The organism is Allobosea sp. UC22_33 (assembly GCF_042700715.1).
Taxonomy (GTDB): Bacteria; Pseudomonadota; Alphaproteobacteria; order Rhizobiales; family Beijerinckiaceae; genus Allobosea.
This window is the reverse complement of the sequence record NZ_CP170556.1, coordinates 2,538,847-2,594,705: the sequence shown is the minus strand read 5'-3', so window position 1 is coordinate 2,594,705 and position 55,859 is coordinate 2,538,847. Positions and strand designations below refer to the sequence as shown.

At 64.9% G+C, this 55,859-nt stretch carries 53 protein-coding genes and 2 pseudogenes (2 of these 55 only partly in view); 11 read left to right on the top strand and 44 right to left on the bottom strand.

Annotated features, from left to right (window positions below; genetic code table 11):
* Positions 1–644: the 5' portion of a LysR family transcriptional regulator gene (locus ACFJGT_RS12250; protein ID WP_377848771.1), read on the bottom strand. Its footprint begins 268 nt before the window's first position; 644 of the gene's 912 nt are visible here — the first part of the coding sequence; it begins with the start codon at positions 642–644; its stop codon lies beyond the left edge, outside the window.
* Positions 645–848: 204 nt separating this feature from the next.
* Here ACFJGT_RS12250 and ACFJGT_RS12245 point away from each other — a divergent pair, with 204 nt between their 5' ends.
* From ACFJGT_RS12245 to ACFJGT_RS12235, 3 genes are read left to right on the top strand one after another with little or no spacing between them, the layout of a single operon-like run.
* On the top strand, positions 849–1,835 hold the full coding sequence (locus ACFJGT_RS12245; protein WP_377848770.1) for a TRAP transporter substrate-binding protein: 987 nt from the start codon (positions 849–851) through the stop codon (positions 1,833–1,835).
* Between the two features lie 50 nt (positions 1,836–1,885).
* Positions 1,886–2,407, top strand: coding sequence for a TRAP transporter small permease (locus ACFJGT_RS12240; RefSeq protein ID WP_377848769.1), 522 nt, complete (start codon positions 1,886–1,888; stop codon positions 2,405–2,407).
* Between the two features lie 9 nt (positions 2,408–2,416).
* On the top strand, positions 2,417–3,721 hold the full coding sequence (locus ACFJGT_RS12235) for a TRAP transporter large permease (RefSeq protein WP_377848768.1): 1,305 nt from the start codon (positions 2,417–2,419) through the stop codon (positions 3,719–3,721).
* A 7-nt stretch (positions 3,722–3,728) separates the two neighbouring features.
* Here the strand turns inward: ACFJGT_RS12235 and ACFJGT_RS12230 are convergent, their stop codons facing one another.
* The 5 genes from ACFJGT_RS12230 to ACFJGT_RS12210 all read right to left on the bottom strand — a co-directional run bounded on the left by ACFJGT_RS12230 (position 3,729) and on the right by ACFJGT_RS12210 (position 7,200).
* Positions 3,729–4,271, bottom strand: a complete 543-nt coding sequence (locus tag ACFJGT_RS12230) for an ureidoglycolate lyase (protein ID WP_377848767.1) — start codon at positions 4,269–4,271, stop codon at positions 3,729–3,731.
* Between the two features lie 169 nt (positions 4,272–4,440).
* Positions 4,441–5,901 (bottom strand): amidase, encoded by a 1,461-nt coding sequence (locus ACFJGT_RS12225; protein WP_377848766.1) that lies wholly within the window; start codon positions 5,899–5,901, stop codon positions 4,441–4,443.
* Positions 5,902–6,133: 232 nt separating this feature from the next.
* The gene (locus ACFJGT_RS12220; protein WP_377848974.1) at positions 6,134–6,268 is read right to left on the bottom strand and encodes an SDR family oxidoreductase; all 135 of its coding nucleotides are present in this window, start codon (positions 6,266–6,268) and stop codon (positions 6,134–6,136) included.
* 61 nt (positions 6,269–6,329) lie between these two features.
* Positions 6,330–6,866, bottom strand: a complete 537-nt coding sequence (locus ACFJGT_RS12215; protein WP_377848765.1) for a hypothetical protein — start codon at positions 6,864–6,866, stop codon at positions 6,330–6,332.
* A 34-nt stretch (positions 6,867–6,900) separates the two neighbouring features.
* A complete protein-coding gene (locus ACFJGT_RS12210) occupies positions 6,901–7,200 on the bottom strand; it encodes a PepSY domain-containing protein (RefSeq protein WP_377848764.1) in 300 nt (99 codons plus the stop codon).
* Between the two features lie 252 nt (positions 7,201–7,452).
* Here ACFJGT_RS12210 and ACFJGT_RS12205 point away from each other — a divergent pair, with 252 nt between their 5' ends.
* On the top strand, positions 7,453–8,319 hold the full coding sequence (locus ACFJGT_RS12205; RefSeq protein WP_377848763.1) for a Ku protein: 867 nt from the start codon (positions 7,453–7,455) through the stop codon (positions 8,317–8,319).
* Here ACFJGT_RS12205 and ACFJGT_RS12200 read toward each other — a convergent pair whose 3' ends face one another.
* The 6 genes from ACFJGT_RS12200 to ACFJGT_RS12175 form a co-directional block, all read right to left on the bottom strand.
* Positions 8,320–9,105 (bottom strand): Ku protein, encoded by a 786-nt coding sequence (locus ACFJGT_RS12200; protein ID WP_377848762.1) that lies wholly within the window; start codon positions 9,103–9,105, stop codon positions 8,320–8,322.
* A 63-nt stretch (positions 9,106–9,168) separates the two neighbouring features.
* On the bottom strand, positions 9,169–11,787 hold the full coding sequence (ligD, locus tag ACFJGT_RS12195; protein WP_377848761.1) for a DNA ligase D: 2,619 nt from the start codon (positions 11,785–11,787) through the stop codon (positions 9,169–9,171).
* 45 nt (positions 11,788–11,832) lie between these two features.
* Positions 11,833–12,222 carry a hypothetical protein gene (locus ACFJGT_RS12190; RefSeq protein WP_377848760.1) on the bottom strand — a complete coding sequence of 130 codons (390 nt, stop codon included), beginning with the start codon at positions 12,220–12,222 and terminating at the stop codon, positions 11,833–11,835.
* Positions 12,223–13,092, bottom strand: coding sequence for a hypothetical protein (locus ACFJGT_RS12185; protein ID WP_377848759.1), 870 nt, complete (start codon positions 13,090–13,092; stop codon positions 12,223–12,225).
* A 218-nt stretch (positions 13,093–13,310) separates the two neighbouring features.
* Complete coding sequence (locus ACFJGT_RS12180) at positions 13,311–14,768, bottom strand: UdgX family uracil-DNA binding protein (protein ID WP_377848758.1); 1,458 nt, start codon at positions 14,766–14,768, stop codon at positions 13,311–13,313.
* Positions 14,765–15,997 (bottom strand): putative DNA modification/repair radical SAM protein, encoded by a 1,233-nt coding sequence (locus ACFJGT_RS12175; protein WP_377848757.1) that lies wholly within the window; start codon positions 15,995–15,997, stop codon positions 14,765–14,767. The genes ACFJGT_RS12180 and ACFJGT_RS12175 overlap by 4 nt, the downstream gene beginning before the upstream one ends.
* 182 nt (positions 15,998–16,179) lie before the next feature.
* Here ACFJGT_RS12175 and ACFJGT_RS12170 point away from each other — a divergent pair, with 182 nt between their 5' ends.
* Together ACFJGT_RS12170 and ACFJGT_RS12165 are read left to right on the top strand one after the other, a co-directional pair.
* Positions 16,180–16,728 (top strand): biliverdin-producing heme oxygenase, encoded by a 549-nt coding sequence (locus tag ACFJGT_RS12170; RefSeq protein WP_377848756.1) that lies wholly within the window; start codon positions 16,180–16,182, stop codon positions 16,726–16,728.
* A complete protein-coding gene (locus ACFJGT_RS12165; protein WP_377848755.1) occupies positions 16,725–19,262 on the top strand; it encodes an HWE histidine kinase domain-containing protein in 2,538 nt (845 codons plus the stop codon). The genes ACFJGT_RS12170 and ACFJGT_RS12165 overlap by 4 nt, the downstream gene beginning before the upstream one ends.
* Positions 19,263–19,282: 20 nt before the next feature.
* Here ACFJGT_RS12165 and ACFJGT_RS12160 read toward each other — a convergent pair whose 3' ends face one another.
* The 7 genes from ACFJGT_RS12160 to ACFJGT_RS12130 all read right to left on the bottom strand — a co-directional run bounded on the left by ACFJGT_RS12160 (position 19,283) and on the right by ACFJGT_RS12130 (position 24,979).
* Positions 19,283–20,350, bottom strand: coding sequence for a histidine kinase dimerization/phosphoacceptor domain -containing protein (locus ACFJGT_RS12160; protein WP_377848754.1), 1,068 nt, complete (start codon positions 20,348–20,350; stop codon positions 19,283–19,285).
* Between the two features lie 22 nt (positions 20,351–20,372).
* Positions 20,373–20,786 (bottom strand): response regulator, encoded by a 414-nt coding sequence (locus tag ACFJGT_RS12155; protein ID WP_377848973.1) that lies wholly within the window; start codon positions 20,784–20,786, stop codon positions 20,373–20,375.
* 26 nt (positions 20,787–20,812) lie between these two features.
* Positions 20,813–22,309 (bottom strand): ATP-binding protein, encoded by a 1,497-nt coding sequence (locus ACFJGT_RS12150; RefSeq protein ID WP_377848753.1) that lies wholly within the window; start codon positions 22,307–22,309, stop codon positions 20,813–20,815.
* Positions 22,310–22,469: 160 nt separating this feature from the next.
* Entirely contained in the window at positions 22,470–22,724 is a 255-nt protein-coding gene (locus ACFJGT_RS12145) for a DUF6894 family protein (protein WP_377848752.1), read from the bottom strand.
* A 33-nt stretch (positions 22,725–22,757) separates the two neighbouring features.
* Entirely contained in the window at positions 22,758–23,507 is a 750-nt protein-coding gene (locus ACFJGT_RS12140; RefSeq protein WP_377848751.1) for a Crp/Fnr family transcriptional regulator, read from the bottom strand.
* A 118-nt stretch (positions 23,508–23,625) separates the two neighbouring features.
* Entirely contained in the window at positions 23,626–24,717 is a 1,092-nt protein-coding gene (locus tag ACFJGT_RS12135; RefSeq protein WP_377848750.1) for an MlaD family protein, read from the bottom strand.
* 52 nt (positions 24,718–24,769) lie between these two features.
* Positions 24,770–24,979: a cold-shock protein gene (locus tag ACFJGT_RS12130; RefSeq protein ID WP_377848749.1), complete on the bottom strand. Its 210-nt coding sequence runs from the start codon at positions 24,977–24,979 to the stop codon at positions 24,770–24,772.
* A 149-nt stretch (positions 24,980–25,128) separates the two neighbouring features.
* On the opposite strand from ACFJGT_RS12130, the pseudogene ACFJGT_RS12125 reads away from it, so the two are divergent.
* Positions 25,129–25,293, top strand: a pseudogene (locus ACFJGT_RS12125) (transposase); the annotation flags it as partial.
* A gap of 1,146 nt (positions 25,294–26,439) precedes the next feature.
* Here ACFJGT_RS12125 and ACFJGT_RS12120 read toward each other — a convergent pair.
* The 3 genes from ACFJGT_RS12120 to ACFJGT_RS12110 all read right to left on the bottom strand — a co-directional run bounded on the left by ACFJGT_RS12120 (position 26,440) and on the right by ACFJGT_RS12110 (position 29,941).
* Positions 26,440–26,670 (bottom strand): hypothetical protein, encoded by a 231-nt coding sequence (locus ACFJGT_RS12120; protein WP_377848748.1) that lies wholly within the window; start codon positions 26,668–26,670, stop codon positions 26,440–26,442.
* A gap of 1,060 nt (positions 26,671–27,730) precedes the next feature.
* Entirely contained in the window at positions 27,731–28,933 is a 1,203-nt protein-coding gene (locus ACFJGT_RS12115; RefSeq protein ID WP_377848747.1) for a YeeE/YedE family protein, read from the bottom strand.
* 72 nt (positions 28,934–29,005) lie between these two features.
* Positions 29,006–29,941: a sulfurtransferase gene (locus ACFJGT_RS12110; RefSeq protein ID WP_377848746.1), complete on the bottom strand. Its 936-nt coding sequence runs from the start codon at positions 29,939–29,941 to the stop codon at positions 29,006–29,008.
* 538 nt (positions 29,942–30,479) lie between these two features.
* Between ACFJGT_RS12110 and groES the strand changes: the two genes are divergently transcribed.
* From groES to solA, 3 genes are all read left to right on the top strand, one after another.
* Positions 30,480–30,767, top strand: a complete 288-nt coding sequence (groES, locus tag ACFJGT_RS12105; RefSeq protein WP_377848745.1) for a co-chaperone GroES — start codon at positions 30,480–30,482, stop codon at positions 30,765–30,767.
* 31 nt (positions 30,768–30,798) lie between these two features.
* Positions 30,799–32,430 carry a chaperonin GroEL gene (gene groL, locus ACFJGT_RS12100; protein WP_377848744.1) on the top strand — a complete coding sequence of 544 codons (1,632 nt, stop codon included), beginning with the start codon at positions 30,799–30,801 and terminating at the stop codon, positions 32,428–32,430.
* A 142-nt stretch (positions 32,431–32,572) separates the two neighbouring features.
* A complete protein-coding gene (gene solA / locus ACFJGT_RS12095) occupies positions 32,573–33,736 on the top strand; it encodes an N-methyl-L-tryptophan oxidase (protein ID WP_377848743.1) in 1,164 nt (387 codons plus the stop codon).
* A 31-nt stretch (positions 33,737–33,767) separates the two neighbouring features.
* Here solA and ACFJGT_RS12090 read toward each other — a convergent pair whose 3' ends face one another.
* From ACFJGT_RS12090 to ACFJGT_RS12060, 7 genes and pseudogenes are all read right to left on the bottom strand, one after another.
* A complete protein-coding gene (locus ACFJGT_RS12090; protein ID WP_377848742.1) occupies positions 33,768–34,235 on the bottom strand; it encodes a cupin domain-containing protein in 468 nt (155 codons plus the stop codon).
* Between the two features lie 110 nt (positions 34,236–34,345).
* Positions 34,346–35,341, bottom strand: a complete 996-nt coding sequence (locus ACFJGT_RS12085; protein ID WP_377848741.1) for a RuBisCO large subunit C-terminal-like domain-containing protein — start codon at positions 35,339–35,341, stop codon at positions 34,346–34,348.
* 34 nt (positions 35,342–35,375) lie between these two features.
* Positions 35,376–35,624 carry a hypothetical protein gene (locus ACFJGT_RS12080; RefSeq protein ID WP_377849086.1) on the bottom strand — a complete coding sequence of 83 codons (249 nt, stop codon included), beginning with the start codon at positions 35,622–35,624 and terminating at the stop codon, positions 35,376–35,378.
* 76 nt (positions 35,625–35,700) lie between these two features.
* Positions 35,701–36,288, bottom strand: a pseudogene (locus ACFJGT_RS12075) (nitroreductase family protein); the annotation flags it as partial.
* Between the two features lie 17 nt (positions 36,289–36,305).
* Positions 36,306–37,175 (bottom strand): ABC transporter permease, encoded by an 870-nt coding sequence (locus ACFJGT_RS12070; RefSeq protein WP_377848740.1) that lies wholly within the window; start codon positions 37,173–37,175, stop codon positions 36,306–36,308.
* Positions 37,172–38,035: an ABC transporter ATP-binding protein gene (locus tag ACFJGT_RS12065; RefSeq protein WP_377848739.1), complete on the bottom strand. Its 864-nt coding sequence runs from the start codon at positions 38,033–38,035 to the stop codon at positions 37,172–37,174. Before ACFJGT_RS12065 ends, ACFJGT_RS12070 begins: the two co-directional genes overlap by 4 nt.
* A gap of 42 nt (positions 38,036–38,077) precedes the next feature.
* Positions 38,078–39,109: an ABC transporter substrate-binding protein gene (locus ACFJGT_RS12060; protein ID WP_377848738.1), complete on the bottom strand. Its 1,032-nt coding sequence runs from the start codon at positions 39,107–39,109 to the stop codon at positions 38,078–38,080.
* Between the two features lie 150 nt (positions 39,110–39,259).
* On the opposite strand from ACFJGT_RS12060, the gene ACFJGT_RS12055 reads away from it, so the two are divergent.
* On the top strand, positions 39,260–39,925 hold the full coding sequence (locus ACFJGT_RS12055; RefSeq protein ID WP_377848737.1) for a hypothetical protein: 666 nt from the start codon (positions 39,260–39,262) through the stop codon (positions 39,923–39,925).
* A gap of 69 nt (positions 39,926–39,994) precedes the next feature.
* On the opposite strand, the gene ACFJGT_RS12050 is transcribed toward ACFJGT_RS12055, so the two are convergent.
* The 15 genes from ACFJGT_RS12050 to ACFJGT_RS11980 form a co-directional block, all read right to left on the bottom strand.
* A complete protein-coding gene (locus ACFJGT_RS12050) occupies positions 39,995–41,053 on the bottom strand; it encodes an ATP-binding cassette domain-containing protein (protein ID WP_377848736.1) in 1,059 nt (352 codons plus the stop codon).
* Complete coding sequence (locus tag ACFJGT_RS12045) at positions 40,971–41,681, bottom strand: ATP-binding cassette domain-containing protein (RefSeq protein ID WP_377848735.1); 711 nt, start codon at positions 41,679–41,681, stop codon at positions 40,971–40,973. The genes ACFJGT_RS12050 and ACFJGT_RS12045 overlap by 83 nt, the downstream gene beginning before the upstream one ends.
* Positions 41,678–42,544 carry an ABC transporter permease gene (locus ACFJGT_RS12040; protein ID WP_377848734.1) on the bottom strand — a complete coding sequence of 289 codons (867 nt, stop codon included), beginning with the start codon at positions 42,542–42,544 and terminating at the stop codon, positions 41,678–41,680. Before ACFJGT_RS12040 ends, ACFJGT_RS12045 begins: the two co-directional genes overlap by 4 nt.
* Entirely contained in the window at positions 42,541–43,491 is a 951-nt protein-coding gene (locus ACFJGT_RS12035) for an ABC transporter permease (protein WP_377848733.1), read from the bottom strand. Before ACFJGT_RS12035 ends, ACFJGT_RS12040 begins: the two co-directional genes overlap by 4 nt.
* The gene (locus ACFJGT_RS12030) at positions 43,472–45,145 is read right to left on the bottom strand and encodes an ABC transporter substrate-binding protein (RefSeq protein ID WP_377848732.1); all 1,674 of its coding nucleotides are present in this window, start codon (positions 45,143–45,145) and stop codon (positions 43,472–43,474) included. Before ACFJGT_RS12030 ends, ACFJGT_RS12035 begins: the two co-directional genes overlap by 20 nt.
* A gap of 519 nt (positions 45,146–45,664) precedes the next feature.
* Complete coding sequence (locus tag ACFJGT_RS12025; RefSeq protein WP_377848731.1) at positions 45,665–46,996, bottom strand: LLM class flavin-dependent oxidoreductase; 1,332 nt, start codon at positions 46,994–46,996, stop codon at positions 45,665–45,667.
* A gap of 199 nt (positions 46,997–47,195) precedes the next feature.
* On the bottom strand, positions 47,196–47,783 hold the full coding sequence (locus tag ACFJGT_RS12020; protein WP_377848730.1) for an RBBP9/YdeN family alpha/beta hydrolase: 588 nt from the start codon (positions 47,781–47,783) through the stop codon (positions 47,196–47,198).
* 170 nt (positions 47,784–47,953) lie between these two features.
* Positions 47,954–48,496: a flavin reductase family protein gene (locus tag ACFJGT_RS12015; RefSeq protein ID WP_377848729.1), complete on the bottom strand. Its 543-nt coding sequence runs from the start codon at positions 48,494–48,496 to the stop codon at positions 47,954–47,956.
* Between the two features lie 86 nt (positions 48,497–48,582).
* Positions 48,583–49,035 carry an RrF2 family transcriptional regulator gene (locus ACFJGT_RS12010; RefSeq protein WP_377848728.1) on the bottom strand — a complete coding sequence of 151 codons (453 nt, stop codon included), beginning with the start codon at positions 49,033–49,035 and terminating at the stop codon, positions 48,583–48,585.
* Positions 49,036–49,185: 150 nt separating this feature from the next.
* Positions 49,186–50,502, bottom strand: coding sequence for an NtaA/DmoA family FMN-dependent monooxygenase (locus tag ACFJGT_RS12005; RefSeq protein WP_377848727.1), 1,317 nt, complete (start codon positions 50,500–50,502; stop codon positions 49,186–49,188).
* A gap of 66 nt (positions 50,503–50,568) precedes the next feature.
* Positions 50,569–52,212, bottom strand: a complete 1,644-nt coding sequence (locus tag ACFJGT_RS12000; protein ID WP_377848726.1) for a dipeptide ABC transporter ATP-binding protein — start codon at positions 52,210–52,212, stop codon at positions 50,569–50,571.
* Entirely contained in the window at positions 52,209–53,081 is an 873-nt protein-coding gene (locus ACFJGT_RS11995) for an ABC transporter permease (protein ID WP_377848725.1), read from the bottom strand. Before ACFJGT_RS11995 ends, ACFJGT_RS12000 begins: the two co-directional genes overlap by 4 nt.
* On the bottom strand, positions 53,078–54,094 hold the full coding sequence (locus tag ACFJGT_RS11990; RefSeq protein ID WP_377848724.1) for an ABC transporter permease: 1,017 nt from the start codon (positions 54,092–54,094) through the stop codon (positions 53,078–53,080). The genes ACFJGT_RS11995 and ACFJGT_RS11990 overlap by 4 nt, the downstream gene beginning before the upstream one ends.
* Before the next feature lie 65 nt (positions 54,095–54,159).
* Positions 54,160–55,782: an ABC transporter substrate-binding protein gene (locus ACFJGT_RS11985; protein ID WP_377848972.1), complete on the bottom strand. Its 1,623-nt coding sequence runs from the start codon at positions 55,780–55,782 to the stop codon at positions 54,160–54,162.
* A 58-nt stretch (positions 55,783–55,840) separates the two neighbouring features.
* Positions 55,841–55,859 carry the final stretch of an ABC transporter substrate-binding protein gene (locus ACFJGT_RS11980; protein WP_377848723.1) on the bottom strand. The gene runs 1,610 nt beyond the window's last position, so only the last 19 of its 1,629 coding nucleotides appear in the window; its start codon lies beyond the right edge, outside the window; its stop codon occupies positions 55,841–55,843.

The following is a 55,859-nucleotide window of genomic DNA, read 5'->3' as shown; positions in this document are numbered from 1 at the left end:
ACCGGCCTTTCCCAGTTGTCGCGAAAATGCGCGGATAGCTCGACGAAATGGCGCGTATTGCGCGCATGGGTCAGGATCGTATGCGAGGCCATCGTTGCAAGGTCGGAGCCGGTGAGCCCAAGCCGTGGCGAGGCCACCCAGAGATAGGGCACGGAACCGAGGTCGACATTGGTGATGTTGAAGTTCGAGATCGGGCCGTTGAGCAGGCACAGGTCGAGCGACCGCGACACCAGCTCCTCGCGCAGGTTGATCGTCAGATCGACCCTGAGCTCGACATCGACATTCGGGAAGACCTGCCTGAGGTCGAGCAGGTAGTCGCGCAGCCAGGTCTGGGCGATGAGCTCGGCGACGCCCAGCCTGAGGATGCCGATCTGCTGGTCGGAGCGGATCGATTGCTGCGAGAATTCCTCGGAAGCCTGCAGCACGCGCTCGGCCTGCCCCAGCAGCGAATGGCCGATCGGCGTCAGGGCGACCGATCCGGAATCGCGATGGAACAGCCGGACGCCGAGCACGGATTCGAGCTGCGAGATGCGCACGGAGATATTGGGCTGGGTCGTGTTCAGGCGCTCGGCCGTCGCCCGGAAACTGCCAAGCTTGGCCACCCAGACAAAGCTCTCGAGCTGCTTCAGCGTCCAGTTCGGCATTGTCCATGTCCGGCCCAACCGCGCGAGCGAACGGCGCGGCCTATGATCGATAAAGAAAATGCATCGCGAAAACAGCAAAATTCAATTGGCTGCTATCGCGATAACGCGCTCGACTGACCGTTAGCCGTCGATCGGGCTTCGGCACGGCTCGGCTCCTGAAACCTGCGCGGCTCTCTCCGCAGCGGGATAAAAACGAGGGGAACCATGAACCGCAGAGCTTTGATCGTCTCCGCCGCCCTTGCCATGAGCTTCGGGCTTGCCGCTCCCGCCATCGCCCAGACGAGCTGGACCATGGCCTCGGGCTATCCCGAGAGCAGCTTCTTCACCCAGAACATTCGGCAGATGATCAAGGAGATCGAGGAGAAGAGCGGCGGCAAGCTCAAGATCGACCTGCGCTCGAACGACAGCCTGATCAAGCTCGACGCCGTCAAGCGCGCCGTCCAGTCCGGCCAGATCCAGATCGGCGAGATCCGCCTCGGCGTCTACGGCAACGAAGGCGCGATGTACAATCTCGACAACATCCCCGGCGTCGCCACGACCTATGACCAGGCGACCAAGCTGACCGAGGCCCAGGCGCCGTTCTTCGACGCGCTGTTCAAGAAGAACGGCATGCGCGCCATCACCTATGTCGCCTGGCCGGGCCAGGGCTTCTACACCAAGGCGCCGTTGAAGGGCCTCGCCGACCTCAAGGGCCAGAAGCTGCGCATCTATTCGAAGCAGACCCAGATCATGGGCGAGAAGCTCGGCATGGAAGCTCTGATCCTGCCCTTCGCCGAAGTGCCGCAGGCCTTCTCGACCGGCATGATCCAGTCGCTCTGGACCAGCGCGCAGACCGGCACGGACGTCCAGATCTGGGATTACGTCAAGAACTTCACCTATACCGGCACGATGCACAACAAGAACGCGATCCTCGTCAACGAGCGCGCCTTCCGCCAGCTCGACGCGGCCACGCAGAAGGTCGTGACCGAAGCCGGCGAGGCTGCCACCAAGCGCGGCTGGGACTTGTCCAAGAAGGCGGCCGAAGAGCGCGAGGGCGTGCTCAAGAGCCATGGCGTGGCGATCGCCCAGTCACCGAAGGACATCCTCGACGCGATCGAGGTGGCCGGCAAGGGCATGGTCGCCGACTGGCTCGGCACCGCCACGGCCGAGGAGAAGGCCGTCTACGACGCCTATCAGAAGAGCCTGAAGTAACCGGCTTCCGTCCGCCACCTTTCCAAGACCCATGGCCAGCGGAGTGACCGGTGATACGAGGCGTTCTCGACAGGTTCTATGAGGCGTGCGGCTATGTTGCCGCCGCCTTCATGGTCGGCATCGGGCTGGCCATCGTCGCCCAGATCGTCTCGCGCATGCGCGGCGTCACCCTCGACGCCACCGAGGCGGCGGGGCTGTGTCTTGCAGCTTCGACCTTCTTCGGCCTGGCCCACACCTTCCGGCGCGGTGGACATGTCCGGATCAACCTGATCGTCGACCGCCTGCCGAAGAGCTGGCGGCGCGGGGTCGAGATCTTCAACTGCCTGCTCGGCACTGTGGTCGTTTCGTTTCTCGCCTGGCATGTGGCGTCGCTCGCGCTGCAATCGCGCGAATTCAACGACGTCAGTCCGGGCCTGCTGGCCATGCCGTTCTGGATTCCGCAGACCGGCGTCGCCATCGGCATCGCCGCCCTGGCGATCGCCTTCCTCGACGAACTCGTCTGGCTCCTGACCGGCGGCAAGCCGCGCTACGAGGCGCCCGACGAGATCGAGCTCGACAGGCCGGTGGCATAGGGGCCGATGATGGACACGATCGTTCTCGCCTCGCTGGTGCTCGCCGGCTCGCTTCTCCTGCTGCTCGCCAGCGGCGTCTGGGTCGCGCTCTCGCTGCTGACCGTCGGCATGGTGATGATGGGGCTCTTCACCACGGCGCCGATGGGCTCGCTGATCGCCTCCACGCTCTGGGATTCGAGCTGGGGCTGGGCGCTGACCTCGCTGCCGCTCTTCATCTGGATGGGCGAGATCCTGTTCCGCTCGAAGCTGTCGTCGGACATGTTCCAGGGCCTGGCGCCCTGGGTGTCGCGGCTGCCGGGCCGGCTGCTCCACGTCAACGTGCTGGGCTGCGGCATCATGGCGGCGGTCGCCGGCTCATCGGCCGTGACCTGCGCCACGATCGGGCGGATCAGCGTGCCGGAGCTGGAGAAGCGTGGCTATCCGCTCAACATGACCATCGGCACGCTGGCCGGCTCCGGCACGCTCGGCCTGCTGATCCCGCCCTCGATCATCATGATCGTCTATGGCGTGACGGCCGAGGTCTCGATCGCGCGGCTGTTCATCGCCGGCGTCCTGCCTGGCATCCTGCTGATGGCGCTGTTCATGGGCTACACGGCGATCTGGAGCCTGCTCAACCCCGACAAGATGCCGCCGGCCGAGCCGCCGGTGCCGTTCCTGGAGAAGATCTATCGTTCGCGCCGGCTGATCCCGGTCGCCCTGCTGATCGGCTCGGTGGTCGGCTCGATCTATGGCGGCATCGCCACCCCGACCGAGGCCGCGACGATCGGCGTGATCGGAGCGCTGATCCTGGCGGCGGTCGGCGGCGGGCTGACGCGCGCGAGCTTCATGGACGGGCTGATGGCGGCCATGCGGACCTCCTGCATGATCTCCTTCATCATCGCCTGCGCAGCCTGCCTGACCATCGCGGTGGCCTTCGTCGATATTCCCCGTTCGCTGGCGAGCTGGGTCGATGCGATGCATCTCTCGCCCTATGCGCTGCTGGCGGTGCTCGCCGTGTTCATGCTGATCCTCGGCTGCTTCCTCGAGGGCATCTCGATCATCGTGCTGACCTCGTCGGTGATGCTGCCGATGGTGCAGGCGGCGGGCATCGACCTGCTGTGGTTCGGCATCTTCGTGGTGATCCTGATCGAGGCCGCGCAGATCACCCCGCCGGTCGGGTTCAACCTGTTCGTGCTGCAGAGCATCACCGGCAAGGACATCCTCGCCGTGACGAAGGCTGCGATCCCCTATTTCTTCGTGCTGATGCTGCTGCTGGTGCTGATCACGGTGTTCCCGCAGATCGTCACCATCCTGCCGAAGATGATGGCGGGATGATCCGGGCTTAAGCGCCCGGAGCCAGCGTCCTCGTCGCGATGGCGAGGATCTCGCAATCGGCGGCGGAACCGTCCTGCCAGGACTGGACGAGAAAGCGCGCATCGGCGCCGGTCGCCATGATCGGATGGTGCCAGAGCCCGCGGCGATAGATCATGCCCTGGGCCGCTGAGAACGAGAAGGCGGTGAGGGTCGAGAGGTCGGGCGTGCCGTCCGCATTGCTCTGGCTGACGCTGACCATGTGGCCGGCGCCACTGAGCGGCATGATGAGTTGAACCGAATTCACATGCCGCTCGAGCATCGCGATCGCGGTGGTCGGCGGCTGCTCTCGCGCCTCGAAGATCGAGGTGACGAACCTGGAGCCCGGCCGGACATCGGCGGCGGCATGCGCGTGGATGTCGTGCCGGCGCGCCGTTCCATTGTTCGCGTCCCGGCCGGCTTCGCCGGTTTCCACGAGCCAGCCGAAGGGTTCGAAGGCTGCCTTCGTGACCGGAGCGACGCGCAGCGGGCGAGGGGAGGCAAGCCCGTGCGCGATCTGATGGCCTGATGTCATTGCCGAACTCTCTCCGAGGCAGGCGAGGCGGAGAACCGCTTCTCATGTTTCCGTTCTGGCGCAGGCCGTCGCCATCTGTCGAGGCATCTGATCTCCCGCGAGCGCCGGAGCTTTCAGGCCCGGCCCGCACGATGATGCGGTGTGAATCGCGTCAGCCGCGTGCAGCGCGCTACGAGAGCAGGGCAGGCAACCGGCTAAGCCAGGGGCAGAGCTTCTCATAGAGGGAGGCCACGGCCAGCAGGTCGGCATCCCGGCGCGGCGCCGCGATGATCTGCAACCCCATCGGCAATCCAGCCTCGTTGAAGCCCGCCGGGACGCTGACGGCGGGAGCGCCCGCGAAGGTCGGCCCTATGACGACCTCCATCCAGCGATGATAGCTGTCCATCCTGCGGCCGGCGATCTCGGTCGGCCAGCGGGTTTCCGCCTCGAAGGGGAAGACCTGTGCCGAGGGCAGCAACAGGAAATCGAAACGCTCGAAAGCCCGGAGCAGGGCCTTGTGCCAGGCGCCGCGCGCGAGGCCGGCCTCGTAGACGGCGAGCCCGCTCCGGCTCTGGCCGTTCTCGATTTCCCAGATCGTTTGCGGGTTGAGGAGGCGCCGCGTCTCGGGATTGCCGTAGTCGTTCTGGTGCCGGCCGCTGATGCTGTGGCTGCGCAGGGTCACCCAGGCTTGCCAGAGGCGCTCGGGGTCGAACGCGATCGTCGCGGGCTCGACCTGTCCGCCGGCGGCCTCAAGGAGCCGGGAGGCCTCCTGGCAGAGTTCCAGGACGCCCGGCTCGAACGGCAGATGGCCGCCGAGATCGCCGAGCCAGCCGAAACGCACGCCTGCGAGCGTCTGGCGAAGGCTGCGCCATTGCGTCAGCCTCGGGTCGTCATAGGAGAGCGGCGCCCGCGGATCGGAGCCCGCCTGCACCGACAGCAGCATGGCGACGTCGTCGATCGAGCGACCCATCGGGCCCTCGACAGCCATCTGTCCGTAAAACGGATCCAGCGTTTCGGCCGGAACGAGGCCCTGGGAGGGGCGGAAGCCGAACACGTTGTTGAAGGCGGCCGGGTTGCGGAGGGAGCCGCCCATATCGCCGCCATCTGCGACAGACAGCATCCGCAAGGCCAGTGCGACGGCTGCACCGCCGCTGGACCCGCCTCCCACCCTGGACTGATCATAGGCATTGCGCGTGAGGCCGAAGATCGGATTGTACGAGTTCGAGCCGTAGCCGTATTCGGGGACGTTGGTCTTGCCGATGATCAGGGCGCCGGCGGCCCGCATGCGCTCGACGATGATGGCGTCCTGGTCGGGCACGAAATCGGCGAAGAGATGCGAGCCGAACGTCGTCCGGAGGCCCTTCGTCAGCGCGAGATCCTTGATCGCCTGGGGGACGCCGTGCAGGGGGCTGACCGTATCCCCCCGAGCCAGCGCCTCGTCGGCTTTCCGCGCTTCCGCCAGAAGCTCGTCCCGAGGCCGAAGCGAGATGATCGCGTTGACGGCCGGGTTCACGCGCTCGATGTGGTCGAGATGGGTTCTCATCACCTCGACCGCACTCACATCGCGCCGGCGGATCAGCTCCGCCAGCGCGACGGCGCCGAACGAGCAGAGTTCGGGAAGCACGCGCGCAGCGGGAACGCTTTCATTCATCGTGAGCACCTCTAACCAAGGCTTTGGCGGATTCTGTCCTGAGCCCTGCGAGGGACGCCCAGGCGCCGAAGAGTCGGCGTAGTCCATCGTGCTGAGATGAACGGCTTTCGTCAAAAAATAAGCCTGCCGCGCGATGCGGCAGACTGTTGTGCGATGGGGACAAACCCTGTCGCCTTGCGGGGCCGATATGAGATTGCCCTGGATCACAGGGATGCATACTGCTCGTCGCGTCTCAGGACTCGAAGTCACCGATGGTCATGCCGCCGTCGACGACCTTCATCTGGCCGAAAACATAGCTCGCCTGGGACGAGCTCAACCAAACCGCGGCGACGGCGATTTCGCTGGGATGGGCGCCTCGCCCGCTCAAGACAAAGGCCCCGCCAGCCAAGCTGACGGGGCCTCGATCACGGTGTTCTGTGTCGGAGCGATCACACGACAGGCGGGCGATAAGGACCCGCGGTCTCGTCGAAGCGCTCCCAGCCGCTGGCGCGATACTCAGCTTCGCGCGTTGTCCGATCGATCGGTGTGGCCCCGTCGAGGATAGCCTGAACCGTGGCTTCATGCTCGGGCTCGGTGCGGACGGAAACGACAGAGCCGCCGCGGCGAACCGTCTCGGCATAGTAATCCGCTTCGTCCTTGTCGTGACCTTCCTTCACGAAGGAGCCGACGAGGCCGCCGGCCGCGGCACCCGCGACGGCGCCCGCTGCGGTCGACGCGAGCCAGCCGGCCGCGACGACCGGACCGACGCCGGGGATCGCGAGCATGCCGATGCCGGCAAGGAGGCCGGCGGCGCCGCCGATGCCAGCGCCGATGCTGGCGCCCTCCGTGGCATTCGTCTCATCAGACGGACCGGCGCTGCTGACAACACTGATGTCGTTGCTGGAAACGCCTGCAGCCTCAAGCTGCTCGACCACCGAGCGGGCCGTTTCGTAGTTGTCATAGGTACGGGTCAGGGTGCGGGTCATATTTGCCTCCAAGAGTTGGGCTTAAGGGTCGAGATCAGTTGCGGGTGATGTTGCCGCGATAGTCGACGGAGACATTGACCTGCGCGCCGGCATGCGTGGCCTTGCCCTTCCAGACGCCGTTGTCGTCCTTCTTCAGAGCGCCGACACTGGAATAGCCGTTGGCTTCGAGGCGGCTCTTGGCCTGGCCCTCGGTGAAGCTGTTGGCGCCGGGCAACGGGGCGTTCTTGTCGGCGTCGGCCTTCGGCGCCGGCATGGGAGACGTGGTGCTCGTCTGAGCGATCGCTCCGAACGAAATCGTAGCTGCGACGAGCGAAACGAGGATTGTTGTTTTCATTGTCCGACACTCCTGATGGGGAGCGGCTCGAGGCCGCTGAATGTGAATCGAACGGCCCGCAGTGTGATTCTGTTCCAAGCTCGCTGGCGCTTCCCGGACCTGCCGACGAAGAAATTGATGTGGCTGGATTGTTGGAGACGTGGCGGCTGAGACTGGCCCGTGAAAGGGCTCAGATGCCGGCGGAACATCCGAAGCGCGACGATGTTCACGGAGTCTGTTGTTGGACCGCGAACACACATATTGAGAGGCGACATGGCGCCGCGAGCAATCTGGAAAGGCGTCCTCAGGGTCGCTGAAGTCACTTGCCCGGTGGCGCTCTACACCGCTGCCTCGACCAGTGAGCGCATCTCCTTTCACATGCTGAACCGCAAGACCGGCAATCGCGTCCATCGCCAGTTCGTCGACGAGGTCACGGGCAAGCCGGTCGAGAAGGACGATCAGGTCAAGGGCTATGATCGCGGCGATGGCGACTACATCGTGCTGGAGCCCGATGAAATCGCCGAGGCTATCCCTGAGAGCGACAAGACCCTCGATGTCGCCACCTTCCTGCCTTGCGACGAGATCGACGATCTCTTCTTCGACCGGCCCTATTATGTGATGCCGAGCACGCCGGTCGCGGCCGAGGCCTTCGCTCTGATCCGCGACGTCATGGCGAGCCGCGAGGCTGCGGCCCTGGCGCGCACCGTGATCTTCCGGAGGATGCGCTCGATCCTGATCCGGCCGCACGATGCCGGGATGATCGCGACGACGCTCAATTTCGACTACGAGGTGCGTCCGGTGGAGAGCGCCTTCGACGATATCCCGAAGCTGAAGATCGAGGGCGAGATGCTGGAACTCGCCGAGCACATCATCCGCACCAAGGCCGGCCGCTTCGACCCCAAGGCCTTCGAAGACCGTTACGAGAATGCGCTGGCCGAGCTGGTCAAGGCGAAGATCGAAGGCCGCAAGATCAAACCGGTGAAGCGCAAGGAGCCGGCGAAGGTCGTCAATCTGCTCGATGCTCTCCGGCAGAGTGCCAAGACCGGACAAAACGGCACATCGGCCGACAAGGCGGCGGCGAAGCGCAAATCCTCCCGCAAGACGGCGGCTAAGGCCGAACCGCGAAGCAAGGCAGGCTGATCACTTCCGCGGTTCGAGGCTGCGCTTGAGCGCATCCATGATGCTGACGACATTATCCTCGTTGGCGGCCGGGCTGGCCTTTTTGGCCGGCTTACGGCCCTTCTGCTTGGCCTTGATGAGGTCCAGCAACTCGTCCTGGACGGGATCCTGCGCGAGCTCCGGCGACCAGTCCTTGGTGCGCGAGGTGATCAGCTTCTCCATGAGCGCGCGCATGTCGGGCTCGGGTTTCGCCTTCCTGATATCCGAGAAGTAGTCCTTCTCGTCGCGAACCTCGTCGCCATAGCGCAACGTCCATAGCACGATGCCTCTGTCGCGCGGCTCCAGCAGCACGGCCCGTTCGCGCCGGTAGAGGACGACGCGGGAGATGCCGACCGTCTTGGTCGCCTTCATCGCCTCGCGGATGACCGAAAACGCCTCGTCGCCGATCTTGCCGTCCGGCACGAGATAATGCGGCGTGTCGTACCAGATCCAGCCAACGGAGGAGCGCGGCGCGAACAGCTCGATATCGATCGTCCGCGTACTCTCCAGGGCGACGGCGTCGAGCTCGTCATCCTCCAGCATGACATAGTCGTCGTCGCCCTTGGGATAGCCCTTGACCTCATCGGCATCGGCGACCGGCTTGCCGGTGACGGCATCGACGAAGCGGCTCTGGATGCGGTGGCCGGTCGTGCGATTGAGCGTATGGAAGCGGACCTTCTCGCTCTCGGAGCGCGCCGGCATCATCGCGACCGGGCAGGTCACGAGCGAGAGCTTGAGATAGCCTTTCCAGAATGTCCGCTGGGCCATGGACGGTTCTCCGATCGGACGCGAAACGCATCGGCCGCCGATCCGTTCCGGTCTGGCGGCGGGTCAGGACCGTTCGAGCTTTTTGATCGCATCCGCGAGAGGCCGCTCGGCTTCGTCATAGTCCGCCCAGGCCTTGCTCGCTGCGAGGAGCTTCGGAACCGTGCGGATGGTGTAGCTGGCGGGATCGAGCCCCGTCCTCACCTGCGACCAGGTCAGCGGCATCGAAGCATGCGCGCCGGGTCTCGCGCGCGGAGACAATGGCGAGACCGCCGTCGCCATGCGGTCGTTGCGAAGGTAATCGAGGAAGATGCGCCCCTTGCGCAGGCGCTTGGCCATGTTGACGACATAGCGCTCTGGCTGGTCGGCCGCGATCTCCGCACAGACGCGGCGCGCGAAATCCTTGGCTGCCGGCCAGTCGGGGCCGCCACGGCGGGGCTTCGCCAGCGGCGTCACGACATGGAGACCCTTGCCGCCGGTGGTCTTGCAGAAGCTGACGAGGCCCAGTGCATCGAGCCGCTCCTTCATCGCCTTGGCTGCCGCGATCACTGCGTCGAAGGACACATCCGGTCCCGGATCGAGGTCGAAGACCAGTCGACCGGGAACCTCCGGCTCGCCGGGCCGGCAGTTCCACGGATGCAGTTCGATCCCGCCGATCTGGGCCGCGGCGATCAATGCTTCGATCCGGTCGATCTGGAGATAGGATTTCTTGTCGCCGGAAATCTTGACGAGCTCGAACAGGCTGGAGGTGCCGAGGCCGGCATGGCGCTGGAAGAAGATTTCGCCCTCGATCCCGTCGGGCGCCCTGAGCAGCGAGCAGGGCCGACCCTTGATATGCGGCAGCAGCCACGCCCCGACTGTCTCGAAATAATGCGCGAGATCGAGCTTCGTGGCGGGTTTGCCGTCCTCGGCATCGGGCCAGAGCGGCTTATCGGGCTTGGACAAGGGCACGCCGAGCACCTCGACACGCCCGCTGCGGGCCGGCGCCGGCTTCGGGGGTGCGGTTTCCGTGGGGGGCGCCGGCAACTCGGTCTCGACCTCGGCCGCCGGCTTGTCCTCCCGCAAGCCCTTGAAGGCGGCCTGCCGGACCATGCCGTCGCCGGTCCAGCCCGCGAATGCGATCTCGGCGACGAGGATGGGCTCGACCCAATGCACACTCGGCGCTCCCCGGGGCGCGCCCTTGCCGGTGAAGGGCGAGGTCTTGGCTTCATGTTCTTTCAGGCGTGGCAGCAGCTTCTCGACCTTGGCCGCGCCGTAACCGGTGCCGACCCGGCCGATATAAATGAAATGCGGACCGCGATGGACGCCGACGAGCAGCGAGCGGAATTTACCGGCCGTGGTGGCCCAGCCGCCGATGACGACCTCATGGCCGGCGCGGCATTTCGCCTTGGTCCAGCCGTCGCTGCGGCCGGAGACATAAGGCGCATCGCCGCGCTTCGAAACTATGCCCTCCAGCGACAGGCGACAGGCGGATTTCAGCACCGCATCGCCGCCGGTCTCGAAATGCTCGACATAGCGCAGCGTGATGCCATCGGCCGCGTCACTCAGCAGCGCCTCCAGCCTTTGCTTGCGGGCGAGGAGAGGCCGCTCGCGCCAATCCTCGCCGTCGAGGAACAGCAGGTCGAAGGCGAAGAAGACGAGGTTTTCGGTTTTCTCCTCGGATAACGCTGCCTGCAACGCGGCGAAATCCGGCGCGCCATGGTCGTCGAGCGCGACGATCTCGCCGTCGACGATGCAGTCCGGCAGGCTCTTGAACGCCTGGGCCACGGCCCCGAACCTTCTCGTCCAGTCGAGCCCCTTGCGCGTCTTCAGTGTGACCTTGCCGCCAGCGACACGCGCCTGGATGCGATAGCCGTCGAACTTGATCTCATGTAGCCAGCCGCTGCCTGCCGGTGGCCGCTCCACGCTCCGGCAAAGCTGAGGCGGGACGAAGCCCGGCAGATCGGCCGCGGTCGCGGGGCCTGCTTTCGAGGTCCGGCCTTTCGTCTGTTTCGGTGCCGGCTTTTCGGCCCGTGCTTCGGCCGCCAAGCCTTCCTTGCTGTCCCAGACCGCATCGGCGTCGACCGCCTGCTCTGCCAGCAGGAAGGGCTCGGGCGAGCGGCCGCGCCCAGCAGCGATGGCTTTCATCGTCCGGCCCGAGGCCACCGAGGCGTCAGCCTCCAAGACTGCATCGCCATCGGAAGCGACCGCATGGTCGTCGCGATGCTTGATCAGAAGCCAGTTGGTGCGCTTGCCGCCGTCGCGGTCGTGCTTCATGCGCACCAAGACGAAGCTGCCCTGCAGCCGCTTGCCGTCGAGCGTGAACTTGAGGTCGCCCTTTTCGAGCTGTCGCTGCGGACTGAGCTTGCCCTCCGGCTCCCAATAGCCCCGGTCCCAGAGTTGAACCGTGCCACCACCATATTGGCCCTTGGGGATCGTCCCCTCGAAATCGCCATAGGCAAGCGGATGGTCCTCGACTTCGACGGCGAGGCGCTTGTCGGCGGGATCGAGCGACGGCCCCCTGGTCACCGCCCAGGATTTGAAGACGCCATCCAGTTCCAGGCGCAGGTCGTAGTGCAGCCGTGTCGCATCATGCTTCTGGATGACGAAGCGCAGGCGGTTCGATGGAGCGACCGCGCTCGCGTCGTTCGGCTCCTTCGTCTTCCGGAAATCGCGCTTGGCGCGATAGGTCTTCAGCTTTTCCACGGAACACCTTCCAATGCGACTTCGCGGAGAGAAGGCGGATGAGGCTCAGCCAGTACCGGGGTCGATATGACGAACGGGCTTGGTCGGAGGGAGCGCGCCGGAACCCGGCGTCGCCTCCTTGTTCGTCTGCGACTCCTTCGCATGCGGACCGGCCGGAGGGGTGTGCCGGTCCTTCGCGCGCTGCTTCTGATTGCCCTCGGAGATGATCTTCGGGCCCTTCATCGCTTCATCAGTAGCATCTTCGCGCTTTTCGGGCGGGCGCTGGTTCGGCTCGGTCGGGCCGTTGGTGCTGCCATTTCGTTCGTGGTTCCGGTCGCTCATCGCTTGCCCTTTCTGGAAGTGCCGCCGGAGCAACGCTGCGGCGATCCGATCGTTTCGACACATCGAAAAAAAGCCCGGCTCCAGGCGGAGCCGGGCTTGCACAGGCACGATCAATCAGAGCGTCGGGTCGACAAGCAGGTTCTCGTCACGATGCTCGCCCCCGAGCGCGGCCGCCCAGGCGGCCGCAGCCGCTCCCACCAGCAGCGCAGCCGCGGTGAGGAAGGCGGTCAGGACCGCGATCTTGCGGGCACGCTCGGCCGCCTGCTTGGCGGTTTCCTTGGCCTGCGCCAGCCGGGCATAGGCGTCGTCGATGCGCTTCTGCGCGTCCTGCTCGCTGATGCCGGACCGCGCGGCGAGCCGCGAAGCGAGGTAGTCCCGGTCGGTCTGCTCGATCTTGCCGTTCTTCAGCGCGTTGACGAAGATGCGGGAGGCTTCTTCGCGCTCCTGTGCGGTCGGCGGCTGCTGACCATTCGCGCGCATGACATTGTCGAGTGACATCGCGAGCGGATCGACATTCTGCGAAACCAGCGACGCCACGCCCGAGCTCGCACTGGCGACGCCGCTGACCGCGGTCTTCGCCGCGCCGAACAGCGACGAGGTCGCGACGACGGTGATCAGAAGCGCCCCGGTCGCCCAGACGAGGAGGCCGTGGGTCGCGTCGCGCACCTTGCGCTCCTCGCCATTGGAATCGAAGCTCGGCTGGCGCATCCGCCCGGCGAGATAGCCGCCGGCCATGGTCGCCGAGACCATAACCCAGAGCGCCCACAGGGCGCCTGCGATCGCCAGCGCCGTGACGCTGGAACTCTTCTCGAAATCGGCGGAGACCATCGACAGGCCGATCGCCGATCCGAAGACCGTCATGATGGTCGATATGGCCGTCGCGATGACCGCGCCGCCGAGAATTGGCCCCCATTGCACATAGGAGCGGTTCTCCTTGTTGACGGTCACGGGAGCGACGACGACGTCCGTTCCAGACATGGACATGGCGAATTCCTATCGAAGACCGAGGAACGACAGGATGGCCATGATGACCACCACAAGACCGACGAGGTAGATGATGCTGTCCATGTGCCCCTCCTGCTGCTGAGCGAAAGTAAGGGCGAAACGGTTGGCGCTGCGGATAGGTTCCTGAAGTCCTTGCTTCAATCCAAACGCGGGCTCGACCGACCGACAACCGCCTGCACTTGCCCTTTCCCGCAAGGCTATTGAGCCTCGATCTCATGCCGAGGGATCCATTGTCGCACGCGCCTGATGTCCTCCACGAAGCGCGTGTACTCCCGCGCTCGTGCACCCTCATCCGGCAGGCGAAGCAGAAAGGACGGATGGACGGTGACAAGCAGCGGCGTGCCGTCATCGAGCGCAAGCTCCCGATCACGCGCGCTGGCCAGCGAGCCCGCATGTCCGATGAGCGATCGCAGAGCGCTGGCACCGAGGGCAACGACAAGCCGGGGTTTCACGAACTGCAATTCGAGATCGAGCCAGAAGCGGCAGGCCTTGATCTCCCCGACATTGGGCTTCTCGTGGATGCGGCGCTTGCCGCGCTGCTGAAACTTGAAGTGCTTCACCGCATTGGTGACATAGGCGCGTGTGCGATCGAGACCCGCATCGCTCATCGCCTGATCGAAAACCTGCCCCGCTGGCCCTACAAACGGCCGGCCGGCCAGGTCCTCCTGATCTCCGGGCTGCTCGCCGACGAACACGATGGGTGCATCCTGCGGACCTTCTCCGAAGACCGTTTGCGTGGCGTGACAATGAAGCTCGCAGCGCTTGCAGCGTTGCGCCGCAGTGGCCGCATCCTGCCAGGACGTGATCGCGGAATCTTCGGCCGGTAACTCGGGGCGATGCCGAAGCTGCCTGACATGCCGCTCGGGCGGCTGCGTCGGCGCGCGCATCACCATATCCTCTGCTCGCCGGGCGGCGCTCGCGATCAGAGGCACAATCAATTCGGCCTCGGGCAGGTTCCGCCAGTATTTCACCGGCATTTCACTCTTCATCGCCTTCGGTTTCAGGCGGGCCGGATTGAAGATGTTGGCGTAGTAGGTGAGCCAATAGGCTTCCATGGCATCGCCGTCCGGCGTGTCGGCCTTGCTGGCGGCCGGGCCGAACTGGAGGGTCAAACCGTCCCAGTGCAGCGAGCCCTGCGGCGTCATGATCGACCAGATCATACCGGCAAAGCGCCCGGTGAAGAAGCGCGCGGCCCGTTCGAGGATGAAATGCTCCGGCTCGAACCAGGCGATGAAGGGGCCGTCCTCCCCCGCGCCCGACACGGCCCGGAAGCGGACGAAGGCGGTCATCTTGTGCAGGTCGCGGCGTACCGAGCGGGCCATCGCCTCGGCGCGTGCGATGTCGGCGTCGGCTGCATTGTCAAGCAGGCGTGGCTCGTCCTGCAAACGCAGCAGCAGGCGATGCAGCAGGACGAAGCGGCAGGCATCCCGATGACAGACGACGCTTTCGGCAAGCTCGATGAAGCGGCGAGACACGGTCAGGGCGGTGCTTTCGTCCACGACCGGGGCGGCATTCTCCATCGCGAACAAGCCAGCATCGTCCTCGGTCGTCAGCCAGGCGACGGCCTCCGGCTGGATGCCGGCAAGCGCCAGCCGGCGTGCCTCGCGGCGCCAGCCGGCAAAATCGGCAGGCCCATTCAGCCGGGCGGCGATCACGGGAATAGCGTCAACTGTCGCGGTCGCGGCATCAGCCGGGTCCGCAGGTTCTGGGCGTCGAGGCCGCTGCCCGGCCGCCAGCCCTCCGCCAGAATGAAGTGCCGGATCGTCGCCAGCGATCGAGTCAGCCGGCCGACATCCTCAAGCCTGAGTCGGCGGAACCGTCGCGAGGCCAGGATGCGATCGACACTGCGCGTACCCAGACCCGGCACCCGCAGCAGGGTCTCGCGATCGGCCCGGTTCACGTCGACGGGAAAGCGTCCTCGCTCGCGCAATGCCCAGGCGAGCTTTGGATCGATATCGAGATCGAGCATCTCGCCATGCCCGAGGATTTCCTCGGTCTCGAAGCCATAGAAGCGTGTCAGCCAGTCGGCCTGATAAAGCCGGTGCTCGCGCATCAGCGGCGGCGGCTGGAGCGGCAACTGGCTGGAGGCATCGGGGATCGGGCTGAAGGCCGAGTAATAGACGCGCTTCAGGCCGAAGCTGCCATAGAGCCAGGCGCTGCGCTTCAGGATAGCGGAATCGCTCGCGCCATCGGCGCCGACGATCATCTGCGTGCTCTGCCCTGCGGGTGAAAAGGCTGGAGCCTTCGCACTCTTGTCGCGTTCCTCCCGCGCTGCGTCGATCTTCAGCTTGAGCCCGCCCATCGCGCTCTTGATCTCGCCCGCCTGCTTCTCCGGGGCGAAGCGCGCGAGCGCCGCCTCGCTCGGCAATTCGACATTGATCGACACCCGGTCTGCGAAAAGCCCGGCGCGCTCGATCAGGTCGCGGCTCGCGCCGGGGATGAGCTTCAGATGGATGTAGCCGCGGAACCGGTGCTGCCGGCGCAGCGTTTCGGCAACTCGGATCAGTTCCGCCATCGTGTAATCGGCCGAGCGGATGATACCCGAGGACAGGAAGAGGCCTTCGATATAATTGCGACGGTAGAAATTCAGGGTCAGCGCGACGACTTCCTCGACCGAGAAGCGGGCGCGGCGGACGTTGCTCGACGAGCGGTTGATGCAGAAGACGCAGTCGAAGCTGCAGAAATTCGTGAGCAGGATCTTGAGCAGCGAGATGCAGCGGCCGTCCGGCGCATAGGAATGGCAGATCCCGGAACCGGTGGTCGAACCCAGGCCTTTCCCGTCGCGCGAATCCCGCTTCGTAGTGCTGCTCGACGCGCAAGAGGCATCGTATTTCGCGGCGTCGCTGAGGATTTCGAGCTTCTCCAGGACCGTGAGTTGTGCCATCGCCGTTCCTTTTGTTCACTCTATGTTCTTAAGGCGATCTTGGCCCGGTTTCAAGCCGATCTGTTGGATAAGAATGCTGGGCGGACCGAGGCGATAGGAAAATCCGCAATGAAAACAGCGCCGATTCCGTTGATATCAGGTTATAGCAATGCTGATGCGGAACGATTGTGGATGCCGACGCAATGATTGAGATCAGAAGTTTCCTGCGCGACGAGACGAGCGAGCTTCATCGCGAACTGGATGCCAGCGTCGGCGTTTTTTCGAACCGTGCCGCGTATGCCCGCTTCCTGCAGGGCACTTTCCGCCATCGCGCGCCGGTCGAGGCCGCGTTGCTGAACGCCGATCCCGTACGCCTCTCCTCCTGGCAGCCGCGCCAACTTCTGCCGGAGCTGGAGGCGGACCTCGCCGACATGGCGCTCCCGCTTCCCGCGGCCGAGCCGTTCCATCTGTCAAATGACATGGCTGCGTTCCTGGGGGCTGCCTATGTTCTCGAAGGCTCCGCCCTGGGGGCACGCGTGCTGGTGAAGGGAGTGGGTGCTCTGGGATTCGGGCCTGAATACGGAGCGCGCTACCTCTCGGCGCAAGCCGGCTCCCTCGACAGCTGGCGAACGCTGCTGGTCGCGCTTGAAGGGCTCGACCGGCAGGCATGGGGTGCCGCCGCTCAAGCGGGCAGGGCGGTCTTCGTGCATGCCATCCAGGCCTTCACCTCGGAAGAACTCTCTCCCGCATGACGACTGTTGATCTGACGAACTGCGATCGCGAGCCGATCCATATCCCCGGCAGCGTCCAGCCGCATGGCTGCATGATCGTGTGCGATGCCGAGGCGGTGACGATCAGGCGCTATTCCAGCAATGCCAGCGCCTTCCTCGGCCTCGGGGAGTTCGAGCTCGTCGGTCGCCGTCTCGAAGAGGTTCTCGGCGGGCCGGTCGTCCATGAGATGCGCAACGCGCTCGCGCGTTCCGGCGTGCCTTCCCGGGCCGGCTTGATGCCCCGCTATCGCCTTCCCGCGCTGGATCGCGAGTTCGACATTTCGATCCATGCCTTCAAGGGCAACGCGATCATCGAGTTCGAGGAGTGCGTCGCACCGGGTCCGAGCTCGCCGCTTGAATTCGCGCGGACGCTGGTCGGTCGGCTCTCGGACGTCACGACACCGGCGCAACTCATCAAGAACGCGGCGCGCCTGCTCAGGGCCGTGCTCCAATACGACCGGGTGATGATCTACCAATTCGCGCCCGATGGCTCGGGCAAGGTCGTGAGCGAGGCCAAGCGCCCCGACCTCGAAAGCTTCATGGGCCAGCATTTTCCGGCCAGCGACATCCCCCAGCAGGCCCGGCAGCTCTATATCCTCAATCCGATCCGCGTGGTCTCGGATTCGAGCGGCGAGCGCTTCCCGATCATGCCCGTGCTCGATGCGGCGGGCGAGCCGCTCGACCTCTCCTATGCCCATCTGCGCAGCGTCTCGCCGATCCATTGCGAATACCTGCGCAACATGGGCGTCTCGGCCTCGATGTCGGTCTCGATCATCGTCGACGGCGCGCTCTGGGGCCTGATCGCCTGCCACCATTACAGCCCGCGCTCGCTCTCGATGAACCGCCGGATCGCAGCGGAGATCTTCGGCGAGTTCTTCGCGCTCCAGCTCGGCGCCCTGACGCAGAAGCAGATGCTGCTCGCCGCCGAGAAGGCGCGGGATTTCCTCAACGGCCTGCTCTCGTCCGCCGCCCATGTCACCGATGCCTCGAGCTTCCTCGGTCAGCACCTCGCCGAGTTCCGCAATCTCGTCGAAAGCGACGGCGTCGGCGTCTGGGTGAATGGCGAATGGCGGAGCGAGGGCAGCGCGCCCCCGGCCGCGTTCGCAGAGGAACTGGCCGCCTTCGCGGGATCGGTCTGCGACGGGCGGATCTGGGCTACGACGTCACTGGGCGAGGCGCTCCCGGCCGCGCGCGCCTATGCCGACGCGTTCGCCGGCATGCTCGCCATCCCGCTCTCCCAACTTCCGCGCGACTACCTCTTCTTCTTCCGCAAGGAGCTGGTCCACACGATCGAATGGGGCGGCGACCCCAACAAGACCTATGCGACCGGCCCCCATGGCGACCGCCTCACGCCACGGCAGAGCTTCGCCGTCTGGAAGGAGACGGTCGCCGGCCATTCCAAGATCTGGACGCCGGTCGAGCGGGAGCTTGCCGAATCCGCGCGCCGGACCCTGATCGAGGTCGTGCTGCGGCAGAGCGAACTCTTGGCCGACGAGCGCAACAAGGCCGAGATCCGCCAGAAGATGCTCAATCAGGAGCTCAATCACCGGGTCAAGAACATCCTCGCCTTGATCAAGTCGATCGTCGCCCATCCGCTCGCGGAGGGCGCCACGATCGAGGCCTATGTCACGTCGCTCAAGGGGCGGATCGAGGCGCTCGCCATTGCCCATGACCAGGCCATGCGGGCAAGCGGCGGCGGATCGCTGCTCGATCTCGTCAACGCGGAAGCTTCGCCCTATCGGACCAGCGGCGGCACGATCACGGTTCGCGGGCCGTCCGTCTCGCTCGACGCCCGCGCCTTCTCGGTCGTCGCTCTCGTGATCCATGAATTGATCACCAACGCCGCCAAATACGGAGCCTTGTCGGTCAAGACCGGCGAGCTGACGGTCGACTGGTCGGCCAATGCTGGGGGGGATTGCGAGATCGTCTGGCGGGAGCGGGGCGGGCCGCCCGTCGCCCCTCCGTCGCGTCAAGGCTTCGGCAGCATCCTGATCGATCGCAGCATTCCCTACGATCTCGGCGGCCGCAGCGACTTGTCATTCGAGCCCGAGGGCGTCACGGCGAAGCTCTGCATCCCCGCCAAATTCGCCCGCTGGACCGAGGAAGCGGCATCTCCCGAGGAGGCGCCCGTTCTACCTGCCAAGGGCAAGCCCGGCCGACCGCTCGAAGGCAAGCATGTGCTGCTGGTCGAGGACCAGTTCATCATCGCGATGGATTGCGAGGACATGCTGATGAGCTTGGGCGCGAGCCAGGTCGAGGTCTGCGCGAATGTCTCCGAGGCCCTGTCGTTCCTGGGCCGGACGGCGCCGGACCTCGCGATCCTCGACGTCAATCTCGGCTCCGAAACCTCGGAGCCGATCGGCCATCGCCTGCGGGAGCTCGGCGTGCCCTTCCTCTTCGCGACGGGTTACGACGACCTCGCCATCCTCGGCGTCGCCGAGGCGGCGACGCTGCGCAAGCCCTATAATCTCGCATCGCTGGAGGCGGCGCTCCGCAGGCTTCCGGGCGTCGCGTAGCTCATCGCGTCCGGCGCCGTTCAGGCCGCTTCGGACGCCGGAGGTGCCAGGCCGGCCAGCGACAGTTCCATGACGGCGTGCGTGCCGCGCCCGCCGGTATCGGCATAGCGCAGTTCTGTGGCGAGGCTTTTCGCCATCGCGCGCACGATCTTGCTGCCAAGGCCGGTGCCCCGGATCGTGCCGGTTCCACTCCAGCCGATCCCGTCATCAGCAACCGCTAGCGTGACGGTATCGCCCTCCCGCGCGAGACTGACCCTGACTTCGCCCTGGCCGTTCGGATAGGCGTATTTCAGCGCATTCGTGACCAGTTCTGTCGCGATCAGCCCGATCGAGATCGCCTTGTCGGTTTTCGCCAGTACGGGCTCCGCTTCGAAGCGGATGATCGGCATCTGGCCGGAGCCGGCGAGCGACTGGGCGAATTCGTCGAGCAGCGAGCGGAGATAGCCGGCGAGATCGACGGAACGGACATCGTCCGAGGTATAGAGGCTGCGGTGCAGGTTGCCGATCGCGGTGATGCGCGCCTGGGTCTCGGCCAATGCCGCCTTGGCGCCGGGGTCCTCGACCGAATTGGCCTGCATCCGGACTAGCGAACCGACCAGCGACAGGCTGTTGGCGACGCGGTGATTGACCTCGGCCAGCAGCGTCACGGCCCGGTCTCGTGCCTCCCGCACTTCCCGTTCCGCCTGCTCGCGGGCCCGGGTCAGGCGCGTCTTGACGACGGCATGTTCCAGCGCCGCCCGCAGCAGCACCTCGAAATCCTCGCCGATCGTCTTGACGACATAGTCCATGGCGCCTGCCTTCAGCGCCGTCACGGCGATCGACAGCTCCGAGGACGCGGTCACGTAGATGACGGCGGGAGAAGCCGCGTCGCTGGCAAGCGCAGCCAGGACATCGAGCCCTGAAGCCGTCCCCAGATCGTGATCGAGGATGATGACGTCCATTCCGCCCGCTGCCGCGCGCGCGAGGCCCGCCTCGGCGGTCTCGACATGCTCCACGACATAGTTGTGGCGCGCGAGCATGCGCTGCACGAGGCGCCCGAGCGTGGCGTCGTCGTCGATATAGAGGACGTTGATGGGCCGGTTCGGCATCAACGGCGACCGCGCAAGCCGGTCATGGCGTTTCCGGAACCTGGATGACGGAGAAGAACAGCCCGAGCTGGCGGATCGCGTTGGCGAAGCCGTCATAGTCCACGGGCTTGGTGATGTAGACATTAGCGCCCAGGTCATAGCAGCGCTGGATCTCGCGGCTGTCATCGGTCGTCGTCAGAACGACCACCGGTGAGCGCTTGGTATGCACGTTCGCCTTCACCTTCTCGAGGATGGCGACGCCGCCCATGTCGGGCAGGTTGAGATCGAGCAGGATGAGGAGCTGACGGCCGGTGCTGACGGCGCCGGAACCGTCTGCGCCGAACAGATAGTTCAGCGCATCGGTGCCGTTGGTGAAGGGGATGATCTCGTTGCTGACCCCGGCACGGCGAATGTTCTTCTCGATGAGGCGGGCATGGCCTTCATCGTCCTCGATCATGATGATCGAGACGGGCTTTCCATTGGTCACGCTTCGGCACTCCGTCTGTCGGCCGCGAGATTGGGGGGCAGGGTCACGGTAAAGGTCGTGCCCTTTCCAAGTTCTGAGCGCACGGCGATGTCGCCGCCGAGATTGCGCACCATCGTGCGGACATGGGCGAGGCCGATGCCTTCGCCCGCCGTATTCTGCGAGCCGGAGCGCCGGAACAGTTCAAAGATGCGCTCGTGATCCGTCGCCGCGATGCCGCGGCCATTGTCCTCGATCTCGATCTTCACCCAGCCGCGCCGCTCCCGGCGGGTGCGGACGGCGATCCGGATCGGGCGATCGGGCGCGCGGTATTTGATGGCGTTGTCGAGCAGATTGCCCATGACCTGGTCGAGCGACAGGCGATCGCTGGTGATGCGGGGAACCTGCGCGTCGATCTCGATCCCGCCGCCTTCCTCTGCGCTGGCCTGATGGTGGAGCGCCGCTGCAGCCGTCTCGATCAGCGCGGTCAGATCGACGCTCTCGGCCCGCAATTCGCGCCGGCCCTCGCGGGAGATCTTGAGGATCGCGTTGATGAGCCCGTCCATCTTGCGGGTCGACGAACGGATGAAGCCGATCGCCTCGGCGACATCGACGCGCAGCGCCTCTTCGGCCGCCGCCTTCTGGTCCGGGGTGGCAGTGGCCCCGGCGCCGACATAGGCCTCGATCGGCTTGAACATCGCCTCCAGCTCGCTGGTGAAGCCCATGATGTTCACCAGCGGCGCGCGCAGATCATGCGTCACGATATAGGCGAAACGCTGGACCTCCTCGTTCGCCTTGACGAGCGCGTCCGTGCGCTCACGCACGCGTTCTTCCAGCCCGACATTGAGCGTTTCGACCTCGCGCCGCGCCGCGACCAGTTCGCGCGTGTAGCTGATGATCGTCCAGCTCGCCGCGCCGGCCATGGCGAGGATCAGGATCGCGCCGATGATCGTGGTCCAGCGCAACCTCGTCGAAGCCGTGACCTGGGCGTCGATCGCCTCCCGCAGCTCCTTTTCCGAGATTGCGAGAATGGCGCTGAGATCGCTGCGCAATTCGTCCATCAGGCGCTTGCCGGCACCGCTGCGGACGCGGTTCAGTGCGGCCTCGGTGTCGCCCTTGCGCGTCGCTTCAACGGTTGCCGCGAGCTCAGCCATTTTCTGGTCGAGCTCGCTATTGACCCGCTGCAGGATGGGAGTGACCTCCGGCAGCCTCGCTGCGGCACGTTCAAGCCGAGCGCGTTGGTCGGGAAGCCGGGAAGCTGCTGCGCTGTAGGGAGCAAGATAGCTTTCGTCCCGTGTCAGCAGATAGCCGCGCTGGCCCGTCTCGGCATCCTGCACGAAAGACAGCAGGTCGGCGGTTGCGCTTCGCACGGCGCGGGCTGCGGTCACTTCGCCGAAATAGCGCTCGCTGGCCGTCGTCAGCCACAGCGACATGGTGACGATGACGACCAGCACGGCAATGCCGATGGCCAGAAGCAGGGCGTTCGAGCGTCGAAAGAACGCCTGAGAGATAGGCATGTGGAGAACCAGCCGGAGAGGGTTCTCTCTTTGCGCTGATCAAAGCTTACTGAGCAACAGCAAATGACATTGCAGCGAATGCATCTGCGTGCATCGCGCGCGCTCTGAAGTCCTCTGATCGTATGAAATGCCGTCGAGCGAAACTGCGCGAGGGTCGATTTCAGCCCTTCCCGGCCGGTTTCGATGGCGGCAAGCCATCCAAGCGCAAATTCGCCATGTAAATCTCTCTTCCTTCGGCGTTCTGCACGGTGACCGAGAGCGACATGTGGTCGCCATTGGGCAGCTTTTCGCGGTTCATCGCAGCGAGCAATTCCTTGGCTGCATTTCGCGCGCTCTGGTCATCGGGCAAATCTGTGCCTTCCTCGTCAAATTCGAGGTTTTCTCCGTCGCGGGTATGGAAGAAATAGCTAGGCATGTCTGCCTAATGCAGCCGGCGCCAAGCTGTTCCTCAAGCGCTCACGATTTTGGCGGCGCCGGGCTGGAGGTGCAGATAGTTCGGATCAAAATCCGCCAATTCGCAAAGCCCTCTCCAATCCAGAATGGTCAGTCGACTGGCGCGGAGCCGGATCAGCTTGGCCTCCCGGATTTCCCTGAGCTTCTTGTTCATATGAACCGTCGACAGGCCGAGCGCATCGGCGATTTCCGGCTGTGTCAAAGGCAGATTGCAGGTCACCCCGTCTGACAAGCCGATAGCCGTCATCTTGGTGATGAACTCACAAAACAGATGAGCGATGCGGCTGGGTGCCGAGCGGCGCCCGATACCCACCATCCATTCACGATAGATCGAGGCTTCGATCAGCGTCTCACGCCAGAATGCCTCGGATACCCGATAGGACGCCCGCGTGAGCGCTCGAACGGCATCATGTGGGATCAGGCCGACGACCGCTGGCGTCAGCGCTCCCAGGCAATGATCCATGCGCTCGATAAGCAGCGAGTGGATATCTGGAATGTCGCCGGGAAGATGAAGCGACAGAATCTGCCGTGCCCCGTCGTCGACGATCTTGTAGCGGCAAACCAGCCCTTCGCCGACCAAGCAGCACTGCTTGGTAATCTCGCCTTCGCTGACGATGTCCCGGCCGGCTTCGAAGCGCTTCAGCGTGAGCGGCAATTCCAGCAATTTCTGCCGCTCGGCAGGCGGCAGCGGAACGTGGGTTTCGAGCTTGAGAACGAGGCGTTCAAGATAAAGCTGCTTATCCATTCGCTCCCTGCCATTTGGGCGGCGCGACCGCGGAACACATCACGTTCCATGCGCACTTCAAATGCGATGCTTCGCCCTACGCAACCTACGTCCTCTGCGCAATCTTCATATCGCCGCGCTAGCGCGAGCCGCGATACTCCGGGACACGGTTCTTGCTGCCGAAGAGCAGACTCTGAGGGTTTCGGTTCACGTTCTCCAGGGTCCTGACAAATCCAGAGAGGCTACCCCGCCCGGTGGATGTAAAGCTTTCGACGCTTTTCAACCCAGCGCCTGTCATGCGGATAATCTCAACCGTGGCTGCGGCCGAGCTGCGATCGAGACTGGCGGCAAGGGCGTTCAAGGATTTTGCTGTTTCGGCAATCTCGGTGAACGCGCTCCGGCCGTTCGTATCGACGGCTGCATCCAGGAATGATCGAGCTCCCTTCAAGACGCCATCGACGTTGTCGCTGGCTCTGTTGAGCTTTTCGCCTACGGAAGCGGCTGTCTTGATCGCGCTTCTCACATCAGGCGCTACTCCAGCCAGAGTGCTGGTCAGCTGATCGAAATCTCCAATGATGGAAACGATCCGATTTTTGTCGACCGTACGCAGTGAATCCAGGTAGTCGTCACCGAAGGTCTTCAGTTTCCCTGGTAGCGGGGTGACGAATTCGGCTACGGCCTCAACGCCCTTCATCAATCTCTCGACGGAGGATGAGCTATCGTTCAACGATGCCGAGAAGCGCTCTACCTCTTTGATCCTCTCGGTTATCGGCGCTCCGTTGGCCTGGATTGCGCCGTCGATCGCGACAAGAGACTCGTCGATGCTCTTTGCGATCGATCCGACCTTCTCGAAAATGCTCGCCGAGTCTTCAACGACGATTGTCGGCTGCATCTGTCCGGGAGCCGGGGTCAGTCGAGCGGCATGCGGATTACCGCCACGAAGCTGCACAGCAACGATGCCGGCCAGGCCCTGTCCCTCCAGTCGGGCAGTGGTGTCCGTCCGCAAGGGAGCTGACTGGCTGATCTTCAGGATGGCATAGATTTGCCGCGGGTCACTGGGCTCGATCTCGATGTCAGTGACCTCGCCCACCCGCAAGCCGTTGAAGAGGACGCTCGAGCCTCGGCCCAGGCCTGAGATTTTGCCGTTGAAGATCAACCGCACGTCGACCGTATCGGTCCGCCCTCTGCTGAACCAGTATGCGAGCCCGAAAAGCGCAGCGACGACGACCACCGTGGCCAATCCGATCAATGCATGGGCTTCCCGGGAACGCATAACCTTGTTTCTACCCGACCTTGAGGTTGTCGGCGGATTGCTTGCCCGACCGCTTGTCAGCCACGAGCTCGTAGGAAACCTTCTGCCCTTCATTCAGGCCGCGCAGGCCGGCGCGCTCGACAGCGCTAACATGGACGAAGACGTCGTTGCCGCCGCCGTCAGGGGTGATGAAGCCGTAGCCCTTGGTTTCGTTGAACCATTTTACGACACCGCTAGCCATATGCATCTCCATCGTGGGGCGGCGAGCATGTGCGCTCTCAGGCACTCAGACAAGCTATCCCCCGCGCCGGGTCAACAGCCAAGGAGTTAAGCGCGTTTCAGAATGGCGTGCTGCCGGTTTCGTGGACACCGAGATTGGGTGTTTCATTTAGCGTGACGCAGGCGCCTCGGGATTTGGATGTCCATGAGAACCAGCTGCGCAAACGGGTGAAGCTCTTCTCGGCCGATCCTGCGCAGGCCTTTCCCGGCCACGCTCAGATGAAGCCGGAGCAGCTTGAGATCGAGAAGCTGCGGCGAGAGGTGGCCAAACTCAAGCTCCTTGCGCCTCGAGCTCTCAAGCAATGTTCATCGAATGTTCCTGCTGCGATTTGGCGGCAAGACGATCTCCTGTCTCGCCGCCAAACTGCGGTCCTTACTTTCAGGCGCCGTCCGATGACCTCAATGAGGCCATCGTGACAAATCGAACTGGTGATTTTGCAATCCCGGAAATCGCCTAAACGATTCCTATCGCTGCATTATTTCCCATTTTTCCTTGCGACTTGGGACAATCCATTCGGGGTTTCGTGCTGAAGCCATATTAGCCGGACACAATGGTCATTGAAATCATTGAGGAAATTTCTGTTATATCCGGAATGGCCCGACACATCACCAGTTCGCCGCGACACATCGCTCGGCCACGATTTCGCCAAGCGGCCTCAAGAAGCAGCGAGTGATTTTCTGTGGAGGGCGGCGATCCGTAATTCGATACTGAAGCGCGCTGGTGATCTCGCGATTGCCCTTATCGCGACGGTCGGCTTTCGCAGCACCGTCACGGACCACTAAGATTCCGCGTGTTTGGGGACCGACCGTAGCGGAGCTTTCAGAGTCTAAGACCCGGGTGTGCTGGGGAAGCACGCATAGCTGTGCGACTTCCTTGGCGATCTCGACAAGGCTGGAGCTGTGCGTGGCCAATATCACCACCGGAGCGTCACGGCGGAGCTGACCTGCTAATCCAGGCTCCGCGTCGATCGCTCGCGCCATCAGGATTGCAACGGCCGCCAGGTCTGGCCGGAGACGTGCGAGGGCAGTATCGCGAGCGTGATCCTCAAGGTCGTCGATCAGACGCTCCAAAGCGGCATTCGAGTAAGCCCCTGGAAGCATTGGCCTGGTCTTCGCCCCGGCCTCCCGAGCGAGGATATCGAGGTAGGCGCGAGCCAGCAGATCCGAGGGTCGAGCGATGGGTGATCCTGCAGTTGAACGAGGCTTTCGATGCGGCATGAGTGCTCCTGAGAAAAAAGTCGGCATCACGCCGACTGCTGCTCGCGGCCGGCGCTGTGGTGTCCTCGGGAGAGGATGATGCGGAGGCGACTTGGCATCCGGGGCGCGGACTGGCGCTCGTTCGGACCAAGGCGAAGGCGAGATGGCTTACCGAGCTCGCGTAGATCGCGAGCGGCATTTTGAACGAAACCGAGGAAGCCGCGGTCAGATCTGGTTTGCGAGCTGCAACAGAACCTCTGGGCTGTAGCCGAGGTCGTCGAAGTCATCATCGATGAGATCAGCAGCCTGGAGCTTCACCTGAAGCCTTCTCCTGTTCGCCTCCCGCAGGGCAGCGAGGTCGCGACCATGGCGGCGGCCGCTCGCTTTGCTGGCGTTTCGGAGCGAGAGGATCGAAGATCGTTGGTTCGTGCGGCCAATACGGCGCTGAGGGAGCATGCACGCCTCCATTGAAAGGATAGACGCAGGCTTTTGAGGGATGGCTGGAAATTCGTTAGGGGTGCAGTTTGACGAGGCTGGCGAGACGCCTCGTCATTCGGCCCAGCAACATCGGGCCCCCGCTATGAATGCGCTCCTGCAGAGGAGGCGGAAGGCCAGCGAGAATGTAGACATTATAGAGGCGCACAATGTGCGCTTTCAATCCCTAAAATTTTAATGACGATGTCCATCATTCATTATGGTTAACGGCGCGAGCTTCGCCGTTGAACAACCACCCAGGCTTCGAAGGCTTTAAGCACGGCGCCCTTATCCCAGCCTGCGGCAACGGCAGAAGTTAAGAGTGTGTCGAGGGCAGGAGCCACAGGCACGGCGCCTGCCGGGGTCGGATCGGCGTCTGAGCGGCCCGGCCCGGCGATGCGGGTCAGCAGAGCCAATTTCAGTAGCTCGGCAATGTAGGGAGGTGGTCCCTTCTTCGACCAGTTCTGCACCGACCGCCTCGAAACGCCGAACATGTCGCCGAAGGCAACTTCGGTCAGACCGAGTTTTCGCCTAGCCTCTCGAAGTGCTTCCGCGTCCATTGCGTGCGATCAAACTTGCGGTGCCGAATCCATTGAAGCGCCGACGCGCTTAGGCATCTTTGCGAGTCGCATGCTGGATGTGAAGGATCTGAGTTCAAATTCTTGATCCAATCCTTTACCGCTTAGCAGCGGGCTGGTCCCAATATCGGTTGCCGTGCGATTTATCGTTCGCGACCGGGTCGATCTCAGTGATGTCGCAATCAGCCAGCGTTTGGATAGAGGCGTCTCGAGGCGCCACGTCGCGCGACTTGCCAAGTTGTGATCCCGCCGGGTCCTACCTGCATGGCGGTAACCCAAAAGGATCGTCGATCGGTCAGACGCTGTTCCACATCGCTCAGTAGGGACGGCTTCATGCTGGCGACGTCGAACCCGGAGCCTTGGATCGACAGCGCCATTTCGCATAGTTTGGGATGCTTCTAGATCGAGCTATCCCGCAGTCTCGACGAGGCTTGGGATGTAGCGTTCCTACAGCAACGCGGCGATCATAGGCGTAAGCCGAATAGCCGCCCCAGCCGAAGAACAACCGTGGTGCCCACGATCAGAGCGATTCCAAACAACCAGCCGGAGATCGCTCCTGCAGAAACACCCGAGAGCAGCGTGCCCACTGTGCAGCCAAGTCCGATGATGGTGCCCCAGCCGAGCAGGATACCGCCACTAAGGCCGCGCAACACTTGACCGGCGGTCGGCCAGCTTGGCTTGAATTCACCAGCCGCCAGTGCCGCGATCAATGCGGCTGCGACGAGGCCGGTGATAAACAAGCCGTTCGAAGTCAGCAGGGCGTCGCGGATGATGGTGGCGCAACCGCGGAAGCTGTCGAGGCCTTCGAGGCGCGAGGGTAGAAGCTCGAAGGCGGCGGCAAGCTGGCGCGAGCGCGAGCCGATCTCGGCGGTCACCCCGAGAGGAGACAGGCGCAGATAGGCAGCAACCCCGATTAGTCCGACTAACAGCCCACCCAGCCACGCCGGCCAGCGCTGCCGGAAGATGCTTGCGAAGGGATCGAGCGCCGGTGCCGGCTGCAGGGGAAGAATTCCCTTCCGCAGGAGGAAAACCGCCAGCGTGGCCAGAACGACGAGGGATGCGATCAGCGCACCGCCGTACCCGAGATGGCGAGGCAGCCAGAGGACTGGCGCGTCCGCGATCGTCCAGAGGTAGAGCGCGTTCCAGCTCTGGAAGCCCAGCACGAACCCGGCCACTGCGCCGATCAGGGCGAAAGGCGCGGTCGGTGAGCCCTCGCCGAGGCGATAGAGATGGGCGCTGAGACAGGAGCCGGAAAGCGCCATCCCGGCCCCGAAGGCGAGGCCGGCAAGCACGAGCGCGAGGCTCACCGGCCCGATATGGGCGGTCGGCGGCAGGCGCGTGCCCGACGGGTCCGGCAGCCAGACGCCGAAGATCAGCGTATAGCCGGCGATGCCCACCGCGAGCGCCGTGACGATGCCGAGCAGGCCGCGCGGATCGCGCCGGTCCAGCCAGTCGCGCCAGATGCAGAGGAAGCAGAAGCGCGAGCGCTGGATCACGAAGCCGAAGGCGGCGCCGAGGATCAGCGATAATTGCAGCTGCGGCGCCGGGTCGCCATGGCGGCCGATGCCGACGATCGCCAGCGCGAGGAGGGCGGCAAGGCCGAGTGCCGTCAAGACCCCCCAGGACAGGCCGGAAGCGCGTTCGGCCACGGCGGCCGGAGCCGCCATGGCTGTTTCCCGAGCGCGCTGGTAATCCAGCGCGCCGCTTTCGTCGGAGATGCTCATCGGCGCAAGGCTGGCTTACTTGCCGCCCCAGACCGTGCCGGCAGGGTTGCTGATCGGCAGGCCGACGGTATTGCCGTACTCGGTCCAGGAGCCGTCATAATTCGCGACCTGATAGCCGAGCACGCGCGACAGGATGAACCAGGTGTGGCTGGAGCGCTCGCCGATACGGCAGGTCGTGATCACCGGCTTGGAGCCGTCGATACCGACATTGGCGTAGAGCTTCTTCAGCTCCTCCGGCGATTTGAGCGTGCCATCTGCCTGGTTGACCGCCTGCGCCCAGGGCACGTTGACGGAACCGGGGATATGGCCGGCGCGCAGCGCGAGTTCCTGGAAGCCGGCCGGTGCGATGATCTTGCCAGAGAACTCGTCGGCCGAGCGGATGTCGAGGACGCGCGCGTCCGACTTCTTCTCGACGGTCGCGACGACGTCGGCCAGGCGGGCGCGCAGCTTGCGGTTGGGCTCGGCGACGGAGAAGGCGGAAGCTTTGATCGCCAGCGGGTTGGTCGAGACCGGGCGCTTCTCCAGCTCCCATTTCTTGCGGCCGCCATCGAGCAGCTTCACATTGTCACGCAGGCCGTAGATATCGAAGACCCAGGCGCCCCAGGCGGCAAACCAGTTATTGCTGTCGCCGTAGAGGACGATGGTGACGTCCTTGTCGAGGCCGAGCTTGCGGGCGAGTGCCTGGAACTTCTCCGGCTTGGCGATGTCCCGCTCGACCGTATCGGCGAGATCGGTGTGCCAGACGACGTTCTGCGCACCGGGGATATGGCCACGCTCATAAAGGCCGGGCTCGACGCTGACCTCGACGATCCGCACTTTGGGATCGCTCAGGTTCTTCTCCAGCCAGTCGGTTGTGACGAGCGGACCGGAGTTGGCGAGCGCGGCACCACCGACCAGCAGCGTCGCTGCCAGTGAGAGGGCGCTCTTGCGCAGTAGGGACAATGCGAACATGGCGCGATCTCCTTGATTGAAAGCTTTGCCATGATTTCGCCACAGGTGGCCGGGGGAAGCCGAATGAGATTTTTTTCTTCAGCCCCGCTGGGGAAGGAAAAGTCGTACGACCTTGGTTTAAGAAAACAACGCGCTCTGCGATCCCTGCGCACGTTGAGGGGCTTGGCCGGAGGCGGCCTCTTATGATGATGGAAGGCGATGGTGCGGCTACGCCTTGAAAGCCGTCGCCGAACACATGGAGCCGTCGGCTCGGGCGCTATTCTGGCGAGGCGGCTAACGCACTGCATCGCCCACTAGGTTGATACAAGATGTCGTTGGGCGGATTTTGTTGCTCTCGTCGCCGGCTTGGCGGCCTCGTCGGAATGAAATTCTCTGCCCAGCCGTGCGGCTTGTCAGACTTTTCGACCTCCAGCCGGATGCGCAAATAATCTACTAAATAATATACTAATATTGACGCCCGGCGATCTGACTCCAAAGCTGGGCCATTGGCACTCCCGGATGAGGAGTGCCAAGCCACTTCAGGTCCCAGGAGATTTCAATGGCATTTCGCCCGCTTCACGACCGCGTCGTGATCCGCCGTCTGGACGGCGAGGAAACGACGAAGGGCGGTATCATCATTCCCGATACCGCCAAGGAAAAACCTCAGGAGGGCGAGGTCGTCGCCGTGGGCGCCGGCGCCCGCGATGAAAGCGGCAAGCTCATCCCGCTCGACGTCAAGAAGGGCGACCGCGTCCTGTTCGGCAAGTGGTCCGGTACCGAGGTCAAGATCGATGGCCAGGACCTCCTGATCGCCAAGGAATCCGACATTCTCGGCGTCATCGGCTGACGCTGCGCAACTCGTTTCGAAGGAGAGTGGCATGGCTGCCAAAGATGTGAAATTTTCCGCGGATGCGCGTGATCGCCTGCTGCGCGGCGTCGATATCCTCGCCTATGCGGTGAAGGTCACGCTCGGTCCGAAGGGCCGCAACGTCGTGATCGAGAAGTCGTTCGGTGCCCCCCGCATCACCAAGGACGGCGTCAGTGTCGCCAAGGAAATTGAGCTGGCTGACAGATTCGAGAATCTGGGCGCCCAGCTCCTGCGAGAAGTTGCCTCCAAGACGAACGATCTTGCCGGCGACGGTACCACGACGGCCACCGTGCTCGCCCAGTCAATCGTCCGCGAGGGTTCGAAGGCGGTCGCCGCCGGCTTCAATCCGCAGGACTTGAAGCGCGGCATCGACCTTGCGGTCGCCGAGGCGGTCAAAGACCTGGAAAAGCGCGCGACCAGGGTCGCAAAAACCGACGAGATCGCGCAGGTCGGCACGATTTCGGCGAATGGTGACGCCTCCATCGGGGCGATCATCTCCGAAGCGGTGCAGCGTGTCGGCAAGGAAGGCGTGATCACGGTCGAGGAGGCCAAGAGCCTGGAGACCGAGCTCGACGTCGTCGAGGGCCTGCAGTTCGACCGTGGCTATCTCTCGCCTTATTTCGTGACGAACGCCGAGAAGCTCCTCGTCGAGTTCGAGGACCCCTACATCCTCATCCATGAAAAGAAGCTCTCCTCGCTGCAGTCGCTGCTGCCGATCCTTGAGGCCGTCGTGCAGACCGGCAAGCCGCTGCTCATCATCGCCGAGGACATCGAGGGCGAGGCGCTGGCCACGCTCGTGGTCAACAAGCTCCGTGGCGGCCTCAAGGTCGCGGCGGTGAAGGCGCCCGGCTTCGGCGATCGTCGCAAGGCGCTGCTGGAAGACATTGCGATCCTCACGGCCGGCGAGACCATCTCGGAAGATCTCGGCATCAAGCTGGAAAGCGTGACGCTGGCCCAGCTCGGCCGCGCCAAGAAGGTTCGGATCGATAAGGAGAACACCACGGTCGTCGACGGCGCCGGGAAGAAGAAGGCGATCGAGGCGCGTGTCGCGCAGATCAAAGCGCAGATCGAGGAAACGAGCTCGGACTACGACCGCGAGAAACTGCAGGAGCGGCTGGCCAAGCTGGCCGGCGGCGTAGCTGTGATCCGCGTCGGCGGTGCGACCGAGATCGACGTGAAGGAGAAGAAGGATCGCGTCGACGATGCGCTCAACGCGACCCGAGCGGCTATCGCCGAAGGCATCGTGCCTGGTGGCGGTGTCGCACTGTTGCGCGCGAAGGCGGCCGTCGCGAAGCTGAAGAGCGACAACGACGACGTCAGCGCCGGCATCCAGATCGTGCTGAAGGCGCTGGAGGCGCCGCTCCGCCAGATCGTGGAGAATGCCGGTGTCGAGGGCGCCGTCGTCGTCGGCAAGCTGCTGGAAGCGAAATCCGCGACCTTCGGCTACAACGCGCAGACCGAGCAATATGTCGACCTGATCCAGGCCGGGATCGTCGATCCGGTCAAGGTCGTGCGGACGGCCCTGCAGGATGCCGCGTCGGTCGCAGGCCTGCTCGTCACGACCGAGGCGCTGATCACCGAAGCGCCGAAGGAAAAGGCGGCCGCACCGGCGCTGCCGACGGGGGGCGGTCTCGACTTCTGAGAGCGTTCCGGCACGTCGATCGTCCCTAAAACGGTAGGCGCGCGGCTTCTGCCGCGCGCTTCCTTCGGCGTTACGACGGTCTTCTTCGAAGTCTCAATCCGCCGCGAATGCCTCGCGGGCGGCAAGCTAAAGCGGATGCTGCATGGCGCGGAAATCGGTTGATGTCGCGGTTCTCGGTCTCGGTGCGATGGGCTCCGCGACCCTGTTCCAGTTGGCGGCCCGCGGCGCCGACGTGCTTGGAATCGACCGATTCAGCCCGCCACATCGGCAGGGGTCGAGCCACGGCGAAACGCGGATCACGCGGCTGGCAGTGGCGGAAGGCAAGCCATTGGCTCCGTTGGTACGGCGCTCCCATGAGATCTGGAGGGAGCTTGAGGCGCGCACAGGTGCGAGCCTCTTCGGGCAGGTCGGGTTTCTGGCGGTCTCGGGCGGCGAGCAAAGCAATGGAGCGATCGATTACGTCACGCGCGTCTCCGCCATCGCGCGAGACGAGGCTATCCGTCACGACGTCATCGACGCGGCAGAAGCGGGGCGGCGCTATCCCTGGCTGAACCTGGCCGATGACGACCGTGTCTATGTCGAGCCGGAAGGCGGCTATCTGCGGCCGGAGAATTGCGTCGCCGCGCAACTGCGCCTCGCCGTCGCGGCAGGAGCGACCCTAGCGCTCGACACCCACGTCCGGGAGATCGTGCCGCATGGCGATCATGTCGAGCTGCGGACCAACCACGACACGATCCGTGCCGGCCGCCTCGTCGTGAGCGCGGGAGCCTGGGCCGGCAAGCTGCTCGGTCCGAGCTTCGAGAGCCTGCTGCGCCCCACGCGCGAAATCCTGCACTGGTACGGCCTGGATGCTGCTGCAACGCCCGCCTGGAGCGATGCCCCCGTCTTCATCTGGGCGACGGGCGCGCGGCAGGGCTTCTATGGCTTCCCGGCCATCGACGGTGTCGTGAAGGTCGCCCATGGCGAGAAGAATCGCTTCGTCGATCCGGACAGCTTCGACCGCTCCAGCAACGAAGCGGAGTCGCGGGAATTCTACACCAGCGCAGTCGAGGGGCGGCTGCACGGGCTGCGACCCGACGTTTCGCGCCGGGCGACGTGTCTCTACACAGTTTCGCCCGACGGCGGCTTCGTCATTGACCAATGGCCCGAAAGCGAGCGCGTTCTCGTTGTCTCGCCCTGTTCCGGGCACGGCTTCAAGCATTCGGCAGCGATCGGCGAGGCCGTCAGCCAGATAGTCCTGGATGGCACGAGCCGGATCGACCTGTCACCCTTCCGTCTCGGACGCTTTGCTGGCGGCTGGCAATGACGCGCAGGAAGCCGCCTCGGGCGATGGAGCCTTAGCCATCGAGAAACGCGGCCACCTCCGGATGCGCGCGTAAGGAGGCGATATCCTCCGGCGCGGGCAGGACGGGCCTGTCGCGTACGGAATCGACGAGGCAGAGAAAGCCGAGCGGCGCATCGGCCGCCGCGCGAAACTGATGCCAGGTCCAGCCAGGTATCGTGATGAGGTCCAGCTCGCCGATCTCGTCCACCTGCGTTCCTACCAGGCAGCGGCCGCGTCCGCGCAGGACCATGACGCCATGCACATGGTTATGGCGTTCCAGCGTCGTATGCCCTCCGGCGGCGATTTCGAAATAGCGCAGCTCGCCGGCAAGGTCCGGGCGGGAGAACAGCGTCTGCCGGGAGACGTTGCGGAAAGGCGCCGCAGCGTCCTGCTTGTAGGCGAGACGATCGACGCCGTCCCAGCCAAATTCGTCCTGCCGACGACGCAGTGCAGCGGCTTCGGTCGAGGTCTGCTCAGGCATGGACGTCCGCTCCGGCGTGATGGTGGACCTGAGCGACGAAGGCGGCCGTCGCCTCGGTCAGGCGCTCGCGCTCGGCTAGGAGGTTGCCGCCGATCAGCAGCATGACCTCGTCACCGTAGAAGTCGAGGACTTCCGGTACGCGGGCGAGGCTCAGGCCTCCGGCGGGCACCGGTAGGGCGGCTGTGAGATCTCCGGAAGGCGCCAGCGCCGCCGCCGCGATCTGCCGGCAGGCTTCCGGCGAATAGCCGAAGCGGCCGCCGTGGTTCGGGAAGATGATGGCGTCCAGGCCGATCAGCCGCCAAAGCTTCGCTAGCAAAGGCCGGGGCGATGCGCGCGGCACCCGCCAGGCTCGGATGCGCCAGGAAGGCGATGTCGCTGTGGTCGCGGACGAGTTGCTGGACATTCGACAGCCCGAGAATGGCCGGTGCGACCATCGCTGTATCGAGCCCTTCCTCGCGGATGATTCGTAATTGATCGCGGACTGCGTCGAGACTGCCGGACAGGCTCGGCACATAGCGCGTCGGATGGCCGGTCGAGGCGGTGGCCCGGCGGATAGCGGCGGCACAGGCGGTGACGCGTTGATGGAAGGGGCTGAAGCTCTGCTGCGCCAGGCCGTGGTCGTCCTTCACATAATCGATGCCGCCCAGCGCGAAGGCGTAAGCGCGCTTGGCCAGCTCGGGCGGCGGCAAACCCTGCGGCTTCAGCGCAGAGGCTGTCAGGGCCCGTGCCCCGGCGTTCACCCGCGCACGCAGCCCCCGCAGTCCGGCATGAGGCCCGCTGCCGAGTTCCCGCTGCAGAGAATCCGGCAGCTCGGCATCCACAAGCGTCAGGTCGTCATGCAGAGACGAGTTGCCGAACAGCATGTTGAGGAGCTGCCCGGCATCCGCGCCGACGGTTGTTGCCGCGAGCTGGACGCGAACGGCATGCAGCTCGGGCTCCAAGGCCTCAATACCGATGACGCGGCCGACAATGTCCGACAGGATTGCATCATCGTCGACAGCCTCGGGCGGCATCTCGATGCTCTGCTCCACGGCGATCGCACGAGCCCGGGAAGCGGCGTCCGTAGCCTTCCCGCGCAGATGATAGGTGACGTCGATCCAGCTCATCATCCACTCGCGTTCGTGAGAGGCGTCGGAAGGATTACTTTAGCAGGAAGCCGAGTTTGGCCAGCGCTGCCTGTATCCTGTCCCGGCCGCTAAGCGATTGCGGCCCGGCAACCCGTGCCAGTGCCTGCCGCGACCACGGGACTCGCGGAATATTCTGCTCGCCCTGGAAATCCTGGATGGCGGCATCGTAGCGCTCTGCCGCCCCTTGCACCGCATCGGCCGCGTAGTGTTCCCGGTGGAGGACGAGTTCCTGCGGCAGGCGAGGCTTGATGCCGGTGATCACTTCGGGGGGCGGGAACGCCGACGCAGAGCCCGAATACGGGCAAGACCTTGGGCGGCAGTTTCAGCTCCGCTGCGACCCGTTCGGGATCATTTCGGAGCGCGCCGATATAGACGGTGCCGAGCCCGAGGCTTTCCGCGGCGAGGACGGCGTTCTGAGCGGCAAGCGCAGCGTCTATGATCCCGACGAACAGCGTCTCCAGATAGTCGAGCGCGTCGACCGCATGGGCCTTTTCCGCACCCAGGCGCCCGAGGCGATCGAGATCCGCCAGCCAGACCAGCAGGAGTGGTGCTTCCAGGACGTGCTTCTGATTGTTGGTCACCTCCGCGAGCCGCGCCTTGCGGGCGGGATCCGCGACGGCGATGACGCTCCAGGTCTGGAGATTGGACGAGGTTGCGGCCGATTGGGCTGCTGCGACAAGTGTCTCCAGCGTGCCTTCCGGCAGCGGATTGGGTTTGTAGCTGCGGACCGAACGATGCGCCAGGATCTGACCGAGCACCGCGTTCCAATGTTCCGGTTCTCGTAGGGAGTCTGTGCGGTACCGCGCCTTTATCAAGGCGGCTGGACTATCCGTTGCGGCGACTTCTGAAAGCGCCGATGCTGGGGCTTCGGATTGCTTGAGTGCGTTCGGCACGGTGTTGGCTCCGTCGAAAAGGGGACAGGTCATCAGCAATGAGAGCACCATCAGCGCGCCATGCCCCAGCGCCTGACAGTGACACGCTCGATCGTGGCGAAGATCAGGTTCTCGACGACGAGGCCGATCAGGATGACCAGCAGCAGGCCGGCGAAAACCTTGTCGGTGTAGAGTTCGTTGCGGTTCTGGAAGATGTACCAGCCCAGGCCGCCGCGGCCGGAGGATGCGCCGAAGACCAGTTCGGCCGCGATGAGGGTACGCCAGGCGAAGGCCCAGCCGATCTTGAGCCCCGACAGGATCGCCGGCAGCGCGGCAGGGACGAGAATGCCGAAGACGTAACGCAACCCTGTCAGGCCGTAATTGCGCCCTGCCATGCGCAGCGCCTCCGGCACGCCCTGGAAGCCGGCGAAGGTGTTAAGCGCGAGCGGCCACAACACCGAATGGATCAGCACGAACACCAGGCTGCCTGGCCCCAGCCCGAACCAGAGAAGGGCGAGTGGCAGCAGTGCGATCGCCGGCAGCGGATTGAACATGGCCGTCAGGGTCGAAAGCAGGTCGCGGCCGAGCTGGGTCGAGACCGCGAGCGTCGTCAGCACGAAGGCGAGCACGACGCCCGCCGCATAGCCCTGGGCCAGCACGATCAGCGACAGCCTTGCCCGTTCGAGGAGTTCGCCGCTGGCCAGCCCCTCCACCAGCGCCCGCAGCGTGGCGATGAAGCTCGGCAGCAGCAGGTCGTTATCCTGCCAGCGCGCGGCCGCCTCCCACAGCGCCCCCAGCACGAGCAGGATCAGGATCTTCCGCAGCCAGCCCTGGCTCGCGAGCCGCTCCGACCAGGGTCGCGGACGCTCGGCCGCGATGGCGACGAAGGGTGGAAGCGGCTGGTCGAACTCCGGCCGGATCGGAGGTGCGGAAAGCTTCATGACCGGGAGGGAGTGTGGGCGCTGGCGTCCGGTGCAGGCTCGCCTTCGAAGAGCCGGGCATGGAGCCGCTGGACCGCTTGCTGAAACGACGCGCTGCCGATGCTGCTCAGGTCGAATTCATGGCTGTTGAACTCGGCCCGCAGGCGACCGGGATGAGGCGAAAGTACGGCGATGCGATTGCCGAGGATCAGCGCCTCCTCGATCGAGTGCGTGACAAAGAGCAGGGTGAATCGCGCCTCCTCCCAGAGCCCGAGCAGCTCCTCCTGCATCTTGCGCCGCGTCAGGGCGTCCAGGGCGGCGAAGGGCTCGTCCATCAGCAGGATGCGCGGCTGCGTGGCCAAAGCGCGCGCGATCGCGACGCGCTGCTTCATGCCGCCGGACAATTCGTGCGGATAGCTGCTGGCGAATTTCGCGAGGCCGACCTTCTCGACATAGTGATGCGCCCGCTCGGCCGCTTCGCGGCGAGACAGGCTGCGCGAGGCGATCAGCGGGAAGGCGACGTTCTGCAACACCGTCTTCCACGGAGGCAGCTGGTCGAACTCCTGGAAGACGACGATGCGATCAGGCCCGGGGCCGCGGATCGGGGCACCCGCGAGGGAAATATCGCCTTCGACGGGCGCAATGAAGCCGGCGATGGCCTTGAGCAGGGTGGATTTTCCGCAGCCGGAAGGCCCCAGCAGCACGAAGCGGTCTGCGTCGTGGACATCGAAGCCGACCTGATGCGTCGCGCGAACGATCCTGTCGTCGCTGCGGTATTCAAGGCTGACATCGGCGACGCGGAGCAGGGGAGGCGGTAGCGGCGCGGGGAGCGCCGAGGAGGCGCGCTCCCGCGTGGCCTCGAAAACCGAAGGCTGGGACACAGCCGGCTGCCGCTGATCCTGTGCCGCGATGTCCATCGAAGGTCAGCTGCCTGCCGCGATCCGCGGATCGGCGAAGAAGTAATCGGAGAGCGCCTTGGGCTCGTTCTTGATCGCGCCCACGCGATGCAGGAATTGGCCGAGCCCGAGCGTGTTCTGCGGCTCGACCTTGAAGGTGACCTGCGGGCTCTTGATGATCTCCAGCACGAGCTTGCGGTTGCCCTTGCCGCCATTGGCCTTGAGATAGATATCGGCCGCCGCCTCTGGGTTGGCGGTGACGAACTTCGCTGCCTCGTCCAGCGCGTCGAGGAAGGCGCGGTAGGTCCTGGGCGCCTCCGCGTAGAACTTCTCTGTGGCGTAGAGCACCGTCGACGAGGCTGGCCCGCCCTGCACGTCATAGGAATTGAGGACGATGCGGGCATTCGGGTTTTCAGCCAGTTCCTGCTCCTGGAACGGCGGATTGCCGAAATGCCCGGTAATCTCGGTGCCGCCCTTGATGATCGCGGCGGCGGCCTCCGGATGCGGCAGCGCGACGCTGATCTTGTCGAGCTTGGCGAATTCCTTGTCGCCCCACAGCTTGGCCGAGGCCCATTGCAGGATGCGCGACTGAACGGACACACCGACCGCCGGCAGGGCGATGCGGTCCTTCTCCGTGAAATCCGCGATCGTCTTCACGTTCGGGTTGTTGGTGACGAGATAGTAGGGAAAGTTGCCGAGCGAAGCGACGCCCTTGACGTTCTGCTTGCCCTTCGTGCGGTCCCACAGCGTGAACAACGGGCCGACGCCGGCCCCCGCGATCTCGATGCTGCCCGAGAGCAGAGCATCATTTACCGCGGCGCCGCCGGAAAGCTGGACGAATTCGACCTTGATATCGACGCCGGCCGCCTTGCCGTGCTTCTCGATGAGCTTTTGCTCCGCGGCGACGTCGAGCAACAGATAGACGACGCCGAACTGCTTGGCGATGCGCAACTGGCCTTCGGCCGCATGAGCGGTCCCCAGCGCGCCGATCGAGATCGCAAGCCCGCCAAGCGCAGCCGCGGCCTGCCTGCGCGTCCAACGGATTGGAGAATTCGCCATCACCACACCTTCGAGATACGGGCTTCATTGAAAGGCGCGAGTCTGTGGTGTCGATATACTGGGGTCAATCAAACAGCATTTTGAATAATGTGAAGTATGTAGGCAAATATTCCGGTTTGACGTTTGAGAAAAGATCATAAATCTTCGTGGATGAATTATCATCCGTCCGCGATGGGCGGCAGCAACCGAATTCAAGCCAAGATGATGCCGGGCGGACGGGAGCGGGATTGTGCGCTCACAACCCCGCATGGGCAGATTCCCCTGAGGATGTGGGGCGGGAGCGGGTATGGCTCCAGACCGATCGTTCTGTTCAGCGGTCTGCCGAACAGCATCGGGTCGTGGGGGGATTTCCCCTCACTCCTGTCGCATGCGACGGGGCAGGTGGTCGTGGCTCTCGATTGGTCGGCCATCGGGCGTACCGGTCTCCCAGGCGCGCTGTCACGGTCCCAGAACTGGGAGAGGCGTGCGGCAAGGCAGATCGCCGTCTATCCCGGTTTCGAGAGCTTCATCGCATGTGGTCACGGCGAGGGAGCAGCGATTGCGGCCGAGGCAGCCGCCTGGGCCGGACCCGCCTGTCTTGGCCTGATCACCATCCGAGGTCCCTCTTGGGCACCCGAACCGCTATCCAAGTTCTCCATCGACGATGCTACGCCGAAGCTCCGCTGCCCCATCCTCGCCCTGCTTGGCGAAGTGGGCGAGTTGGATCCGGTCGGGCATGCCGGTCTTGGCTTTGCGCATGGGACGAGCGGAGGCGAGATGATCGCCGCGATCCGGGAGTTTCTGGCGTTGAGGGTATTCCCCTTGCCGATCCACTGACGCCGGCCTCCCGTCGCCGGGGACCGCCGAGACGGCTTGAGGCGTTTCAGGCCGACAACAGAGAATTCGCTAAAGCCTCGGCACCGCTGCGAGCAGCCGGCGCGTATAGTCGTGTTTCGGAGCGTCGAACACGTCTTCGGCCGGACCTGTCTCGACGATCACGCCATCCTTCATCACGGCGATGCGGTCGCTCATGTGCCGGATCACGCCGAGGTCGTGCGAGATGAAGAGCATCGCCAGCCCGAGGCGATGCTGGAGCGCGATCAGCAGGTCGAGCACCTGTGCTTGCGTGGTGACGTCGAGTGCGGAGACGGGTTCATCGCAGATCAGGAGATCGGGCTCGGTAGCGAGCGCCTGCGCGATCGAGACGCGTTGCCTCTGGCCGCCCGACAAGGCGGTCGGCCGTCGGTCGAGGACATCCGGCGGCAGATTGACGAGCTGGATCAACTCCTGCACGCGCGCTTCCCGATCGCCCTTGCCGAGAGCGGTGTGAAGACGAAGTGGCTGCTCGATGATCCGCCGGACCGCATAGCGCGGATCGAAGGAGTTCAGCGGGTCCTGAACGATCGTCTGAATGTGCCGGCGCAGGGGCCGACGCTCGCGTTCCGAGATTTGGCTCCACGCGCGGCCGCGGAAGAGCACCTCGCCGGCATCAGGCTTTCGCAGCGCGAGCGCGACCTTGCCGATCGTGGTCTTGCCGGAGCCCGATTCCCCGACGACGCCGAGGGTCTCTCCTGGATGGACGCAGAGCGAGACGCCGTTCGCGGCGTGGGTGACAATGCGATCCGGGCGGGTGAAACGCACCGCGATGTCGCGCAGCGCCAGGATCGGTTCCGCCCGCTCGGGCTGCAAGGGCTTCGCGGGCCGGGTCCCTTGCGTCGAAAGCCAGCGCCTGCGTGTCGCCGCGCTCGGCACGGCCGACAGAAGGCGCTGCGTATATTCGTGACGCGGGTTCCGCAGGACCGCCCGCGCCGGGCCGGTCTCGACCAGTTCGCCGTTCTGCATGACGGCGATTCGGTCGGCGAGTTGGGCGGCGACGGCCAGGTCATGTGTGATCAGCAGGATGCTGTGCCCGGCCTGGGCCAGCGCCTGGAAGACGCCGAGAATTTCGCTGCTGGACTGTGACATCAAGCGCCGTGGTCGGCTCGTCGGCGATGAGCAGGCGTGGCCGCGCGGCCAGTGCCGAGGCGATGAGCGCCCGCTGTCGCAACCCGCCCGACAGTTCATGAGGATATTGCGCCGCCCGAACTGCTGGATCTGGTATCCCGACGCGGGCGAGCAGGGTTTCGACCTCCTTGCCGATCACCGCGCGCGGAACCAGTCCGTGGGTGAGGAGGGGTTCGCCGACTTCCCGGCCGATCGTGCGCAAGGGATCGAGCGAGACCAGAGCGTCCTGCAACACGAAACCGATCTCCCGGCCCCGGATATTCGACCATTGCCGTTCCGAGAGGCCGGTCAAGGAGCGCGGCTCACCGTCATGGCCCGAGAGGCGCAGCGCTTTGGCATGCACCTGCGATCCAGGCCCCGCCAGCCCGACGAGCGCACGGGCGGTGACCGATTTTCCCGATCCGGATTCGCCGACGATCGCGAGAATCTCGCCAGCGCCGATGGCGAAGGAGATGCCGCGTACGACCTCCCGCGGTCCGAGCCGGCTCAGAAACGCGATGTGCAGATCCTCGACTTCGAGGATGGTGTGACGGGGGACTGGCGGCACGGCCAGCGTCAGGTCCTGCCGCCCTACGAACTGGACGTTCATGGCACGCTTCCATGTGAGAGCAGGAGCTGTAGGCGCCGCCCGAGGATCGTGATCGCGATGACCGAGACCGCAACGACGGTCGCGGGCAAAAAGCTGATCCAGGGCGCGGTATCCAGGAAGTTGCGCCCGTCGGCCAGAAGGGCGCCCCATTCGGCGGCGGGCGGCACCACGCCGAGCCCGATGAAGCTCAGGGCCGAGGCCGAAAGCACGGCATTGCCGACGCCGATCGTGGCCAGTACGACGAGTGGCCGTACCGCATTCGGCACGACATGGCGGGCGATGATCGCCGGCGTGGACTCGCCAAGCGAGACGGCATGCTCGACATAGCCGGATTGCCAGACCCGCAGCACCTGCGAGCGCACCAGCCGGGCATAGCCCGCGATGCTGGATAGCCCGACGGCCAGCAGCGTGTTCGTCGGCCCCCGGCCGAGCACGGCGATGATCAGCAGGGCGAGCAGGATTTCCGGAAAGGCGAGCAGGATGTCGATCAGCCGCACGAGCAGGCGCTGCAGGGCGGGCGGGGCCAGCCCCGCCGCCGTGCCCAGCACTACGCCGCCGGCACAGCCGATCAGCGTCGCGCCGATGCCGATGCCGAGGGATTGCGAGGTTCCGTAGACGACGCGCGTAAAGACGTCGCGGCCGAGCTGGTCGGTTCCGAACCAATGCGCGGGGCCGGGCGGCAGCAGGATCGCATCGGTATCGACTGCGTCGGGCGCTAGCGCGGTGAACCATTGCGGGACGGTGGCCGCGGCGAGGAGAAGCAGCACGAAGGCGAGCGGGATGACGAGCCCCGGCGCGCGCCACGGATTCCCGGCTCGGTTACCGTTGCGGACGCGCGCGATGATGTCGAGGGCCTGGCTCATCGCGCAGCCCTCCGCAGCCGCGGATCGATCAGCAGATAGAGCGCATCGACGGCGAGGTTGATCAGTACCGAGACGAGGGCGGACAGCATCACGAGACCCAGCAGCAGGGGCATGTCGCGGGTCTTGATGGCCTGCAGGGTGATCTGGCCGATGCCGGCCCTCCCGAACACTGTCTCCGTCAGGATCGATCCTGCCAGGACGCCGGCGAAGAGCGTGCCGGTCAATGTCGAGACCGCGAGCGCGGCATGGCGTAAAGCATGGCGCAAGCGCAGTTGCGTCTCGCTAACGCCGCGTGTCCGCACTGTCAGGGCGAAGGGCTGCAACAAGGCTTCTTCCAGCCCGTCGCGCAGAACCTGCGCCAGCAGGGCGGCGAGCGGGAGACACAGCGCGATGGCTGGCAGGATGAGTGCTTGGATGCCCTCGCCGCCGATGATGGGAAACCAGCCGAGATAGAAGCTGAAGACCGTCAGCAGCAGGAGGCCGACCCAGTAGACCGGCGTGCTCAGCACGGCGAGCTCCAGCCCGGCGAGGACGGTTCGCAATCCCTTGCGCCGCCCGGCCGTAGCCAGCGCGCTGACGAAGGCGAGGCCAAGAGCCAGCGCCATCGCCGTGCCAGCGAGCTGGAGCGTCGGCCCGGCCGCCTCGCCGATGACCTCGAGGACCGGCTGCCGGTACTGGTAGCTGTCACCGAAATCGCCGAGCAGCGCCTGGCCGATATAACGCAGGTATTGCACGGGGAGGGGCCGGTCGAGGCCGAATTGCCGGACGAGCGCCTCGCGCTCGGCCGCGTCGACGATGTTCTCGCCGCCGGTGAGCACCGCGACAGGATCGCCCGGGATCGCCTTGACCGCGACGAAGGTGATCGTGGCCGCGCCCCAGAGCACGGCCGCGATCACCCCGAGACGCCGCAGCGTCACGGACCAGGCACTACCGAGCCAGCCAGGCATCGTAGAGATTCGGCTTTGCGTTCGTCGCCCAGCTAACGCCTTGCAGCTTCTTCGAGGCGCCGAGCTGATAGGCGACGACATAGAGCGGCACGGCATAGGCCTGGCCGATGATCTCGGCCTGGGCCTGGCCGTAAAGGCGCTGCCGCTCGTCGCCGGAGGCGCCGATCGCTTTGGTCAGGATGTCATCGAGGCTCTTCACCCGCGCATTGTTGGCGCCGTTCGGCGGGATATAGGCCGAATGGAAGACGGTCCGCAGGATGTCCGGCTCCGCGCGCACGTAGTAGAGCGAGGTGAGGTCGTAGTCGTTCGCGGCCGTGCGGGCGGTATAGCCGCCGGCATCGACGGGGTCGAGCTGCAGATCGAAACCCGCCTTCTTGACGGAGAACTGGACCGCCTGAGCGACGGTCAGATCCGATGCGCCCCACGCTGCGGCATCGTAGACGAAGCGGACACTGAGGCGTTCGCCGCCTTTCGAGCGGATGCCTTCGCCATCCTTCGCGTTCCAGCCGGCTTCGTCGAGCAGCTTCGCGGCCTTCTGAGGATCGAATCCCCAGCCGCTCGCGATCTTCGGGTCGTAATAGAGCGTCGAGGGGCCGAAGATGTTGTCGGCCGCCTTGAGGCTGCCGAAATAGGCGGCCTTGACCGCATTGGGTGCATCGATCGCGCTCTGGAAGGCCTGACGGACGCGGCTGTCGGCGAAGGGACCCTTGCTCGTGTTCAGGAGGAGCGTGCGATTCACGCCGGGATTCTCCCGCGTCACCACCTGAAGGCGGCTATCGGCCTGGACGGAGCGGAAATTGGCCGGCGGCACCTCGTCGATGGCCTGCACCTGCCCGCTGCTGAGCGCACCGAGGCGAACCGAGGATTCCGGCAGGTAACGGAACACGATCGCGTCGAGATGGGCTGGCCCCTGATGGGCGGCATAGCCCGGTCCCCAGTTGTAGTCGGCGCGCTTGGTCAACCGGCTGCCGCTGCCCTTGGTGAAGCTTTCGAGCACGAAGGGTCCGGAGCCGACGACGGTGTTGGTCGTGCTCTTGGCCTCGCGCAGATAGGCCGGGGACTGGATGCCGAGATAAGGCAGGCTCAGGCCCTGCAGCAGAGGCGCGAAGGATTGCTTGTAGGAGATCACGACCGTCGCGGCGTCTGGCGCCGCGATCTCCGCAACCGGACCGAGCAGGGACTTGGAATAGCTCGATGTCGTCTTGGGATCGAGAATCCGGTCGAAGTTGAACTTGACCGCGGCGGCATCGAGCGGCGTGCCGTCGCTGAAGGTCACGCCGCGGCGCAGGTGGAAGGTGTAGACCGTGTTGTCGGCATTCACCTCCCAGCGTTCGGCGAGCCAAGGCGTGAAACGATTGTCCTCGGCCTGGCCGACAAGGGAGTCGACAAGGTTGCGGGTGATCAGCGCCGTGATCGAACTGCCGGTGATGGAAGGGTCGATGATTGCGGTGTCGCTTGCCAGGCCGAAGGTCAGCGTGCCTCCGGCGACCGGCTTGCTCCCGGACTGGTTTTCGGCGGCGAGAACAGCGGATCCGGCGGCGAGAAGGGCGATGGCTGCAATCGCTGCGCGCCGATGAAGATGCGGCGCCTTGGCGGTTCCTGGATGGCGAGGCTGCAAGGTGCGGTGAGGGACAGTATGATCTGACGGATTCATGGAAATGCTTTCGGAGACAATGAGGCACCGGCGCGGGCCAGCGATGGCCGCGAGCTGAAGCCTTCGACGTTTCGGAGATCGATTCTCGGTTGGGGCGCGTGACGGCGTCGCGCTACCTGTCGGTGCGGCGGCGGGGCTCGCCAGTACGCGTCCAGTGCAGGAACGCCGACAGGCGCAGCAGCGCGTGGACGATGAAATTGAATGGGATGATCATGGGTCTTCCTTCAAGCAAAGGAGCCCACGGCAATGCGCGTGGTGCTTTTAGCATTGGTGACGCGGTGCAAGCTGCTCCAACAAATCCCGCGATCGTCATGGTTTGACCCGTAACGATGGTAGTAATCATTGTTCGGTGTCGGCTCTCGGTCAATCGAATGTCTTTTCAAATACATTCGATTGCGGGCAAGGATTCGCTTCCAAGGGCGCCGTGAAAGGATGGTTCGATCTCCGCGATCGCCCGGCTGTGTTTCGGGCGGTGCGGAGAGTCGCGCAGCGAAGGCTCGATGCTGTGTGTTCAAGCCGTTACCGGCGGGCGAAGAAGCGGTTCTCCGGGCGCGGCAGGCCGAGATGGTCGCGCAGCGTGGTGCCGGCATACTCCGTCCGGAACAGTCCGCGCCGCTGCAGCTCCGGCACGACCTTGTCGACGAAATCGTCGAGGCCTTCCGGCAAGTAGGGGAACATCACGTTGAAGCCGTCGCTCCCGCGTTCCACCAGCCATTGCTCCATGGCGTCGGCAATGGTCGCGGGCGTGCCGACGAAGGCGAGCCCGCCATAGCCGCCGAGGCGCTGGGCGAGCTGGCGCACCGTGAGGTTCTCGTCTCGTGCCAGCGCGATGGTGCGCTCGCGCCCGCTCTTGCTGGCGTTGGTGTCGGGGATTTCGGGCAGGGGCCCGTCCGGATCGAAACCCGAAGCATCATGGCCCAGCGCGATCGACAGCGAGGCGATGGCGCTGTCGTAATGCACGAAGGAATCGAGCAATGCCCGTTTCTTGCGAGCTTCCTCGACGCTGTCGCCGACCACGACGAGCACGCCGGGCAAAATCTTGAGATGATCGGGGTCGCGTCCGAGCTTCGCCATCCGCCCCTTGATATCGGCATAGAAGGCCTGCCCCTCGGCGAGCGTGCGATGGGCGGCGAAGACGGCTTCCGCAGTCTCTGCTGCGAGCTGACGTCCGGCTTCGGATGCGCCTGCCTGGACGATGACGGGCCAGCCCTGCACCGGCCGCGCAATGTTGAGAGGACCGCGGACCGAAAGATGCTCGCCCTTGTGGTCAAGCACATGCATCTTGTCGGGGTCGAAATAGAGGCCGCTGTCGCGGTCGCGAGGGAAGGCGTCTTCGGCGAAGGAATCCCACAGGCCTGTGACGACATCATAGAATTCGCGGGCCCGGTCGTAGCGCTCGCCATGCTCCTTGTGTTCCGTGAGGCCGAAATTGAGAGCGGCATCTGGATTCGAGGTGGTGACGATATTCCAGCCGGCGCGGCCACCGCTGATATGGTCCAGCGAAGCGAAGCGCCGGGCGACATGATAGGGCGCATCGAAGGTGGTCGAAGCGGTGGCGACGAGGCCGATGCGCTTGGTCGCACCGGCCAGGGCGGAGAGAAGCGTGAACGGCTCGAACGATGTGACCGTATGGCTGCGCTTCAGGGCCTCGACTGGCATGTTCAGCACGGCGAGATGGTCGGCCATGAAGAATGCGTCGAACTTGCCGGCTTCCAGCTTCTGCGCGAAGCGCTTCAGATGGGCGAAGTTGAAATTGGCGTCGGGATAGGCGCCGGGATAGCGCCAGGCGCCGGTGTGGATGCTAACCGGGCGCATGAAGGCTCCGAGGTGGAGCTGACGGGGCGATGACATGGAGTGACCTGCTGGCAAGTCTTGGGGAGGTCTTGCTCAGCTAGGGAAGGGCAGGGTCGCGTGCCATGGCCGGCGCCCAGAAAACGATAATCCGTGTCAAACGGGTGCCGCTGGAAGCAGAATTATCTTTGAAGCCTTCGTCCGGGAGAAAGCCGCTGCTCAGGGCAGAGCTGGATTTGGCGCGGCCTTGAGCGCCGCATCAATGCAGGCGGGATACGGGTCTCGCCTGGACACCCCTGTGCTCCTGCCCGGCGTTCCGCCGCCAGAGGAGCTGGTCGAGCAAGCGCAGTCCTTCGGCCCAGCCGCCATGGCCGCTGGCGACGTTGATGTGCCCGGCATCGCCGAGGTCGACGAAGGCTGCATCCCACATGTTCGCGATGATACGCGCGCGCTCGATCGCCATGCACGGGTCGGTGCGGCTGGCGACGACGATCGCGGGGAAATGGAAGGGCACGTCCGGCAACGGACCGAACGAGGCGATGCCGTGAACTTTCGAGATTCTCAGCTCGGGATCGGCCGGCGCCACCAGCAGGGCGCCCCCGATCGGCAAATCCGGAAAGCGGGCCGCCAGATGCGCGATGAGCGTCGCGCCGAGACTGTGCCCGACGAGCACCGCTCCGGGGCGTCGCAGCACATGCCGATGGAGCGCGTCGAGCCATGCTTCGAGATCCGGCTGGTGCCAGTTCTCCTGGTGGATGCGTTCGGCCTGGTCGATATCGGCGGCCCACCGGCTCTGCCAATGAGCGGGCTCGGAATCGTGCAGGCCGGGAACGATGAGGACGGACATGATGCAGCTCCCTCGTGCTGCGTCGATCATCGGCCCGGCCAATGCGTTCGGTCAATGAAACGGATTGGCAAATATGGACTGTTTTAGAGGACGGTTGGCTGACTTGTGGCCCGTTCGGGGACGGTTATCTCGCCCGATTTAAATGTCGCGCGATTGCCGGAACGGTCGATCTAGATGCCGGCGCCGTATTGCAGGCTCTCGTCCAGCTTGCCGTATACGCCGCGCCAGTAGAGCAGGGCGCCTTCGTCCTGCGCGTGCCGGATCGCCTTGATGCGGCCGATGAGGATCGTGTGCGAGTGACGCTCGATGGCCTCTTCGGTCTCGCAATCGAGCACGGCAAGGGCGCCATCAAGCGTCGGTGCACCGGTCGTCAGGCGCCCCCAGTCGCCCTCATCGAACCTTGCTTCGCCCTTGAAGCCGCCACGCCCGGCGAAGCGATCCGCGATGCTCTGGTGCCGGGCGGCGAGGACGTTGATCGCGAAGTGGCCGGCAGCCTCGATCGTCGGCCACGCCGAGGCATTCCGGTTGACGCATACGATGACGGTGGGTGGATCCGCGGAAAGCGCCGTCAGCGAGGTCGCGGTCAGGCCTGCTCGGCGCTGTTCATGGGTCGCGGTGATGACGCTTACGGCACCCGCGACGTTTCGCATCACCGCCTTGAACGCGTCGGCGTGAATGTCGCGCACGCCAACAAGGGAAGACTGCTGATTCATTCGTGACCGCATCCTGATGCGGCTCCGAACGCCGCCGGTGCGTTTTAGGCGGCGGGAATCCTATTGTCTATATAATTAGTAGATAATTAGATTGCGTAATCCGCATGAACAGGTACGCGGGCTATCGAGCGCTGGACAAGATCCGCCACCGTCGTGTTGTCGACGATCCCAGCGATGGCGTCGCGCACGTCGCTCATCACCGAGCGCACGGGGCAGGTGTCGATGTCGCCGCAATCTTCGCAGGCCCGAAAGGCGGAGCGGCTGGCGCAGGCGATCGGCGCGATCGGGCCTTCCAGGGCTCGGATCACGGCGCCGACCTTGATCGAACGGGCTGGTTTGGCCAGGGCGTAGCCGCCGCCCGGCCCCTTCTTGCTGCGCAACATGCCGGCATTGCGCAGATCGAGCAGGATGGCATCGAGGAATTTCTTCGGAATGTTGTTCCGCTGCGCCACGTCCGCGACCTGCGCTGTCTCACCGGCTTCGAGCCGGGCGAGATGAACAATCGCCTTAAGGCCGTATTTGCCCTTGTTGGTCAGCACCGGATTCACCCATGCGTTGAATGTACAGTTTTCCTATCAAGTTTTAGCATGATTTCAATGCGAACGTTCTCTCCGAGGCGATGTACGGAGAAAAGCAATCTCGTCACCGGAGCGACGGGAGCGGCTGGTGAGCCGCTCCCGTCGCAGAACTCAGGCGCTCTGGGCCAGCGAGACAGCCGGCGTCAGGGGAGGCAGCTCAAGATTCGAGCGGAAATCGTCTCCGACATAGTCTGTATCGATCAGCCCTCGCCGGCGCAGCTCCGGCAGGAGCCCGTTCAGGAGAAGGTCTTCCTGATCGGGATTACCGAGCCCGTGAAGCGTCAGTACATCCAGCACCCCGGCACGGAAGCGCTCCTCGATCGCATCAACCAATTGTTCCGGCGTGCCCGCGACGGACCAGTGCCCGGTCTCCTGCGCCTCGATGATCAACTCGCGGAGCGTCAGGCCCTGCTTGGCATAGCGACTGAAGATCTCGACGCGCCCGCGGCGACGGTTGGTGCTGGTGACCTCGGGCAGCAGGCTATCGGGCAGGGGCTTGTCGAGCGGCAGATCCGAGAGATCGATGTCGCCGCCCAGCATGTCGGCGAGCTTGAGGCGACCGAGCTCGTAATCGATGCGCTCGTGCTTTTCCTTCAGTCGACGAGCGACATCCGCATCGGATTCCCCGATCACGGAATGAAACGAGTTCATCACGAAGGGCAGGTTGTCGCCGCGCCCGAAGCCTTTGGCGCGGCGCCGCAGCTCGGTCACGAAGGCGATCGCGCCCTCCAGCTTCGGCTGAGAGGTGTAGACCACTTCGGCATAGCGCGCGCCGACATTGATGCCCGCTTCAGACTGGCCGGCCTGGAACTGCACGGGGCGGCCCTGCGGCAGCGGCGGCACGTTGAGCGGTCCCTGAACGGTGAAGTGCCGGCCGCGATAGTCGATGCGATGGAATTTTGCCGGATCCAGGGCAAGCCCGCCGGAAGCCTTGCGGGTGACAGCGTCGCTCTCGTTCGCATCGTACAGCGCGTTCACGACCTCGATGAATTCGGCAGCGCGGGCATAGCGCTCCTCGGGGCTGAGCAGGCCTACCCCGAAATTCTCCTCGCCGACCGAGGAGGTGACCGCGTTCCAGGCGGCGCGGCCGCCGCTGGCATGGTCCAGCGTGCCGATCAGGCGCGCCAGATTGTAAGGGTGATAGAAGGTCGTCGAGACTGTCGCGACGAGGCCGATATGTGAGGTGACCTGGCTCAGCGCGGCGAGCGCGATTAGCGGGTCCTGCACCCCGGCCGTACCGGCGAGGCCGGCCGGATCGATCTGCAGCAGATCGGCGGTGAAGAGCCCGGTGATCTTCTCGGCCTCGGCCCTGCGGGCGAATTCCGCAGCGCGCTTCGCGCCGGTGGCCGGATCGGCATCGTTGGAAGCCGCGATCACGTTGGAAGCGCCCATCAGGGTCTTGAGGCGGCGGCGGGTGGGCGACGACATATGAGCGTCCTTATCCTGATCGTTTATCGACTGAGGGTGGCGATACGACTTGGTAGCCAGCGCTGCTCAGGGCAGGGCGGGCACGGCATCGAGCAGAGCGCGGGTATAGCTGTGCTTGGGGGCAGCGAAGACCGTCTCGACCGCGCCGGTCTCCACCACGCGTCCGTCCTTCATCACCAGCACGCGGTCGGTCAGGTGATGGATGACCCCGAGATCATGGGAGATGAACAGCAGGGCCGTACCGGAGGCCGCTTGGAGTTCCGCCAGCAGGTCGAGCACCTGCGCCTGCACAGAGACGTCGAGTGCACTGACGGGCTCGTCGGCGATCAGCAGCTTGGGCCGAGGCGCGAAGGCGCGCGCAATCGCCACGCGCTGGCGTTGCCCGCCGGACAGCTCGCGCGGATAGCGATTGAGGAAGCTCGACCCAAGGCGCACTTCATCGAGAACCTCGATGACGCGCCGACGCCGATCGGAGCCGAAGACGCCGACGGTGTCGAGGCTTTCGCCGACGATCTTCTCGACCGTGTAACGCGGATCGAACGAGCTCAGGGCGTCCTGCGCGATCAGCTGCATGCTGGCGCGTCTGGACCGGCGCTCGGCCTCGCTGCGATGGCTCCAGGGCTGGCCATCCACGAGCACCGTCCCCGAATCGGGCTCGACCAGGCCGAGCACGATCTTCGCAACGGTCGTCTTGCCCGAGCCGGACTCGCCGACGATGCCAAGCGCCTCGCCAGCTGCGAGCTCGAAAGACACGTTGTTAACCACGACCGCACCGCCGCCATAGCGCTTCACCAGGCCACTGGCCGAGAGCACGTGCTGTCCCGCGTCGATCCGCTTCGGCGGCAGCGGAAGGCGTTTCTGGACGGCCTCGGTGGGTAACGAGATTGCGCTGGCTTCGGATTGCGTCACAGGCGATAGCCGAAAACCTCGTGACGCGGCGGAAGGCACCGCATCGAGGAGCTGGCGCGTATAGGGATGCGCCGGCTGGGACAGGATCTGCTTCGTAGGCCCTTCTTCGACGATCCGCCCTTGCCTCATCACCAGCACGCGGTCGGCCAAGCGCGCGACGACTGCGAGATCGTGGCTGATCAGGAGCAAGGTCTGACCGCCCTGCTTCCGCTCCGCCAGCAGGTCGAGAATCTGCTTCTGCACGGTGGCGTCGAGCGCGGTCGTCGGTTCGTCCGCGATCAGCAGTGAGGGCTGCCGAGCGATCGCGGTGGCGATCAGCGCGCGCTGACGCAATCCGCCCGAGAGCTGATGGGGGTATTGCGGCAGCCGCCGCTCCGGATCGGGAATCCCGACGGAGCGGAGCAGGGCGCGGCTTTCCTCGCGGACGTCCCTGCGAACGAAGCAGCCGGGATGGCCGAAGGCGTCCGCGAGCTGTTGCGAAACCCGACGCAGCGGGTCGAGCGAAACGAGCGCATCCTGCAGGACGAAGCCGATCTTCGTGCCACGCAGGCGCCGCCAGTCGCGCTCCCGAAAACCGAGCACGTCGTCTCCAGCGATCTCGAAGCGGCTCGCGCCGACGACGGCGCCGGACAGGCCGATCAGCGCCCGGGCCGTCACGGACTTGCCCGAACCGGATTCCCCGACCAGGGCGACGGTTTCGCCCTCATGGATCGTCAGGTCGATACCGTGGACGACACGGTTGTCCTGCCGCCCGTCAGGAAATGCGATGGTGAGATCTCGAATATCGACGAGCGACGTCATCCCGACCTCCTGCCTTCGAAGGCGGCCTGCCAGCGCCGGCCGACCACGCTGATCGCGATGACCGTGAGCGTGATGGCGAGACCGGGCCAGACGCCGATCCACCACGCGACCCGGAGGTAGTTGCGCCCCTCGGCCAGCATCGAGCCCCATTCCGGCGCCGGGGGCTGCGGACCCATGCCGAGGAAGCTGAGGCCGGCGGCGCCGATGATCGCGGTGCCGAGGCCGATGGTGGCGAGGATCGGTACCTGCGCGACGGCATGGGGCAGGACATGGCGCAGCACGAGCACCGTTCGGCTGAGGCCGAAGGTCCGGGCCTGCTCGACATAGCCGCTGCGGGCGATCACGAAAGTCTGCGCCCGGACGACACGGGCGAAGCGCGGGACGAAGGCGACGCCCAGCGCGAAGATCAGGTTGGTCGTGCCCGGTCCGGTGAAGGAGATCAGCACCAGCGCCAGCAGCAGATCGGGAAAGGCCGAAACCACGTCGAGAAAGCGGGTGATGATCTCGTCGACGAGGCCGCGCGACAGGCCGGCGAGGAGGCCGAGGACCGAGCCGATCGTCGCGGCGAAGGCGACGGCGCTGACGCCGATCAGGATCGAGTAGCGCGCTCCGTGCACGACGCGCGAAAAAACGTCCCGGCCGAGATGGTCGGTGCCGAACCAGTATTGCCAGGAGGGCGGCAACTGCGCCTGCAGCGGATCGGCGGCGATCGGATCGGCCCCGGCGATGAGGCCCGGCCAGATCGTGGCGACCGCGACGACGGCCAGGAACAGAGCGGCGAGAACCAGGCCGGGCTGCGCGGGCAGGGCATGGAGGAGCGGGCGGCGGCGAAGCGTTTCGCCTGCCTGCGAGGTCGGGAGGGCGCTCATCGGGCGGCCTCCCGGCCCTCGTCGCGCAGGCGCGGATCGAGCAGCAGATAGAGGATGTCCACCGATGTGCTCAGCGTCACGTAGGTGAAGGCGGACAGGATCGCGACCGCCAGCACCACCGGCATGTCGTGGCCGAGGACGGCCTCTACGGTGACGCGACCGAGCCCCGGCCGGCCGAAGACGGATTCGGTGATGACGGCGCCTGAGAGCAGACTGCCGACGAGCCATCCGGTCAGCGTCACGGCCGGCAGGGCGGCATGCCTAAGCCCATGCCGCAGGCGCAGCACGAGGCCGCTCGTCCCCCAGCTTCGCACCGTCAGCGCGAAGGGCTCCTCCAGGGCGCGTTCCAGCCCCTGGCGCAGCACCTGCCCGACCACGGCTCCGAGCGGCAAACCCAGCGCGAGCGCGGGCAGCACCAGCGCGGAAAAGCTTCGATCTCCCGAGACCGGGAAGAGCTTGAGGGTGAACGAGAACAGGTAAAGCAGCAGGATGCCAAGCCAGAAGGACGGTGTCGAGACCAGCGTCAACTCCAGCGCGCCGGCGATGCTCCGCGGAATGCGCCGCCCGGCGGTCAGGACCGCGCTCGTCACCGAGAACAGGATCGCGACGAAGAGCGCAGCCGCCGTGAGTTTCAGCGTCGGCACGATCTGCGACAGAACGAGCTGCGAGACATCGGTCTGAAGGAGATAGGAGCGGCCGAAATCGCCGTGCAGGATGCGGATCAGATAGCGCAGATATTGCCACGGTACCGGCTCGTCGAGCCCCCATTCGGCGCGGATGGCAGCCTCGATCTCCGGGGTGCGCAGTTGCTCGCCGATCAGCAGGCTGACGATGTCGCCGGGCGCGAGATGCACGCTGACGAAGCTCAGCGTGATCGCAGCCCAGAGCACGAGCAGGCCGGAGCCGATGCGGCTCGCGATCTGTACGGGGAGGCCGTTGCGCCGCAGCCTGAACGGGCGCGACGCGACGAGAGCGGGTGCCGGACTCAGGGCCGATGTCTGTCGGGATTCCATGCGTTTCCGTTTCTGCGATCACAGACTGGCGGGCGCCGGCCGGGCAGGCCGCCGCCGGGGATCGGCTATTCGCTGCGCCAGATGTCGTAGGCGCTCTCGGGCATCTGCTTGAACGGCCTGAACGAGATGCCCTTCACGGAGCTCGATGCGGCAACCTGGTCTTCCGGCTCGTAGAGCGGCAGGGCGTAAGCCTGTTCGACGATCGCGAAGCGCTGCAGCCGTGAATAGAGCTCGAAGCGCTTCTTGGCATCGAGCGTGCCGGCGGCCTCGGTGAGCCACTGCGACAGCTCCGGCGCGGCCGCGCGGCTGTAGTTGATCGAACCGCCCCGATCGACCGGCAGATAATGATACTCGATGTCGATCGCATCGGTCGGCGTGTTGGAATTGGCGATCGATCCGAACTGGCCGGTCTTGCGCCGCTCCGTATAGGTGCCGGCGTCGACGAAGACGATGGCGAGATCGATGCCGGCATTCTGCCGTGCCTGGGCCTGCAGCGCTTGCAGCAGAACATCTCGCTGGTCGCGCACGGTGGCCTGGGCCTGCACCACCTCGATCGTCAGGCGCTTGCCATCCTTGGTACGGAAGCCCTGCGGGTCGCGACCGGTCCAGCCGGCCTCGTCGAGAAGCTGGTTCGCACGCTTGGAATCGGCGCCGTAGGCCTTCTCGATGCTCTTGTCGTAGAACTGCGTGTCGATCGGGGAGGTGATGCCCCAGGCGCGGGTGCGCTCGCCGCGATAGACCGATTTCAGGACGCCATCGACATCGATCGAGGCGACCAGCGCCTTGCGGACGTTGACGTCCTGGGTCGGTCCCCAGGTCACGTTCAGGAAGAGCGAATAGGGCGTGCCGGTGTTAAGCGCGGTCTGATAGGTGAAGTCCGCATTGCCCTTGAACAGGCCGGCATCGTTGCCGGAGATGCCCTCGATCACATCGACCTGGCCGGATGTCAGCGCGCCGGTGCGCACCGAGGATTCCGGCAGGAAGCGGTAGGTCACCTCGTCCAGATAGGCTGGCCCCTGATGGCCGGCATTGGCCGGTGCCCAGTTGTAATCGGGGTTCTTGACGAACCGGATGTCCTGCCCCTTGGCGTAGCGCTTCAGGATGAAGGGGCCCGTGCCCGCGATCTCCGGGCCGCCGGATTTGAGCTGGCTGGACGAATAGGCGCCCGGCGAGAGAAGCTCGAGGCCGGCGGCAAAGTCGAGGAAGGGCGCGTAGATCCGGTCGAGCGTGAAGGAGACGGTGCGCTCGTCGGGAGTCTTGATCTCGACGACGCGGGAGACCGGGCCTGCGCTGGCGCTGCCGGAATAGCCGGCGTCCTTCAACTTGGTGAAGTTGGTGGCCACGGCGGCGGCATTGAAGGGCTGGCCGTCGGTGAACTTCACGCCGTCGCGCAGCTTGAACTTGTAGGTCCGGCCGTCCTGCGAAATCTCGTACCCGGTCGCCAGCCACGGCACGTAGCCGCCATCGGCGGTGCGTGCGAGCAGCGACTCATAGGCGTTGCGCAGCAGGAGCTTGGTCTTGTCCTGGCCATTCAGTTGCGGGTTGAGCGTCGCGGGATCGGTCTCGACGCCCCAGGCCAGCTTGCCGCCGTTGACGGGTTTGCGATCGCTGGCGAAGCCCGGCGAGCACAGGGCCGTCGCCGAGACGAGTGCTGCGCTCAGGGTCAAGAAATGCCTGCGTGGGAGTATTATCATTCTCTCTCCGTGTCGATCTGCGGCGGGCGCGTGTTGGCGCGGCTGCGGGCTCTCAGCCCTGCAGCCAGATG

Coding starts and splice junctions, on each gene's coding strand:
- ACFJGT_RS12170 (WP_377848756.1), top strand. CDS start 16,180: ATGATTGAGATCAGAAGTTTCCTGCGCGACGAGACGAGCGAGCTTCAT.
- ACFJGT_RS12245 (WP_377848770.1), top strand. CDS start 849: ATGAACCGCAGAGCTTTGATCGTCTCCGCCGCCCTTGCCATGAGCTTC.
- groES (WP_377848745.1), top strand. CDS start 30,480: ATGGCATTTCGCCCGCTTCACGACCGCGTCGTGATCCGCCGTCTGGAC.
- ACFJGT_RS12160 (WP_377848754.1), bottom strand. CDS start 20,350: ATGCCGAACCGGCCCATCAACGTCCTCTATATCGACGACGACGCCACG.
- ACFJGT_RS12005 (WP_377848727.1), bottom strand. CDS start 50,502: ATGTCGTCGCCCACCCGCCGCCGCCTCAAGACCCTGATGGGCGCTTCC.
- ACFJGT_RS12150 (WP_377848753.1), bottom strand. CDS start 22,309: ATGCCTATCTCTCAGGCGTTCTTTCGACGCTCGAACGCCCTGCTTCTG.
- ACFJGT_RS12200 (WP_377848762.1), bottom strand. CDS start 9,105: ATGGCCCAGCGGACATTCTGGAAAGGCTATCTCAAGCTCTCGCTCGTG.
- ACFJGT_RS12235 (WP_377848768.1), top strand. CDS start 2,417: ATGGACACGATCGTTCTCGCCTCGCTGGTGCTCGCCGGCTCGCTTCTC.
- ACFJGT_RS12140 (WP_377848751.1), bottom strand. CDS start 23,507: ATGGATAAGCAGCTTTATCTTGAACGCCTCGTTCTCAAGCTCGAAACC.
- ACFJGT_RS12000 (WP_377848726.1), bottom strand. CDS start 52,212: ATGACGTCGCTCGTCGATATTCGAGATCTCACCATCGCATTTCCTGAC.
- ACFJGT_RS12205 (WP_377848763.1), top strand. CDS start 7,453: ATGGCGCCGCGAGCAATCTGGAAAGGCGTCCTCAGGGTCGCTGAAGTC.
- ACFJGT_RS12115 (WP_377848747.1), bottom strand. CDS start 28,933: ATGGCGGCTCCGGCCGCCGTGGCCGAACGCGCTTCCGGCCTGTCCTGG.
- ACFJGT_RS12230 (WP_377848767.1), bottom strand. CDS start 4,271: ATGACATCAGGCCATCAGATCGCGCACGGGCTTGCCTCCCCTCGCCCG.
- ACFJGT_RS11990 (WP_377848724.1), bottom strand. CDS start 54,094: ATGGAATCCCGACAGACATCGGCCCTGAGTCCGGCACCCGCTCTCGTC.
- ACFJGT_RS12015 (WP_377848729.1), bottom strand. CDS start 48,496: ATGAATCAGCAGTCTTCCCTTGTTGGCGTGCGCGACATTCACGCCGAC.
- groL (WP_377848744.1), top strand. CDS start 30,799: ATGGCTGCCAAAGATGTGAAATTTTCCGCGGATGCGCGTGATCGCCTG.
- ACFJGT_RS11995 (WP_377848725.1), bottom strand. CDS start 53,081: ATGAGCGCCCTCCCGACCTCGCAGGCAGGCGAAACGCTTCGCCGCCGC.
- ACFJGT_RS12185 (WP_377848759.1), bottom strand. CDS start 13,092: ATGTCCATGTCTGGAACGGACGTCGTCGTCGCTCCCGTGACCGTCAAC.
- ACFJGT_RS12085 (WP_377848741.1), bottom strand. CDS start 35,341: ATGAGCTGGATCGACGTCACCTATCATCTGCGCGGGAAGGCTACGGAC.
- ACFJGT_RS12070 (WP_377848740.1), bottom strand. CDS start 37,175: ATGAAGCTTTCCGCACCTCCGATCCGGCCGGAGTTCGACCAGCCGCTT.
- ACFJGT_RS12155 (WP_377848973.1), bottom strand. CDS start 20,786: ATGATCGAGGACGATGAAGGCCATGCCCGCCTCATCGAGAAGAACATT.
- ACFJGT_RS12035 (WP_377848733.1), bottom strand. CDS start 43,491: ATGCCTGGCTGGCTCGGTAGTGCCTGGTCCGTGACGCTGCGGCGTCTC.
- solA (WP_377848743.1), top strand. CDS start 32,573: ATGGCGCGGAAATCGGTTGATGTCGCGGTTCTCGGTCTCGGTGCGATG.
- ACFJGT_RS12165 (WP_377848755.1), top strand. CDS start 16,725: ATGACGACTGTTGATCTGACGAACTGCGATCGCGAGCCGATCCATATC.
- ACFJGT_RS12175 (WP_377848757.1), bottom strand. CDS start 15,997: ATGGCACAACTCACGGTCCTGGAGAAGCTCGAAATCCTCAGCGACGCC.
- ACFJGT_RS12020 (WP_377848730.1), bottom strand. CDS start 47,783: ATGTCCGTCCTCATCGTTCCCGGCCTGCACGATTCCGAGCCCGCTCAT.
- ACFJGT_RS12025 (WP_377848731.1), bottom strand. CDS start 46,996: ATGTCATCGCCCCGTCAGCTCCACCTCGGAGCCTTCATGCGCCCGGTT.
- ACFJGT_RS12060 (WP_377848738.1), bottom strand. CDS start 39,109: ATGGCGAATTCTCCAATCCGTTGGACGCGCAGGCAGGCCGCGGCTGCG.
- ACFJGT_RS12055 (WP_377848737.1), top strand. CDS start 39,260: ATGAATTATCATCCGTCCGCGATGGGCGGCAGCAACCGAATTCAAGCC.
- ACFJGT_RS12130 (WP_377848749.1), bottom strand. CDS start 24,979: ATGGCTAGCGGTGTCGTAAAATGGTTCAACGAAACCAAGGGCTACGGC.
- ACFJGT_RS12210 (WP_377848764.1), bottom strand. CDS start 7,200: ATGAAAACAACAATCCTCGTTTCGCTCGTCGCAGCTACGATTTCGTTC.
- ACFJGT_RS12215 (WP_377848765.1), bottom strand. CDS start 6,866: ATGACCCGCACCCTGACCCGTACCTATGACAACTACGAAACGGCCCGC.
- ACFJGT_RS12045 (WP_377848735.1), bottom strand. CDS start 41,681: ATGAACGTCCAGTTCGTAGGGCGGCAGGACCTGACGCTGGCCGTGCCG.
- ACFJGT_RS12120 (WP_377848748.1), bottom strand. CDS start 26,670: ATGCTCCCTCAGCGCCGTATTGGCCGCACGAACCAACGATCTTCGATC.
- ACFJGT_RS12090 (WP_377848742.1), bottom strand. CDS start 34,235: ATGCCTGAGCAGACCTCGACCGAAGCCGCTGCACTGCGTCGTCGGCAG.
- ACFJGT_RS12040 (WP_377848734.1), bottom strand. CDS start 42,544: ATGAGCCAGGCCCTCGACATCATCGCGCGCGTCCGCAACGGTAACCGA.
- ACFJGT_RS12225 (WP_377848766.1), bottom strand. CDS start 5,901: ATGAATGAAAGCGTTCCCGCTGCGCGCGTGCTTCCCGAACTCTGCTCG.
- ACFJGT_RS12145 (WP_377848752.1), bottom strand. CDS start 22,724: ATGCCTAGCTATTTCTTCCATACCCGCGACGGAGAAAACCTCGAATTT.
- ACFJGT_RS12030 (WP_377848732.1), bottom strand. CDS start 45,145: ATGAATCCGTCAGATCATACTGTCCCTCACCGCACCTTGCAGCCTCGC.
- ACFJGT_RS12110 (WP_377848746.1), bottom strand. CDS start 29,941: ATGTTCGCATTGTCCCTACTGCGCAAGAGCGCCCTCTCACTGGCAGCG.
- ACFJGT_RS12050 (WP_377848736.1), bottom strand. CDS start 41,053: ATGTCACAGTCCAGCAGCGAAATTCTCGGCGTCTTCCAGGCGCTGGCC.